51 protein-coding genes and 1 pseudogene (1 of these 52 cut by a window edge) are annotated in these 56,061 nt (G+C 71.6%); 21 read left to right on the top strand and 31 right to left on the bottom strand.

What is annotated here, in order from left to right; genetic code table 11:
- The 5 genes from ACFYYF_RS11425 to ACFYYF_RS11405 form a co-directional block, all read right to left on the bottom strand.
- Positions 1-404, bottom strand: partial view of a PadR family transcriptional regulator gene (locus ACFYYF_RS11425; RefSeq protein ID WP_388773876.1) — the 5' portion only. 142 nt of this gene lie to the left of the window's left edge; the window shows 404 of its 546 coding nt (coding positions 1-404); the start codon lies at positions 402-404; its stop codon lies beyond the left edge, outside the window.
- 171 nt (positions 405-575) lie between these two features.
- The gene (locus ACFYYF_RS11420; RefSeq protein WP_361687932.1) at positions 576-1,025 is read right to left on the bottom strand and encodes a spore-associated protein; all 450 of its coding nucleotides are present in this window, start codon (positions 1,023-1,025) and stop codon (positions 576-578) included.
- A gap of 93 nt (positions 1,026-1,118) precedes the next feature.
- Entirely contained in the window at positions 1,119-3,134 is a 2,016-nt protein-coding gene (locus ACFYYF_RS11415; RefSeq protein ID WP_388773874.1) for an FAD-dependent oxidoreductase, read from the bottom strand.
- Between the two features lie 134 nt (positions 3,135-3,268).
- Positions 3,269-4,072: an alpha/beta fold hydrolase gene (locus ACFYYF_RS11410; RefSeq protein ID WP_388773872.1), complete on the bottom strand. Its 804-nt coding sequence runs from the start codon at positions 4,070-4,072 to the stop codon at positions 3,269-3,271.
- Between the two features lie 111 nt (positions 4,073-4,183).
- Positions 4,184-4,978: a putative protein N(5)-glutamine methyltransferase gene (locus tag ACFYYF_RS11405; protein WP_388773870.1), complete on the bottom strand. Its 795-nt coding sequence runs from the start codon at positions 4,976-4,978 to the stop codon at positions 4,184-4,186.
- A 409-nt stretch (positions 4,979-5,387) separates the two neighbouring features.
- On the opposite strand from ACFYYF_RS11405, the gene ACFYYF_RS11400 reads away from it, so the two are divergent.
- Positions 5,388-5,813, top strand: a complete 426-nt coding sequence (locus ACFYYF_RS11400) for a MarR family winged helix-turn-helix transcriptional regulator (RefSeq protein WP_388774369.1) — start codon at positions 5,388-5,390, stop codon at positions 5,811-5,813.
- Between the two features lie 20 nt (positions 5,814-5,833).
- Here ACFYYF_RS11400 and ACFYYF_RS11395 read toward each other — a convergent pair whose 3' ends face one another.
- Positions 5,834-6,604, bottom strand: a complete 771-nt coding sequence (locus ACFYYF_RS11395) for a GNAT family N-acetyltransferase (RefSeq protein WP_388774367.1) — start codon at positions 6,602-6,604, stop codon at positions 5,834-5,836.
- A gap of 353 nt (positions 6,605-6,957) precedes the next feature.
- Between ACFYYF_RS11395 and ACFYYF_RS11390 the strand changes: the two genes are divergently transcribed.
- The 5 genes from ACFYYF_RS11390 (at position 6,958) to ACFYYF_RS11370 (ending at position 10,611) form a co-directional block, all read left to right on the top strand.
- Positions 6,958-7,563 carry a sulfite oxidase-like oxidoreductase gene (locus tag ACFYYF_RS11390; RefSeq protein WP_388773867.1) on the top strand — a complete coding sequence of 202 codons (606 nt, stop codon included), beginning with the start codon at positions 6,958-6,960 and terminating at the stop codon, positions 7,561-7,563.
- Entirely contained in the window at positions 7,556-8,317 is a 762-nt protein-coding gene (locus ACFYYF_RS11385) for a ferredoxin reductase (RefSeq protein WP_388773865.1), read from the top strand. Before ACFYYF_RS11390 ends, ACFYYF_RS11385 begins: the two co-directional genes overlap by 8 nt.
- A gap of 175 nt (positions 8,318-8,492) precedes the next feature.
- On the top strand, positions 8,493-9,458 hold the full coding sequence (locus tag ACFYYF_RS11380; RefSeq protein ID WP_388773862.1) for an acetylxylan esterase: 966 nt from the start codon (positions 8,493-8,495) through the stop codon (positions 9,456-9,458).
- Between the two features lie 8 nt (positions 9,459-9,466).
- On the top strand, positions 9,467-9,868 hold the full coding sequence (locus ACFYYF_RS11375; protein ID WP_388773860.1) for a nuclear transport factor 2 family protein: 402 nt from the start codon (positions 9,467-9,469) through the stop codon (positions 9,866-9,868).
- A 404-nt stretch (positions 9,869-10,272) separates the two neighbouring features.
- Positions 10,273-10,611, top strand: coding sequence for a beta/gamma crystallin domain-containing protein (locus tag ACFYYF_RS11370; protein WP_361688121.1), 339 nt, complete (start codon positions 10,273-10,275; stop codon positions 10,609-10,611).
- Positions 10,612-10,884: 273 nt separating this feature from the next.
- Here ACFYYF_RS11370 and ACFYYF_RS11365 read toward each other — a convergent pair whose 3' ends face one another.
- Together ACFYYF_RS11365 and ACFYYF_RS11360 are read right to left on the bottom strand one after the other, a co-directional pair.
- Positions 10,885-11,583 (bottom strand): hypothetical protein, encoded by a 699-nt coding sequence (locus tag ACFYYF_RS11365; protein WP_388773857.1) that lies wholly within the window; start codon positions 11,581-11,583, stop codon positions 10,885-10,887.
- Between the two features lie 88 nt (positions 11,584-11,671).
- Positions 11,672-12,598, bottom strand: coding sequence for an oxidoreductase (locus ACFYYF_RS11360; protein ID WP_388773854.1), 927 nt, complete (start codon positions 12,596-12,598; stop codon positions 11,672-11,674).
- A 511-nt stretch (positions 12,599-13,109) separates the two neighbouring features.
- Between ACFYYF_RS11360 and ACFYYF_RS11355 the strand changes: the two genes are divergently transcribed.
- The gene (locus tag ACFYYF_RS11355; RefSeq protein WP_361687899.1) at positions 13,110-13,835 is read left to right on the top strand and encodes a GntR family transcriptional regulator; all 726 of its coding nucleotides are present in this window, start codon (positions 13,110-13,112) and stop codon (positions 13,833-13,835) included.
- Positions 13,836-13,857: 22 nt separating this feature from the next.
- Here the strand turns inward: ACFYYF_RS11355 and ACFYYF_RS11350 are convergent, their stop codons facing one another.
- Complete coding sequence (locus tag ACFYYF_RS11350) at positions 13,858-14,913, bottom strand: methyltransferase domain-containing protein (RefSeq protein WP_388773851.1); 1,056 nt, start codon at positions 14,911-14,913, stop codon at positions 13,858-13,860.
- Positions 14,914-15,041: 128 nt separating this feature from the next.
- Between ACFYYF_RS11350 and ACFYYF_RS11345 the strand changes: the two genes are divergently transcribed.
- Complete coding sequence (locus tag ACFYYF_RS11345) at positions 15,042-16,661, top strand: alpha-amylase family glycosyl hydrolase (protein ID WP_388773848.1); 1,620 nt, start codon at positions 15,042-15,044, stop codon at positions 16,659-16,661.
- Here ACFYYF_RS11345 and ACFYYF_RS11340 read toward each other — a convergent pair.
- The 6 genes from ACFYYF_RS11340 to ACFYYF_RS11315 all read right to left on the bottom strand — a co-directional run bounded on the left by ACFYYF_RS11340 (position 16,644) and on the right by ACFYYF_RS11315 (position 21,565).
- Positions 16,644-16,844 carry a hypothetical protein gene (locus ACFYYF_RS11340; RefSeq protein WP_388773845.1) on the bottom strand — a complete coding sequence of 67 codons (201 nt, stop codon included), beginning with the start codon at positions 16,842-16,844 and terminating at the stop codon, positions 16,644-16,646. The genes ACFYYF_RS11345 and ACFYYF_RS11340 overlap by 18 nt on opposite strands.
- Before the next feature lie 95 nt (positions 16,845-16,939).
- The gene (locus tag ACFYYF_RS11335) at positions 16,940-18,232 is read right to left on the bottom strand and encodes an RNA polymerase sigma factor (protein WP_388774364.1); all 1,293 of its coding nucleotides are present in this window, start codon (positions 18,230-18,232) and stop codon (positions 16,940-16,942) included.
- The gene (locus ACFYYF_RS11330) at positions 18,223-18,564 is read right to left on the bottom strand and encodes a YciI family protein (protein WP_388773842.1); all 342 of its coding nucleotides are present in this window, start codon (positions 18,562-18,564) and stop codon (positions 18,223-18,225) included. The genes ACFYYF_RS11335 and ACFYYF_RS11330 overlap by 10 nt, the downstream gene beginning before the upstream one ends.
- Entirely contained in the window at positions 18,561-19,307 is a 747-nt protein-coding gene (locus ACFYYF_RS11325) for a nuclear transport factor 2 family protein (RefSeq protein WP_388773839.1), read from the bottom strand. The genes ACFYYF_RS11330 and ACFYYF_RS11325 overlap by 4 nt, the downstream gene beginning before the upstream one ends.
- A 92-nt stretch (positions 19,308-19,399) precedes the next feature.
- Positions 19,400-20,653, bottom strand: coding sequence for a cytochrome P450 (locus ACFYYF_RS11320; protein ID WP_388773837.1), 1,254 nt, complete (start codon positions 20,651-20,653; stop codon positions 19,400-19,402).
- Positions 20,654-20,731: 78 nt separating this feature from the next.
- Positions 20,732-21,565, bottom strand: a complete 834-nt coding sequence (locus ACFYYF_RS11315; RefSeq protein ID WP_388773835.1) for an alpha/beta fold hydrolase — start codon at positions 21,563-21,565, stop codon at positions 20,732-20,734.
- Positions 21,566-21,697: 132 nt separating this feature from the next.
- On the opposite strand from ACFYYF_RS11315, the gene ACFYYF_RS11310 reads away from it, so the two are divergent.
- From ACFYYF_RS11310 to ACFYYF_RS11295, 4 genes and pseudogenes are all read left to right on the top strand, one after another.
- Positions 21,698-22,147, top strand: coding sequence for a MarR family winged helix-turn-helix transcriptional regulator (locus ACFYYF_RS11310; protein ID WP_388773832.1), 450 nt, complete (start codon positions 21,698-21,700; stop codon positions 22,145-22,147).
- A 190-nt stretch (positions 22,148-22,337) separates the two neighbouring features.
- Complete coding sequence (locus ACFYYF_RS11305; RefSeq protein WP_388773829.1) at positions 22,338-23,135, top strand: nitrilase-related carbon-nitrogen hydrolase; 798 nt, start codon at positions 22,338-22,340, stop codon at positions 23,133-23,135.
- Positions 23,136-23,745: 610 nt separating this feature from the next.
- The gene (gene rho / locus ACFYYF_RS11300) at positions 23,746-24,999 is read left to right on the top strand and encodes a transcription termination factor Rho (RefSeq protein ID WP_388773827.1); all 1,254 of its coding nucleotides are present in this window, start codon (positions 23,746-23,748) and stop codon (positions 24,997-24,999) included.
- Positions 25,000-25,126: 127 nt separating this feature from the next.
- Positions 25,127-25,987, top strand: a pseudogene (locus tag ACFYYF_RS11295) (D-alanyl-D-alanine carboxypeptidase family protein); the annotation flags it as partial.
- A gap of 59 nt (positions 25,988-26,046) precedes the next feature.
- On the opposite strand, the gene ACFYYF_RS11290 reads toward ACFYYF_RS11295, so the two are convergent.
- The 12 genes from ACFYYF_RS11290 to ACFYYF_RS11235 all read right to left on the bottom strand — a co-directional run bounded on the left by ACFYYF_RS11290 (position 26,047) and on the right by ACFYYF_RS11235 (position 40,374).
- The gene (locus ACFYYF_RS11290; protein ID WP_388773824.1) at positions 26,047-27,669 is read right to left on the bottom strand and encodes a glycosyltransferase 87 family protein; all 1,623 of its coding nucleotides are present in this window, start codon (positions 27,667-27,669) and stop codon (positions 26,047-26,049) included.
- The gene (gene mptB, locus ACFYYF_RS11285; protein ID WP_388773821.1) at positions 27,666-29,081 is read right to left on the bottom strand and encodes a polyprenol phosphomannose-dependent alpha 1,6 mannosyltransferase MptB; all 1,416 of its coding nucleotides are present in this window, start codon (positions 29,079-29,081) and stop codon (positions 27,666-27,668) included. The genes ACFYYF_RS11290 and mptB overlap by 4 nt, the downstream gene beginning before the upstream one ends.
- 92 nt (positions 29,082-29,173) lie before the next feature.
- A complete protein-coding gene (locus ACFYYF_RS11280) occupies positions 29,174-30,124 on the bottom strand; it encodes a glutaminase (protein WP_388773819.1) in 951 nt (316 codons plus the stop codon).
- 222 nt (positions 30,125-30,346) lie between these two features.
- On the bottom strand, positions 30,347-31,183 hold the full coding sequence (locus tag ACFYYF_RS11275; protein WP_361680572.1) for an undecaprenyl-diphosphate phosphatase: 837 nt from the start codon (positions 31,181-31,183) through the stop codon (positions 30,347-30,349).
- A gap of 83 nt (positions 31,184-31,266) precedes the next feature.
- Positions 31,267-31,641, bottom strand: a complete 375-nt coding sequence (crcB, locus tag ACFYYF_RS11270) for a fluoride efflux transporter CrcB (protein WP_388773816.1) — start codon at positions 31,639-31,641, stop codon at positions 31,267-31,269.
- Positions 31,638-32,042 (bottom strand): DUF190 domain-containing protein, encoded by a 405-nt coding sequence (locus tag ACFYYF_RS11265; RefSeq protein ID WP_361680578.1) that lies wholly within the window; start codon positions 32,040-32,042, stop codon positions 31,638-31,640. The genes crcB (ACFYYF_RS11270) and ACFYYF_RS11265 overlap by 4 nt, the downstream gene beginning before the upstream one ends.
- Complete coding sequence (crcB, locus tag ACFYYF_RS11260) at positions 32,039-32,515, bottom strand: fluoride efflux transporter CrcB (protein WP_388773813.1); 477 nt, start codon at positions 32,513-32,515, stop codon at positions 32,039-32,041. Before crcB (ACFYYF_RS11260) ends, ACFYYF_RS11265 begins: the two co-directional genes overlap by 4 nt.
- 317 nt (positions 32,516-32,832) lie before the next feature.
- On the bottom strand, positions 32,833-34,428 hold the full coding sequence (dacB, locus tag ACFYYF_RS11255) for a D-alanyl-D-alanine carboxypeptidase/D-alanyl-D-alanine-endopeptidase (RefSeq protein ID WP_388773810.1): 1,596 nt from the start codon (positions 34,426-34,428) through the stop codon (positions 32,833-32,835).
- 363 nt (positions 34,429-34,791) lie between these two features.
- On the bottom strand, positions 34,792-35,766 hold the full coding sequence (locus tag ACFYYF_RS11250) for an SMP-30/gluconolactonase/LRE family protein (RefSeq protein WP_388773807.1): 975 nt from the start codon (positions 35,764-35,766) through the stop codon (positions 34,792-34,794).
- Between the two features lie 4 nt (positions 35,767-35,770).
- Positions 35,771-36,058, bottom strand: coding sequence for a helix-turn-helix domain-containing protein (locus tag ACFYYF_RS11245; protein WP_361680590.1), 288 nt, complete (start codon positions 36,056-36,058; stop codon positions 35,771-35,773).
- Between the two features lie 146 nt (positions 36,059-36,204).
- Entirely contained in the window at positions 36,205-37,764 is a 1,560-nt protein-coding gene (locus tag ACFYYF_RS11240) for a glycosyl hydrolase 53 family protein (protein WP_388774362.1), read from the bottom strand.
- A gap of 588 nt (positions 37,765-38,352) precedes the next feature.
- The gene (locus ACFYYF_RS11235; RefSeq protein ID WP_388773804.1) at positions 38,353-40,374 is read right to left on the bottom strand and encodes a beta-galactosidase; all 2,022 of its coding nucleotides are present in this window, start codon (positions 40,372-40,374) and stop codon (positions 38,353-38,355) included.
- A gap of 344 nt (positions 40,375-40,718) precedes the next feature.
- Between ACFYYF_RS11235 and ACFYYF_RS11230 the strand changes: the two genes are divergently transcribed.
- The 6 genes from ACFYYF_RS11230 to ACFYYF_RS11205 all read left to right on the top strand — a co-directional run bounded on the left by ACFYYF_RS11230 (position 40,719) and on the right by ACFYYF_RS11205 (position 45,883).
- Positions 40,719-42,041, top strand: coding sequence for an extracellular solute-binding protein (locus tag ACFYYF_RS11230; protein WP_388773802.1), 1,323 nt, complete (start codon positions 40,719-40,721; stop codon positions 42,039-42,041).
- Positions 42,038-42,961 (top strand): carbohydrate ABC transporter permease, encoded by a 924-nt coding sequence (locus ACFYYF_RS11225; protein WP_388773800.1) that lies wholly within the window; start codon positions 42,038-42,040, stop codon positions 42,959-42,961. Before ACFYYF_RS11230 ends, ACFYYF_RS11225 begins: the two co-directional genes overlap by 4 nt.
- Positions 42,958-43,863 carry a carbohydrate ABC transporter permease gene (locus tag ACFYYF_RS11220; RefSeq protein WP_388773798.1) on the top strand — a complete coding sequence of 302 codons (906 nt, stop codon included), beginning with the start codon at positions 42,958-42,960 and terminating at the stop codon, positions 43,861-43,863. Before ACFYYF_RS11225 ends, ACFYYF_RS11220 begins: the two co-directional genes overlap by 4 nt.
- Positions 43,860-44,891, top strand: coding sequence for a LacI family DNA-binding transcriptional regulator (locus ACFYYF_RS11215; RefSeq protein ID WP_365486982.1), 1,032 nt, complete (start codon positions 43,860-43,862; stop codon positions 44,889-44,891). Before ACFYYF_RS11220 ends, ACFYYF_RS11215 begins: the two co-directional genes overlap by 4 nt.
- Before the next feature lie 190 nt (positions 44,892-45,081).
- Positions 45,082-45,432, top strand: coding sequence for a VOC family protein (locus tag ACFYYF_RS11210; RefSeq protein WP_388773794.1), 351 nt, complete (start codon positions 45,082-45,084; stop codon positions 45,430-45,432).
- Between the two features lie 58 nt (positions 45,433-45,490).
- Complete coding sequence (locus ACFYYF_RS11205) at positions 45,491-45,883, top strand: MarR family transcriptional regulator (RefSeq protein ID WP_365486978.1); 393 nt, start codon at positions 45,491-45,493, stop codon at positions 45,881-45,883.
- Between the two features lie 174 nt (positions 45,884-46,057).
- Here the strand turns inward: ACFYYF_RS11205 and pqqB are convergent, their stop codons facing one another.
- The 3 genes from pqqB to ACFYYF_RS11190 form a co-directional block, all read right to left on the bottom strand.
- A complete protein-coding gene (gene pqqB / locus ACFYYF_RS11200) occupies positions 46,058-46,933 on the bottom strand; it encodes a pyrroloquinoline quinone biosynthesis protein PqqB (protein ID WP_388773791.1) in 876 nt (291 codons plus the stop codon).
- A gap of 164 nt (positions 46,934-47,097) precedes the next feature.
- On the bottom strand, positions 47,098-47,511 hold the full coding sequence (locus tag ACFYYF_RS11195; RefSeq protein ID WP_388773789.1) for an SseB family protein: 414 nt from the start codon (positions 47,509-47,511) through the stop codon (positions 47,098-47,100).
- A gap of 212 nt (positions 47,512-47,723) precedes the next feature.
- The gene (locus tag ACFYYF_RS11190) at positions 47,724-50,693 is read right to left on the bottom strand and encodes a carbohydrate binding domain-containing protein (RefSeq protein WP_388773786.1); all 2,970 of its coding nucleotides are present in this window, start codon (positions 50,691-50,693) and stop codon (positions 47,724-47,726) included.
- A 352-nt stretch (positions 50,694-51,045) separates the two neighbouring features.
- Here ACFYYF_RS11190 and ACFYYF_RS11185 point away from each other — a divergent pair, with 352 nt between their 5' ends.
- Positions 51,046-52,065, top strand: coding sequence for a permease (locus tag ACFYYF_RS11185; protein ID WP_388773784.1), 1,020 nt, complete (start codon positions 51,046-51,048; stop codon positions 52,063-52,065).
- On the top strand, positions 52,062-53,099 hold the full coding sequence (locus tag ACFYYF_RS11180) for a TIGR03943 family putative permease subunit (RefSeq protein ID WP_388773781.1): 1,038 nt from the start codon (positions 52,062-52,064) through the stop codon (positions 53,097-53,099). The genes ACFYYF_RS11185 and ACFYYF_RS11180 overlap by 4 nt, the downstream gene beginning before the upstream one ends.
- 42 nt (positions 53,100-53,141) lie before the next feature.
- Here ACFYYF_RS11180 and ACFYYF_RS11175 read toward each other — a convergent pair whose 3' ends face one another.
- Entirely contained in the window at positions 53,142-53,909 is a 768-nt protein-coding gene (locus ACFYYF_RS11175; protein ID WP_388773779.1) for a TetR/AcrR family transcriptional regulator, read from the bottom strand.
- 273 nt (positions 53,910-54,182) lie between these two features.
- Between ACFYYF_RS11175 and ACFYYF_RS11170 the strand changes: the two genes are divergently transcribed.
- Positions 54,183-55,895 carry an MFS transporter gene (locus tag ACFYYF_RS11170; RefSeq protein ID WP_388773776.1) on the top strand — a complete coding sequence of 571 codons (1,713 nt, stop codon included), beginning with the start codon at positions 54,183-54,185 and terminating at the stop codon, positions 55,893-55,895.
- Positions 55,896-56,061: the final 166 nt, after the last annotated feature.

The following is a 56,061-nucleotide window of genomic DNA, read 5'->3' as shown; positions in this document are numbered from 1 at the left end:
CGGTCCTGGATCTCCTCGTACTCGGCCAACTGGCGCTGGTGCAGGGCGAGATGGCGGCGCAGGTCGGTCTCCAGGCCCTCGGTTCCGACGACGGCCGCGGCACGCAGGCGCAGCAGCATCGTGTCGCGCAGCGGCTTCGGGTCCTGCGAGGCGGCGGTCCAGCGGGCGAGTTCGGCGCGGCCGGCGGGCAGGACCTCGTAGCTCTTCTTCTGACCCCGGCTGTGCTGCTCGGGAGGCAGGGCCCTGATGTATCCCTCGGCCTCCAGTTTTCCCAGCTCGCGATAGATCTGCTGGTGCGTCGCCGACCAGAAGTAGCCGATCGACTTGTCGAACCGCCGGGTCAGTTCGAGGCCGGACGAGGGCTTCTCGAGCAGGGCGGTGAGGATCGCGTGCGGGAGTGACATGAGGTCATCCTAGGGAGCGCCGCGCGTGTCGCCCGATGACCGGTCGCGCTCCCCCGGACGCCCCGACGGGCATGCGCCCCGGCGGAACTCGGTGAGTCCGCCGGGGCGAGCCGGGTCGTGCGTCCCCGGGCGCCCGCCGCGTGGTGCGCGGCGGCCATCCGGATCGGCGGGTCAGCGGGTGAAGGTCACCCGCTGCTCCCTGAAGGCGCCGCAGTTGGAGCCGGACACCTGGGTGTACACGTTCTTGATCTGGCCGCCCCAGTCCACGCAGTGGCCCTTGCCGTACACGTACGTCGGTCCCGCGTACGACGTGTACTGGCCGTAGTCGTCGTCACCCAGACCGGTGTCGGGGATGTAGACCCACGCGGACATCTCCACGGCGGTGCCGGGGCTGTTGCGGATGGTCGTGACGCAGTTCTTGCCGTTCGAGGAGTTGTACGTGAGGTACACGGTGCCCAGGGAGCCGATGGGCGCCGAGTTCACGGTCTTGTAGGCGCTGCCGCAGACCTTCTGCGGCGTGGTGTTGGGTGCGGCCGAGGCGGGCGCCGCCATGGCTGCGGTGGCTCCCACCAGCACCGCGGCGAAGGTGCCTGCCATCAGGGCGGAACGGTTGAATCCCATTATTTCCCCCTTGCGGATCTTTGGAGGCGTTTGCTCCTGCCTGATGTGACCCACGACACGCCGAAACGGTTGTACCTCGCCTCGAAAGTCGCCCTAGAGCGCCGCCGCCAGTTCGGTTCCCTGCTTGATGGCCCGCTTGGCGTCCAGTTCGGCGGCCACGTCGGCGCCGCCGATGAGGTGGACGCCGCGGCCCGTGGCGCGCAGCGCCTCGTACAGGTCGCGACGCGGGTCCTGGCCGGTGCACAGGACGATGGTGTCGACCTCCAGGACCTGGCTGTGCCCGTCGACGGTGACGTGGAGTCCGGCGTCGTCGATCCGGTCGTACTGGACGCCGGGAACCATGGTGACGCCCCGGTGCTTGAGTTCGGTGCGGTGGATCCAGCCGGTGGTCTTGCCGAGTCCGGCGCCGACCTTGGACGCCTTGCGCTGGAGGAGGTGCACGGTGCGCGGCGGGGCGGGGCGTTCGGGGGCACCGAGACCTCCGGGGGCGCGGTAGTCCATGTCGACGCCCCAGTTGCGGAAGTACGTCGCCGGGTCCTCGCTCGCCTTGTCGCCGCTGTCGGTGAGGAACTCGGCGACGTCGAAGCCGATGCCGCCGGCGCCGAGGATGGCGACGCGGTCGCCGACGGGCGCTCCGTCGCGCAGGACGTCGAGGTAGCCGACGACGCTCGGGTGGTCGACGCCCTCGATCTCCGGGATGCGCGGGGTGACGCCCGTGGCGATGACGACCTCGTCGTACGACTCCAGCGTCTCCACGGTGGCCGGGGTGTTCAACCGGAGCTCCACGCCGTGGAGTTCGAGCTGGGTGCGGAAGTAGCGGATGGTCTCGTCGAACTCCTGCTTGCCGGGGACCTTGCGGGCCACGTTGAGCTGGCCGCCGATGTCGTCCGCGGCGTCGAACAGCGTGACGTCGTGGCCGCGTTCGGCGGCGCTGACGGCGCAGGCGAGTCCGGCGGGACCGGCGCCCACGACGGCGACGGTCTTGCGCAGCCGGGTCGGGGCGAGGACGAGTTCCGTCTCGTGGCAGGCCCGCGGGTTGACCAGGCAGGAGGTGATCTTGCCGCTGAAGGTGTGGTCGAGGCAGGCCTGGTTGCACCCGATGCAGGTGTTGATGGCCTCCGGGCGACCGGCCTCGGCCTTGGCGACGAAGTCGGGGTCGGCCAGCATCGGCCGGGCGAGGGAGACCATGTCGGCGTGGCCGTCGGCGAGCAACTGCTCGGCGATCTCCGGGGTGTTGATGCGGTTGGTGGTCACCAGCGGGATCGAGACGGAGCCCATGACCTTCTTGGTCACCCAGGCGTACGCGCCGCGCGGCACCGAGGTCGCGATGGTGGGGATACGGGCCTCGTGCCAGCCGATGCCGGTGTTGATGATCGTCGCTCCGGCGGCCTCGACGGCCCGCGCGAGCGTGACGACCTCGTCGAGCGAGGAGCCGCCGGGCACGAGGTCGAGCATCGACAGACGGTAGATGATGATGAAGTCCTCGCCGACGGCCTCGCGGACGCGGCGGACGATCTCGACGGGGAAGCGCATCCGGTTCTCGTACGAGCCACCCCAGCGGTCCTCGCGCCGGTTGGTCTGCAGGGCGATGAACTCGTTAATGAGGTAGCCCTCGGAGCCCATGATCTCGACGCCGTCGTAGCCGGCCTGCCGGGCGAGCCGGGCGGCGCGGGCGTAGTCGTCGATGGTCTGCTCGACCTCGGTGTCGCTGAGCTCGTTCGGCACGAAGGGGCTGATCGGGGCCTGCAGGGCGCTGGGGGCGACCAGGTCCTTGTGATAGGCGTACCGGCCGAAGTGCAGGATCTGCATCGCGATCTTCCCGCCCTCGCGGTGCACCGCGGCGGTGATCCCGGCGTGCTGCTCGGCCTCGGCCTCCGTGGTCAGCTTGGCGCCGCCCTCGTAGGGCCGGCCGGCGTCATTGGGCGCGATGCCACCGGTGACGATCAGGCCCACGCCGCCACGCGCGCGGGTGGCGTAGAACTCCGCCATGCGCTCGAAGCCGCGCTCGGCCTCCTCCAGGCCCACGTGCATGGAGCCCATGAGTACGCGGTTGGGCAGCGTGGTGAAGCCCAGGTCGAGCGGGTTCAGCAGATGCGGGTAACGGCTCATCGGGCCCCTCCGTGCGCGGTGTCGTACGTCTGTTGTAGACGACCGGCGACACGTTATGCAACTAGTTGCACAATGAGGAGGATCACTCGGCGGAGACCCGTGGGCGCGAGGTCCGGCGCGAGGTCCGGCGCGGTTCAGCCGAGGGCCACCCGGGCCACAAGGGCGGCGACCGCCTCGGGCTGGTCGACCATGACCACGTGGCCGGCGTCGGGGACCGGGACCATCGTCACGTTGGGGCTGGCCTCCAGCCCGGCCCGCTCCTCGTCCTTCAGGCCGATCTCGTCCCGGTCGCCGCGCACGACCCAGGCGGGCACACCCGCGTCACGGAGCCGGGGCACCAGGCTCCCGTACCGGTCCAGGTAGTCGAAGTAGCGGCGGATCATGATCCGGCAGAACGCCGGGTCGTTCCTGGCCAGGTCGGCACCCAGCACCTCGCGGCGGTCCGAGGGGACCATCTGTCCCACGACCCGCGGTGTCGCCTTGACCAGGCCGATCCAGGTCAGCGCCCCGAGGCCCGGCACCCGCCCGAGGCCGTTGGCGATCGCGAGCGCCCTGTCCTCGTCGGACGCCGAGAACGTCGGGGAGAGCAGGACGACGGGTCCGGTGAAATGCCCGCCGGCCGCCATCTCCAGGGCGACGTTGGCACCCATGCTGTGCCCGACCACGACACCGCAGCCGCGCTCCGCGGCCAGGGCGCCGGCCATCGCCGCGTAGTTCTCGATGGAGAGATCGCGCGGCGGCGCGGTGCCCGCGTGCCCCGGAAGGGTCGCGGCCACCAGCCGCACCGGCGCGGAGGCGAGCGACGGCGCGGCCGTCATGTCGTCGTAGAACACGGTGCCGCACATGCCGCCCGGCAGCAGCAGGACCCGGGTGTCCGCGTCGGCGGGCCCGGACTCCTTGATGTCCCACGCGTCGAACTGCTCGGGGATGCTGCTCATGTCCGGGCCCTCCTCTGGCACCTGCGGTCAGCCAGAGTGTGGCGCGCGAGGCGGGAAGAACGGCCGATCAGGGGCCGAACGCGGCATGTCGCCCGCGTCCGGCCCGACCGGTCAGGGCTTCACGCCGATCACCACGTTGGCGTTCCGCTCCTCCGCGACGGCCAGGCGCGCGATCAGTCCCGCGCGGGCGAAGGTCTCGACGGCCGTGGGCGCCTGCCGCTCGCTCGTCTCGACGAGGAGGCAGCCGCCGCGGGCCAGCCAGCGCGGCGCCTCGGCGGCGACCCGGCGCGCGAGGTCGAGTCCGTCCGCACCGCCGTCCAGGGCGACCAGGGGTTCGTGGTCGCGGGCCTCCGACGGCAGCAGCCCGACCTCGTCGGTCGGGACGTAGGGCACGTTGGCGGCCAGGATGCCGACCCGGCCGTGCAGCGTGGCGGGCAGCGCCGCGAACAGGTCCCCTTCGTGGACCTGTCCCGCGAACGGGGCGACGTTGCGGCGGGCGCAGCGCACCGCCGCCGGGTCGATGTCGGCGGCGTGCAGCTCGGGGCCGTCCAGGGACGCGGCCAGCGCGGCTCCGACCGCGCCCGAGCCGCAGCACAGGTCCACCACGAGGGACGCACCGCGCGCGAGCGCGACGGCCTGCTCGACCAGGAACTCCGTACGACGCCGCGGCACGAAGACGCCCGGGTCGAGGCTGATGCGCAGACCGTGGAACTCGGCCCAGCCGAGGACGTGTTCGAGGGGCAGTCCGGCGACGCGCCGGTCCACCATCGCGGCGGCCTCGTCCGGGGTGCGGGCGGCGGAACGGATCAGTTCCGCCTCGTCCTCGGCGAAGACACAGCCGGCGGAGCGGAGCGCGGCGACCATGGGGTCTGCCGCGTCGGGAGCATCAGGAGGGAGAGGAGGCATGAAGCCGAGGGCCTTTCGACGAACCGAAGGGCGCTCCCGCGGCCACCGTCAGACGGCGGCCGTACTGCCCGGAGAAGAGAGCACCCGACCTGACACAGCGGTAATGGGTCTCACCTCCTCGACGGCACGTCGGCCGAGTGGTCCCCCGGCCGGAACGGCCACCCTACAGGAACGATCAGTGGACCGGCGGGGACTTGCGGCCGTCGTACACCGACCGCTCACCCCTGGATTCACGTGCGCCGACCTGCGTACCTCTCGCACCTCGCGCCCCAAGTTGTACTATGCAACAAGGGCAGGTCAGGGAGGTCCCGTCATGGCAGCCGAAGGGTCCGGTGAGCACGCCGTCGCCACGGAGACGCCGGCCGCGGAGGTGACGGCCGATGCCGCGGTGGAGATCATCCAGCGCGAGATGACCGTCTTCGCCCGGCGGGCCCGCGCCTCGGCGGGACGCATGCATCCGGAGCTGTCGCTGGTGTCGTACACCCTCCTCGGGCATCTGGAGGAGGTCGGCGGCTGCCGGGCGACGGACCTCGCGGCGCACTACGCGCTGGACAAGTCCACGGTGAGCCGTCAGGTGACGGCGCTGGAGCGGGCCGGGCTGGTCGAGCGGCGCATGGATCCGGAGGACCACCGTGTCCAGGTGCTGGACCTGACCGCCGCGGGCACCGAGATCCTGTCGCAGGTGACCCACAGCCGCCGGCTGGCGTTCCGCGAGCGGCTGGCGGGCTGGCCCGACGAGGACCTGGCCCGCTTCGCCGCGTATCTGCTGCGATACAACGCCACCTCGATGGCCCGTGACACGGGCCTGGCGGACTCAGGACCGCCGACGGGCTGACCCGGCGCCTTCGCGCGGTGTCATCCCACGCCCGCGGTCCGCTCGTCGCCCAGGTGCCCGGGCACGCGTGCGGCCATGAAGCGGACGTTGCGGCGCAGCCGGAATCCCAGCGATTCGTAGAGGCGGATGGCGCCGGTGTTGCTCGCGGCGGTGTGCAGGAACGGGGTCTCGCCGCGCTCCCGGATGCCGTGGGCGACGGCCAGGATCAGCCGCGTGGCCAGGCCCTCGCCGCGGTGGGCGGGGTCCGTGCAGACCGCGCTGATCTCCGTCCAGCCCGGCGGGTGGAGCCGCTCGCCGGCCATGGCGACCAGGGCGCCGTTCCGGCGGATGCCCAGATACGTGCCGAGTTCGACCGTGCGCGGCTCGAAGGGGCCCGGCTGGGTCCGCTCCACCAGGTCCAGCATGTCCGGCACGTCGGCGTGGCCGAGCCGTACCGCCTCCGCGTCGGGCGCCGCGTCCAGTCCGTCGTCCACGAGCTGGACGCCGTCGAGGCTGAAGACGACCTCCCAGCCGTCCGGGGTCCGGCCGTCGAAACCGGCCAGCGGAGCATCGCCCCCGGGGCCCACCAGGGCCGCCAGATCCGCCCAGTCCGCGGCGCCGGGATCGTCCGGCAGTGCCAGCCACGGCGACACGTCCAGGGGGTAGCGCAGGACGCGTCCGCGGCGTTCGGCGAAGTGCGCGTGGGGCCCGGTGAGGGAGCCGAGCGCGGGGTTGTCGAGAGGGTGACGGCCGGAGGGGTTCCCCTGCGTCTCCGGGCCCTCGAACCGTGTGGAGACGTACGCCTCGGTCATCTGCTCCCTCACTCTTCCTCGCCGCGGCCGGCGGTCACCGGCTGCCGTGACACCGCTCACCGTGCGTGCGTGTACGGGCCACCAAAGTCCACTCCAGGGGCAAGGAAGATCGGGGCGCGGCTATTCCCGGGCCGCGGGAGAGTTCATACGTACGCAATGATCGGCGCCCGGTTCCGGCTCGGAGCACGATCCGCGAGCGCGTACCGTTGAATGGTCAAGCAGCGACGCGCGCCGGGACACCGTCCGCGCCCGCACACCCGCCACGCTCACCCTCGGTCCGCGGGCCGCCGTACCCGGCGACCACGCTCGATCCGCGGTCCGCCGTCCCTCGCGGCCCTGGAGGCACCACTCGTATGAACGTCACGCGAGGCTTCACCGGCCGCCCGCGCGTCCACAACGCCGGACTGCCGCCCGGCCAGTACGACGCCGGAGACGACTGGCCCGTCCTGTCCGCCGAGGTGACCCCGGACCTGGCGCCCGCGGACTGGACCCTGCGGATCGACGGCCTGGTGGCGGAGCCGCGGACGTGGGACTGGGAGCAGGCGCACGCGCTGCCCGCCTCGTCCTACGAGGGCGACATCCACTGCGTGACGAGCTGGTCGAAGTTCGGGGTGCGGTTCGGGGGTGTGTCGCTGGATACGTTCCTGGAGGCCGTACGACCCGACCCGGCCGCCACTCACGCGGTCGCGTACGCGCACACCGGGTACACCGCGAACCTCCCCCTGGCCGACCTCACCGGCGGTCGCGCGTGGATCGTGTGGGAGTACGACGGGCGCCCGCTGCCGGCCGAGCACGGCGGCCCGGCGCGGCTGATCGTGCCGCATCTGTACTTCTGGAAGAGCGCCAAGTGGATCGCGGGCATCCGCGTCCTCGACCACGACGAGCCGGGATTCTGGGAACAGAACGGCTACCACGCCCGCGGCAACCCCTGGGAAGAGCAGCGTTACTCCGGTGACTGAGACCACGACCTTCGTAGCGCCGACACGGTTCGCCGTGCCCGGACGCATCGCGGTGGACACGCAGACGGCCACCACCTGGCAGACCGCGACGCTCACCGGGATCCGCCGCGAGACCCCGCACGCGGCCACGTTCCGGTTCGCCGTGCCCGCGTGGGCGGGACATGTGCCCGGCCAGCACCTGATGCTGCGGCTCACCGCCGACGACGGATATGTGGCGCAGCGCCACTACTCCATCGCGTCCCCTCCCGACGACCCCGGTCACATCGAACTGACCCTGGACCATGTCGACGGCGGTGAGGTCTCCGGCTGGTTCCACACCGTGGCCCGCCCCGGCGACACCGTCGAGGTCCGCGGCCCCAACAGCGGCTTCTTCGCCTGGCCCGGGGACCGGCCCGCCCTCCTCGTCGGCGCCGGCTCCGGTGTCGTCCCGCTGATGTCGATGCTGCGGCACCACCGCGCACGGTCCCTGGACGTGCCACTGCGCCTCCTGGTCTCGGCGCGCAGCCCCGAAGAGCTGATCTACGCACGGGAGTACGGCGACGAGACCACCCCGGTGTTCACTCGCGCGGCCCCGGACGGTGCGCACGTCGGACGTATGACCGCCGCACATGTGGCACCCCTCCTGGCCGAACGGCCCCCCGGCGGATGGGAGGCCTACATCTGCGGTTCCAACGGCTTCGCGGAACACGCCTCACGCCTCCTGGTGGAGGCGGGACAGCCGGTGGACCGGATTCGGATCGAACGGTTCGGCTAGCGGCCTCGCCCGGGGCCCATGGCGCCATCGACGGGTGGGCTCCCGGTGTTCCGACCTGCTGGACGCCGCCTTCCATGCAAGGGAGTTCACCGTTCCCGCATGGCCGTGGCAGCCCCTTCATGGCGGACGTACGGTGTGATCATCCGCGCCCCCGTGTGCCGAAAGGTGGTTTCCGATGGCCCTGTTCGACCTCCCGCTCGACGAACTCCGCACCTACCGCAGCGCGTCCGCCGAGCCCGAGGACTTCGACTCCTTCTGGGCCAAGACCCTTCAGGAGGCGCGCGAGCACGACCTCGCCGCCCGCTTCGAGCCCGTCGAGATCCCGCTGAAGACCGTCACGGTCCACGACGTCACGTTCGCCGGGTTCGGCGGGCATCCGATCAAGGGCTGGCTGACCGTCCCTGCCTGGGCGAACTCCCCGCTGCCGACCGTCGTCGAGTTCATCGGGTACGGCGGCGGGCGCGGGCTCCCGCACACGCATCTGCTGTGGGCCTCGGCCGGGTTCGCGCACTTCGTGATGGACACCCGCGGCCAGGCGAGCGCGTGGGGCGGCGGGGACACCCCGGACCCGGTGGGCAGCGCGCCCGCCTTCCCGGGGTTCATGACGCGAGGGATCGAGGACCCGGAAACCTACTACTACCGGCGGCTGTTCACGGACGCCGTGCGCGCGGTGGAGGCGGCCCGCTCGCATCCGCTGGTGGACGCGGCGCGCGTCGCGGCGCTCGGCGGGAGCCAGGGCGGCGGCATCACCCTCGCGGTCGGCGGTCTGGTGCCCGACCTGGCGGCGATCGCCCCCGACGTGCCGTTCCTGTGCGACTTCCCGCGCGCCATGGTCCTCACGGACCGCGCCCCGTACCGGGAGATCGGCAACTACCTCAAGACCCACCGGGGCCGCACGGAACAGCTGCGGCGCACCCTCTCCTACTTCGACGGGGTGCACTTCGCGGCGCGCGGCCGTGCCCCCGCCCTGTTCTCGGCGGCCCTGGAGGACCAGACCTGCCCGCCGTCGACGGTCTTCGCGGCCTACAACGCCTGGGCGCACGAGGAGAAGGAGATCGAGGTGTACGACTTCAACGACCATGAGGGCGGCGGCCCTTACCAGCAGGCCGCGCAGCTGCGCTGGCTGCCCGGGCGCGTCTGAGGCCCGCGATGGACACGACCACCGCGGCACGACGCTTCGTACGGGTGTGGGAGCGGGCCTGGGCGGCCCATGACGTCGAGGCGATCCTGGAGCTCTACGCGGAAGCGTGCGTCCACCGGTCGATGCCGTTCCGGGAGCCCCACCGCGGCCGGGACGAACTGGCCGCGTACCTCCGCTGGTCCTTCGCCTCCGAGACCACGACCGACGTCCGCTTCTCCGAACCCCTGGTCGGCCAGGACGGCCGCGCGGTCGCGGAGTTCCGCGTCCTCGCGCGGGAGGACGGCAGTCCGACGACCCTCGCGGGCTGCGTCTTCGTCCGCTTCGACGCCGCCGGACTCGCGGTGGACACCCGGGACTACTGGCACAGCACCCCCGGCTCCGAACCCGCGCTCCCCTGGCGGACGGACTAGTACCGCGACGGTTTCCTCGCGCGGGAAGTATCGCCGACGGCGACAGGAAAAGGACGTCGCCGATCCGCATTCCTGTCGACCGGAGACACCTTTCTTCCATCTGACCAAAAAGCCTTGCGGGCTGGCCAAAAGGCCTTGCGGGCGGCCGGAAATCCGGCTTCAACCCCGCTCCAAGTGGCCCCGATCTGGACATTCAGGGGCACATTCCGGTCCGGGAGGTCATAGATCCTTGCCGCATGCATCCGCCTTGCGGGATCTTCATGAGGAAAGCCCGAGAGACAAGACGACGGAAGGATCGCACGGAGGCAGAAAGTCGCCCTTTTGGCAAACCTTCGCGCGTCCGGCCGTGTCGCGCTCTCCCCGTTCAAATGTTGAATGAAGGAGAAGTTGTGATCTCAAGGACGATGCGGGTAGCCCGTTCCGTGGGCGTGGCGGCGGTGGCCACCCTGGCCGTCACGATGGCCATGCCCGCCGGCGACGCGTTCGCCATCGACCACATCGAGTGCCGTGGCGGGGCGGACTACCTGAAGATCTGGTCGCACCTGGACGGGAGGTCCAGCGTGGACTGCTACGCCAACAAGGGCCGGACCAACTTCGGCTCATGGTGGGTCGACCGCATTTCGACAGGCAACAACGATCTCATCTACTACGACGCGAACGGCGACTCGGTGCGCATCAACCGGTGGACCGACATCACTTTCCCGAGCCGTCCTCCGCGGGTCAAGGACATCGAAATCCTCTAGTCGACGATCAGGCGGCTCCCTGGAGCGGACGCACCGAAACGCGCCCCTTCCCGGACACGAATTCATTTCCAGCACAGAACTGAATTCCGCACCGGATCAACCAAATTCCCTGTGGACTATCGATACAGGTCCTGGACTATCGGTACAGGTCGCGCGATTTCGCGCGGCCTGTATCGGCCTGTTCCCGTGACCGTCCGGTGGCATGGTCGCTTGCGCGCGGCGAGAAGAGAGATCTGCGCCGATGCCATGCCGGCCGAAAAAGACACGGTCGTGTCAGAAGAGGCCGGCCCACTGGGCGTCAACGCTCCAGGTGTTCGCTCCCGCCGCGTAGTCGGCGAAGAGCGCGATCACCTCTTCCCGCCGGCTCAGCACGCAGCGGTAGTGGCGTTCCATCGAGCCTTCGCGGTGTTCGACGGCGAAGTCGTCCGTGGCGAGGCCCGCGTTGGGGCCGTGGCCGGCCTGCAGGAAATGGCCGCTGCGCCGCTCCAGGATCAGGAACCAGTTCTCCGCGGACAGTCGGCGTACGGCACGGTCGATCACCTCAGGGTCCGCGTCCTCCACCTTCAGCCCGACGCACGGCCGAAGGCTCAGCCCGCCGGCCCCGCGCTGCGCGGGCGGGCGGTGCAGCACCTGGGCCTGCGGGTCGAGGCAGACCAGACCGTGCCGGCCGGCGAGGTCCACCACCTCGGGCGCCGTGCCGTCGGCCCGGCTCCAGGACATCGGCATGATCACATGCGCGGCGGAGACATCGAGGCCGCCCGTCCAGGGGGACGCCTCCGCGGGTGCGTCGTCATCCGCGGCCGATGGCGCGGGGAATCGGTCGGTCAGTTCCCGGTGGAAGGCGGCCACGGCCTCGTTCGCCACGACTCCGGCACCGGTCAGGTCGCCGTCGCACAGCCGCTCGTACGTGCGCGTGGCGTCGGCGACCGAGACGCGCCCCGACTCGAACCACACCGCAAGGTCAAAACTCACGTCGCCTCCATCCACCGGACACTGGCGCGGCGAGCCTACGGCCGGCCTCTGACAACACCTCCCCGGCAGGGGAGCATCGGGGCACCCGCTACGCCGGCGTCCCGCCTCCGCTCGCCGCCTCGCCACCCGTCGGCGCGTCGAGCAGTTCCAGCTCCTCCGGGGTGAGCCGCAGGGCGCCGGCCGCGATGTTCTCGTCCAGGTGGACCGGATCGGCCGTCCCGGGGATAGCCAGCACGTGCGGCCCGCGGTGGAGGGTCCAGGCGAGCCGTACCTGAGCCGGTGACGCGCCGTGGGCGCGGGCGACTCGGCGGACCCGGTCGTCCCGTTCCTGCCCGGCGGCCGCCTCCCGGCGCAGTCCGGAGACCACGAAGAACGGGACGAAGGCGATGCCGAGTTCGCCGCAGAGATCCACCAGGCCGCTCTCGTCGGCCCCGCGCGCGTCGAGACCGTAGAAGTTCTGCACACAGACGACCGGGGCGATGGCGCGAGCCTCGGCGACGTGCTCGGGACCCACGTTGGACAGGCCCAGGTGCCGGATCAGGCCCGCGTCGCGCAGTTCGGCGAGCGCTCCGAAGTGCTCGGCGACGGAGTGCATGTCACGGCCGTTCCGGCGCAGGTTCACCACGTCGAGACGGTCCCGGCCGAGCTGTCGCAGGTTCTCCTCCACCTGGCCACGAAGTTGGTCGGGGCGGGCCATGGCGGACCACGCGCCGAACGGGTCGCGGCCCGGCCCGACCTTGGTGACGACGACCACGTCGTCCCGGCGGGGCGAGAGCGCGCTGTTGATCAGCTCGTTGGCCGAGCGAAGCGGGGAGAAGTAGAAGGAGGCCGTGTCGATGTGGTCGACGCCCTGGTCGACCGCCCGTCGCAACAGGCCGATCGCGAGGTCGCGGTCGATGGGCGGGCCGTCCGAGTTCCCGGCCATGCCGTTGCCGGTCAGCCGCATCGCTCCGTAGCCGATCCGGTTGACCTCCAGGTCGCCCAGTTTCCAAGTCCCCGCGGCCGCCGCGTTCACTGTGCACCGTCTCCTCTCGTCCAGGGCACGGCCGGACGGTGCGTCTGACCGTCCGGCCGGAGCCTGGAGTATGCGACCGCCCCGGGGTGTGCCGACAGGGGCGCCGGCTGGGCGAATTGTCACATCCGGATCGGGAACGAACCCTCCCCGCCCGGCCGTTGGACCTGCTGACGGACCGTCGGCCCGGGGTCCCGCGTGACCGGCGCCCGGCAGGGGACTTTCGGACACGAGGGACTGGGAGGGGCGCGGGATCTCGCGGACCTGGAATCGGGTGCCGCCGAGGTGTGCGACCGGCCGCGCGGGCCCGCGCACGGGCCTCGGCCCAAGGGAGTGGGCACCCGAGGGCGCCGGGGACGGCGTGCCGCGAGTGCGCCGCGGGGCGACCGGGGGCGCGGGCGGAATCCGGCCTAAGTCCCCGGACACTCCTTGCCAGTGGTTTAGACCAATGCTACATGTGGTGGCGCACCGAGCCCACACGGCTACGTATTGTCACCGCACAGGAGGCGCGGACATGGCCCGCACCACCCATCCGACCGATCACGAACCGCTCTACGCGCGGATCGCCGCACAACTCCTCGGCGAGCTGCGCGACGGGATCATTCCGCCCGGCGAACGGCTGCCGGGAGAACGCGAGTTGGCCACCCGCTTCGGCGTCAGCCGGGAGACCGTTCGACAGGCGCTGCACATGCTGCGGCGCGACGGCCAGGTCTCCACCGACCGGCGCGGCAGCCATGCGACGCTGTCCTGCCCCGGCGCCGAACACGTCCCGTCCCTGGACTTCCCCGTCGGCGCGCACACCGGCGAACCCGAAGGGTGCCGACGGGCCACCGTGACCTGGGAGACTCCCCCACCGGAACACGCGAAGGCCCTCGGACTCGCCCCGCGGCGGGCGACGTTGGTCCATCGCTACGAGTCCGCCGCGACCGACGGAAGCGGACTGCGCTCGGCCGTGACATCGTTTTCCGCCATCGCCGTGACCGAGGTGGAGGAACTCGCCCGCTACCGCGACCGCGCGGACGGCCACGCCTCGGCGCAGCTCTCACGCGCCTACGACTGGATGCGCAAGGCGGGGCTGACGCTGCACCACCGGGACGCGATCACGAGGCTCCCGCAGTCGGTGCGGGTCACCCGGCGCGTGCACGACCAGTACGACCGCCCGCTGGAGATCACCGATCTGACCGTGGACGCCCAGCAGGACGCCCTGGTCTACGAGTTCACGTTGCCGGCGGCCACGTGAGCACCGGGGACGGCGAGAGGCGTCAGGCGCCGCCGCCGGGCGCACCCGGGGTGTCCTCCCGCGTGGCCACGACCATGCGGGCCCGCGGGCTGCCGTCCCGTCGGCGGCCGAACTCGTCCAGCGCGTGAAGTTCCGTCCGGAATCCGGCCCGCGTCAGCTCCCGTTCCACGTCGGCGAGCCGGAACGTGCGGTAGTACATGACGAAGGTCGGACGCCGGACGGCGTTGCGCACCCGCATCACCGTGTCGAAGCCCAGCAGGGTCCAGTACCCGAACGAACCGGGCCGCGGCGGAGCCGTGATGGGGAAGGCGAAGCGTCCGCCGGGGCGCAAGGCGGCATAAACACCGGAGAAGACGCCCGGCAGCTCGTGTGGGAGAAAGTGCCCGAAGGCGCCAAAGCTCACGACGAGGTCGAACGCGGAGCCGAACGGCAGCGCTCGGGCGTCCCCGCGCACGAACGCGACCGACGGCGACGGGTTCGTGCCCACCGGGGATCGGCCCTCGGTCGCCGGAAACGGGCCGTCACCCACAGGGAGCGGGGGTACTCCGGCCGGGGTGGGGGGAGCATCGCCGAGGAACGGGGGATCACCGGCCGGGAATCGGTCCCCGCCCTCCGGTAGCCGGTCCCCACCCGCCGGGGGCCGGTCCCCGCTTGCCGGTGACCGGTCCCCGCCCTCCGGTGGCCACTCCCCGCCCGCCGGCGTCCCGCCCTCACCTTTCGGTGTCCGGCCCTCGACCGCCGGCGAGCGGCCGCCGCTCGCTGGGAGCGGGGAAACACCGGCCCCGAGACGCGAGCGGCCGACCGTCAGCATGCCCGCGCTGATGTCGACGCCGGTGACGCTGTCGCGGCACAGCCCGCGCAGGACCTCCATGCCCGCGCCGGTGCCGCAGCAGAGGTCGAGTCCGGCCCTGAACGGCCCCATCGGCCCCAGGGCGCTCCCCACGGCTTCGAGGATCGTGTCCGGCGTCCGGAACGGTGTGTGGTCGAACTTGGGCGCGAGCAGGTCGTAGCCGTGCTCGATCGATGAGAGAGCCTGCACGGCCAGTTCGCGGAGGGTGGGACCTTGCGGGGTGAACATCCCGCCGAGCTTAGGACCTGTCCGGTCGCGCAAGGGGGAGGATGCCGAAGGCGCCGTGCGGCGGACGGCGGCCGAACGGCGGCCTGTGGGGCAGCGGACGCCCGGTGCCCTGATCTATCGTCCGGGGCATGACCTCGTTCCGCCCCGCCCCCGCCTGGCTGGCCGACGCCGTCTTCTACCAGATCTACCCGCAGTCGTTCGCCGACTCGAACGGCGACGGCATCGGCGACTTCGCCGGAATCACCGAGCGCCTGGACCACCTCGCGTGGCTGGGCGTCAACACCGTATGGCTCAACCCGTGTTTCGCGTCCCCGTTCGGCGACGCCGGGTACGACGTCGCCGACTACCTGCGGGTCGCACCCCGCTACGGAACGTCCGACGACCTCGCCCGCCTCGTCGAGGAGGCGGGCCGCCGCGGCATCCGCGTGCTCCTCGACCTCGTGGCGGGTCACACCTCCGACCGGCACCCCTGGTTCCGGGCCGCGATGGACGATCCGGCCGACGACCGGTACATCTGGGCCCCCGAGGAACAGGCACCCGACGGCTTCGTACCCTCCCCCGGGACGCGCCCGGGGGCGTACCTGCCGAACTTCTTCGCCTTCCAGCCCGCCCTCAACTTCGGTTACGGGCGCGCCCGTCCGGACGAGCCCTGGCGCCTGCCGGTCGACGCGCCGGGTCCGCGCGCCAACCGGGCCGCGCTGCGCACGGTGATGGACCACTGGCTGGGCCTCGGCCTGGCCGGCTTCCGTGTGGACATGGCCGCATCCCTCGTGAAGGACGACCCGGACAAGCGGGAGACGGCCGCGATCTGGACGGAGTTGAGGCACTGGCTGGACCGCGCGCATCCGGAGGCCGTGCTGCTCTCGGAATGGGGCGAACCCGAGGTGTCCGTCCCGGCCGGTTTCCACGCGGACTTCTTCCTCCAGTTCGGCGGCCCCACCGACGGGCTCGCCCTGCGCTCGCTGTGGAGCAACGGCGAGGGCACGGTCAACGAGGCCTGGGACCCGCTCGACTGCTTCTTCGACGCCGAGGGCCGCGGCTCACCGGGCCCGTTCCTGGACGCCTGGCACAAGGCCACCACCGCGGTCGGCGAGAACGGGTTCATCGCGCTGCCGACCGCCAACCACGACTTCTCCCGTCTCAACTGCGGACCCCGAACGGCCGGTCAGCTCCCCGCCGCGTTCGTCTTCCAGCTCACCTGGCCGACGCTGCCGGCGATCTACTACGGCGACGAGATCGGCATGCGCTACGTCCCGGGGCTGCCCGGGAAGGAGGGCAGCGTGCTGGGCCCCCGCTACAACCGCGCGGGCTCCCGCACGCCGATGCAGTGGGACGAGGGCCCCAACGCCGGTTTCTCCACGGCTCCGTCCGACCGGCTGTACCTCCCCCTCGACCCGTCCCCGGACCGCCCGACGGTCTCCGCCCAGCGGGCCGACGACACCTCGCTCCTGCATCTCGTACGACGTCTGGTCTCGCTGCGCACCGGCACGCCGGAGCTGGGGCCGGCCGGCTCGGTCGAGGTGGTGCACGCCGGATACCCGTTCGTGTACGTGCGCGGGGGCCGGTACCTGGTCGTGGTCAACCCGCGCCGGGAACAGGCGAGTTGCTCTGTGGGGTGGGCCTCCGGCGTCCGCTCCCTCGTATCGGACGGGATCGGAGTCGACTCGGGCAGGGTGAGCGCCCGGGGATTCGGCTACGGCGTCTTCGAGCTCACCGGCGACCGGCCCGGGTCAGCCGCCCAGACGTAGCCCGGCGAGCCACACGTCCGGGGTGTTCGGGACCGCAGTCGCGGGTGAGGCCGTCGCCACGCTCGCTCCCTTCAGCCGCGCGCGGCGGGCGAGCAGCAGACCGAGGGCTCCGCCGGCACGGCGGACCGTGGCTCCTTCCGTGCGTACCGGGGTCGACAGGGGCATGGGGGTCTGGGCTGTCATGGGACGGAACCTCCTGGGCGTCGGGACGGCGGTGTTGCCGCTCCCGGCCGGCCACGGCTGCCGGAAGGCGACTTCACCCCACCGACGAAGAGCCCCTACGCCGATCGACACTCTCCGAGCCGCTTCTCCAGAAATCTCCGCTCGGCCGCGTTCTCCACCAGTGCGAGGGCCCGTTCGTAGGCCTCGGAGGCCTCCGCCGTGCGTCCGGCGCGGCGCAGCAGGTCCGCCCGGGTGGCGGGCAGCAGGTGGTACGCGTCGAGTTCGCCCTCCTCCTCCAGTTCGGCGACCAGGGCGAGGCCCGCGTCGGGGCCTTCGGCCATGCCCACGGCGACCGCCCGGTTGAGGCGGACCACGGCGGAGGGCACGAAGCGCCGGAGTTCGCCGTAGAGGGCGGCGATGTCGGCCCAGTCGGTCTCCCCTGCCGTGGCGGCGGTGGTGTGGCAGGCGGCGATGGCGGCCTGGATCTGGTAGGGCCCGGGGCGTCCGCGGCGCAGGGCCGTCTCCAGGAGTGCGGCGCCCTCGTCCGCCTCGGCGGTGTCCCAGGCGCCACGGTCCTGGTCCTCCAGGGTGACCAGGTCGCCCGCGGGGTCGACGCGCGTGCCGCTGCGGGCGTCGTGGAGTAGCAACAGGGCGAGCAGTCCGAGGACTTCGGGTTCGTCGGGCATCAGCCGGGCCAGGACGCGGGCCAGCCGGATCGCCTCCGCGGAGAGGTTCGCGCGCACCAGATCGGCGCCGGCCGTGGCGGCGTACCCCTCGTTGAAGAGCAGATAGAGCACGCCGAGGACCCCCGTGGTGCGTTCGGGCAGGAGGTGCGCGGGCGGTACTCGGTAGGGGATGCCCGCGTTGCGGATCTTCCGCTTGGCGCGCACCAGCCGTTGTGCCATCGTCGCCTCGGGGACGAGGAAGGCGCGCGCGATCTCGGGCGTGGTCAGCCCGGCGAGGGTGCGCAGGGTGAGCGCCACCCGGGCCTCGATGGCCAGCGCCGGGTGACAGCAGGTGAAGATCAGCCGGAGCCGGTCGTCCTGGACCCCGCTCCCGTCGTCGGGATTCGACGCGTACGGGTTGTACGTGTTGTACGGGCCGTACGCCTCGTACGGTCCCTCGTCGCGCCCCGACACCGCCACCTCCCGCAGTTTCCGCGCACCGACCTCCTCGCGGCGCAGGACGTCCAGGGCCCGGTTGCGCGCGGTCGTGGTCAGCCAGGCGCCGGGGCGGCGCGGCACTCCGTCGCGCCGCCACCGGTCGAGCGCCTGGGCGAACGCGTCCTGCGCGCACTCCTCGGCCAGGTCCCAGTCGCCGGTCATCCGGATCAGGGTGGCGACGACCTGGCCCCACTCCTCACGGAACGCGGCCGCGACCGCCTCCTCGACGCCGTCGTTCACTCCCAGAGCGGCCGCACCTCCACCGAACCGCCGCCCAGTGCCGCCGGATGCCGGGACGCGAGCGCGATGGCCTCGTCGAGGTCGGCGACCTCGATGATGTCGATGCCCGCGACGTACTCCTTCGCCTCGACGAACGGGCCGTCGGTGAGGAGGACTTCGTCGCCCCGTACCCGGACGGTGGTGGCGTCGGCGGCCGGGCGCAGCCGGGCGCCGCCCGTCACGATGCCGCGCTCGCGCACCTCCTGGATGTACGAGGCGAACCGGGGGTCGTCGGCGATGTCATCCGGGTCCAGTTCCTCGCCGTCGACCGGGGTGCAGATGAACAGGGCGTACTTCATGCCCCCGTCTCCCCGGCCGGCGGGCGGGCGGCGTCCGACGGCACCGAGATGTGCTGGTGCACGATCTGCCAGCGGTCGCCGGCCGCGCGATAGCCCGTGGTGACGCGTGTGGTGGAGTCCAGCGTCGTACCGTCGGCGAGCGGGGCGCGCAGGCGCACCAGGGCGTGGCTGAAGGCGACGCTCTCGTCGATCCGCAGCCGGAAGTCGAGGACCTCGCGGTCGGCGGGCCCGGCGAGCGCCGCGAACCACTGTTCCTCCGCCTTGCGCAGGGCGTCGGCGCCGCTCTGTTCCATGCCGCTCACGGGGTGGAAGACCTCGACGTCGGGGGCGTAGCAGGCCATGGCCCGGTCGAGGTCCCGTTCGCGCAGGGCCTCGGTGAGCTCGGCGTCGAGGCGGCGGATCTCCCCCGCGGCGTCCTCGTCGTCCCAGAACGGGCGGACCTCCATGGCGCCGATCGTCGCGACGGGGTGTTTCGCGGCGGCCTCGATCGCCTCCTCGATGTCGGCGCAGTCCAGGATGTCGAAGCCGGCGACGTACTCCTTCGTCTCGGCGAACGGCCCGTCGGTGCGGAGCACTTCGCCGTCGCGCACCCGGACGGTGACCGCGTCGGCGGGCCGCCGGAGCCGGTGGCCGTGCAGCCGGACGCCGCGCTCGGCGCCCAGTTCCTCGACCCACGGTTCGACGGGCGCCATCCCGGAGGCGTCGGCGGTGTCGTCGCCGCAGACCAGCAGCATGTACTTCATGGTTCCTCCTGGTACTCATGAGCTTCCTACACCCCACCGACGGACGGCGCCCCGGCGAATCGACAGGCGGCGGAAACTTTTTCCCTACGCCGTCAGACGCGGGAGGTACCGGGCCGCACGGGAAGGACCTGGACGCTGTTGCCGACGAAGCTGGTCTGCTGGGTGAGCTCCGTCTCGGGGACGGCGAGGTCGAGGTCGGGGAACCGGGTGAACAGCCGTTCCAGGGCGATGGTGGCCTCCATCCGGGCGAGCGGCGCGCCGAGGCAGTAGTGGGCGCCGTGCCCGAGGGAGAGGTGGCGGACGGCGTCGGGCCGCCCGGGGCGGGTGACGTCGAACCGGTCGGCGTCCGGTCCGTGCGCGGCTTGGTCGCGGCCCGCGGCGGTGTAGCCGGCGAGGACGGGCGTGCCCTGGGGGATGAGGGTCCCGTCGACGGTCAGGTCCCGTACCGGGTAGCGGAACGGGAAGTAGCTGACGGGGGCGTTCCAGCGCAGGGTCTCCTCGACGACGTCGCCCCAGCCCGCCTCGCCCTCGAGGACCGCGGCGAGCTGGTCGCGGTGCCCGCACAGTGCCCGTACGGCGTTGGTGATCAGGTTCAGGGTGGTCTCGTGCCCGGCGATGATCATGAGGACGAGGGTGCCGAGGAGTTCCTGCTGGCTGAGCCGGTCGCCTTCCTCATCCCGGGCGGCGATCAGGGCGCTGGTGAGGTCGTCTCCCGGGTTCTCGGCGCGGGCGGCCGCGACGGCGCTCAGCACGGCGATCAGTTCGCGGTTGGCGGCGACGGCCTGTTCGGGGCCGATGTCGGTGGCGACGACCTGGTTCGTCAGGTGGTGGAGGGAGTCGCGGTACTCGGCGTCGACACCGAGGAGTTCACCGATGACGCTCATCGGCAGCGGGAGCGCGAAGTGCGCGCGCAGGTCGGCCACTCCCCCGCCCGCCTCGGCCGCCGCGTACAGGCCGTCGAGCAGTTCCGAGGTCAACTCTTCGATGCGGGGACGCAGTTGCTCGACGCGTCGGACCGTGAACGCCTTGCTGACGAGGGACCGCAGCCGCCGGTGGTCCTCGCCGTCGGCGGTCGTCATCCCCTGCACGGTGGCGAAGGTCATGAGCGGCCAGCCGGCGGCTATCCGCCCCTCGCGCAGGGCCGTGAAGTGCTGGGCCCCTTTGGCGACGTCCGGGTGGGCGAGGAATTCCTTCAACGCCTCGTGTCCGAGCACCACCGCGCCCTCCACCGCGCCGGGCAGTTCCACCGCGGCGACGGCGCCCCGCGCCAGCAGCCGGGCGTTGTCGGCGTGCGGGCAGCCGCCCGCGGGGTCCAGGCGGTGCGGCGTGACGGACGAGGTGTCCACCGTGTTCTCCTTGCTACTGGGCCGGGTTGACGGTCGTACGACAGCAACTGGCTTCGTACGACGATCGATTGTGCCTGTTCAGAGCAGCGTGCGCAGCAGCTCCGCGAAGCCCTTCGGGTGGGTCAGGTTGCCGTTGTGACCGCCGGGGAAACGGACCGGGGCGATGCCGAGTCCGGCAGACAGTTCCTCGGCGCAGCGGTAGTCGAACACCTGGCCCGGTGTGGTGCGTCCGGCGGCGGCGACGATACGGACCGGTCCCTGGCGGAGCGCGGAGATCTCGTCCTGTCCGAGTTCGGCCCGGCTCATCGTCACGGCGTCGTGCGCGATGAAGAAGGTGAAGTTCGCTTCGCGGGACGCGTCGAACGGGGCCAGTCTCGCGCCCGGTTCGACCTCCTGGCGGGCCGGGTCGATCCCGAGGATCTCGCCGATCCTGCGTACTCCGGCGATCCAGCCGTCCTCGTGGAAGACCTCCCGCATCTCGTCCAGCTCGCGCCGCGCCCGCAGCTTCTCGGCCTCGGGGAGCATGCCGGGAATGGCGGGCTCATGAGCGACCAGGACGCTCAGCCGCTCCGGCCTTCGCCGGGCGAGGCGGAGCCCGATGACGGCCCCCATGCTGCACCCGAGCATCAGCGCGGGCCCGTCGGCGAGGTGGGCCAGAAGCCTGTCCACGTCGTCCACGTGCTCGTCGAGCGTGGCACCGCGGGCCGGGTCGTCGAGGACGCTGCGGGACAGACCACGCCGGTCGTACGTCACCACGGTGTAGGCGTCGACGAGGTGGTCGACCATCGCGTCACTGCGGTTGGCGTCGCCCTCGCCGCTCTGCGACACGAGCAACAGGGGCCCCTCACCGCGCACTTCGTAGTGGAGGGCGGCGCCGGGGACGGGCAGCGAGCCGGTACGGGTGGCCTGCATGACGGGCTCCTCACGTGGTCGTGCGCGGACACTCCCCGGTGTCGCGCTGCCTTCGAACGTAGTCCATCATTTTTGATACATCAAGAGAGATGCATTATTTCTGATGCATCTTGCTTGATACGATCTGGAGCCATGAACGGAGCGGAACTCTTCCTGCTGGGCCGGACCCTGATGAAGATCGGCGAGGAGGCCATTCCCGCCGAAGGCGTCGGCCGGCGGTCCACGAGCACCCGGTCCATGCTGATCGTGATGCTGGACGTCTACGCCAACCCCGACACGACGGTCGGCGAGGTCGCCGTCCGCACGGGCCTGCCGCAGAGCGCCGTGTCGGCGTGCGTGGCGCGCCTCAAGGAGGCGGGCTCGGTCCTCACCGTGACCGACCCGGCCGACCGCCGCCGCTCCCTGATCCGGCGCGACCCCGAGGTCACCGGCCGCCGGGCCGAGGTCGCGGCGACCCCGGTCGACGCCGCGCTGGGCGCCGCCCTCGGCACCGAGGACGACGCGGAGATCGCCGAGACCGTGGCCCTCCTGGAGCGGCTCGCCGCACGGCTGTCGCCGGACGTCCTCGGGCGCCTGCGCTGACCCGGCCGGGACCGGCCCGCCGGAGGAACCCGGCCGGGGTCGGCCCGTCCCGCGACGACCTGACCGGGGACTCCGGCCGCCCCGGCCCGGAGGCGGCCCGCCACGGGAAGCGGGAAGCGCACCTCCGTCCTTACGCTCGTAGAGACAGGTTTCCCTTGGACCGCCCGGCGCGGTCCCGGAGGTGACAGGCATGCGCGCCTCGCTGATACAGCTCTCCGTGGACGATCCGGACTCCGCGGACGAGCGCCGCCGCCGGGCGGCCTCGCTGGTCCGCGCCCGGGCGGGCGACGATCTGGTGGTCCTGCCGGAGCTGTGGGCGGCCGGCGCCTGGGCGTACGACCGCTGGGGCCAGGACGCCGAGGGGATCGACGGCCCCACCGCGGAGGCGATGTCCGCGGCGGCACTCGAGGCGGGGGTCTGGCTGCACGCGGGGTCCATCGTCGAACGGGACACGGACGGCACGCTGTACAACACCGCCCTGCTCTTCGACCGGTCCGGCGAGCTGCGGGGCCTCTACCGCAAGATCCACCGGTACGGCTTCGACACAGGCGAGGCGACCCTGATGGGCGGGGGCGACGCCATCGTCACCGTGCCCACCGAGCTCGGCGTGATCGGCCTCGCCATCTGCTACGACCTGCGCTTCCCCGAGCTCTTCCGGGGCCTGCTCGACGCGGGCGCGGAGCTCATCGCGATCCCCGCCGCATGGCCCGCGGCCCGGCTCACCCACTGGCAACTCCTCACCCGGACGAGGGCTTTGGAGGAGCAGGTCTTCCTGCTGGCCTGCTGCGCGACGGGCACGCACGGCGGTATGCGGCAGAACGGGCACAGCGTGGCCGTCGATCCCTGGGGAACCGTGCTGGGTGAGGCCGGCACGGCGGAGGAGACACTGACGGTGGACCTCGACATGGGTCAGGTCGCGCTGATGCGCTCCGAACTGCCCGTCCTGCGCGACCGCGTGCTCGCCATCGAGGCCCCCCGGCGACGGTGAATCGCGCCTCGCGCCAAGCGGACCGAGGCACCTCGGAATCGCGAATCCGGCCACAAGCCAAGCCGGCCAAGACACTTCGGAAACGGTGAATCCGACCGCGAGCCAAGCGGACCAAGGCACTTGGGAAGAGGTGTACCAGCGCGCAAGCCAAGCGGGGGCCTGGGCACTTCGGAAGCGGTGCATCAGGCCGCAGCCAAGCGGGCCTGGGCACTTCGGAAGCGGTGCATCAGGCCGCAGCCAAGCGGGCCTGGGCACTTCGGGAGTGACGCATCCGGCGCCCTCCCGTGCGGAACATGGCGACCGGGAGCCGATGCGTCCCGCGCCGGGCCACCCGGGGACACCACGGCAGGGGCACTCGGGGGACACGACGGCACGGCCACCCGTCGGACGATCGCCCGGATCGGCGCCGTACGCCGGGCTCTCGATCCGCTGAGACGCGGATCACGCCCCCACCGCCTCAACCCGTGCTACTCTGCCAAGAGCACTCGTGTACGCCTCCTTCTTCAGGCGCCGGTGCCAGTTCCCTTCTCCCGCCGCCACTTCGTCGATTCCGACGGGCGGACCGGCTTCTCGGCACCACCTCACACAGACCGCCGGGGTTCCTACCGTCGTGCCCGAGGTGATGTTCCCGCCGCACCGAGGCGCGTCCCGCGCCCCCTCCTCGCGGCCTCTCCCCTTCCTCACGCATGCCCATGCGATCCCGTCCCCGAGAGGACATCCCATGACCACCACACTCGAACACCCCCCGGTACAGGAGCGGCCCCAGGCCCGGACCGCCGCCGCCGGTGTCCTCGACATCGACGGCAGCGGGAAGGGGCACCTGCGCTCCGCGAACCTCCTGCCCACGCCCGACGACCTCCAGGTCTCCCCCGCGCTGATCCGCCGTCACGGCCTGCGCAAGGGCGACACCGTGGAAGGCGTGCGCGGCGGGCCCCGGACCCTCACCGAGGTCGAGCGGGTCAACGGCCGCGGCCCCGAAGAGCCGCGCCGCCGCCCGCACTTCGGCGACCTCACCCCGCTGCACCCGCGCGACCGGATCCGGCTGGAGCACCCCGCGAGCGGCCTGAGCGGACGCGTGATGGACCTGATCTCGCCGGTCGGCAAGGGCCAGCGCGGCCTGATCGTCGCCCCGCCCAAGACCGGCAAGACCGTGCTGCTCCAGCAGATCGCCGCCGCCGTGGCCGGCAACCACCCCGAATGCCATCTGATGGTGGTGCTGCTCGACGAACGCCCCGAGGAAGTCACCGACATGCGCCGCTCCGTACGCGGCGAGGTGTACGCCTCCACCTTCGACCGGACACCCAAGCAGCACATCGCGCTCGCCGAGCTCGTCGTCGAACGGGCCAAGCGGCTCGTGGAGGCGGGCCAGGACGTCGTGATCCTGCTCGACTCGCTCACCCGGCTGTGCCGGGCCCACAACAACGCGGCCGCCGCCGGCGGGCGCACCCTCAGCGGCGGAGTCGACGCCGCCGCCCTCCAGGGCCCCAAGCGGTTCTTCGGCGCGGCGCGCCTGGCCGAGGAGGGCGGCTCCCTCACCATCCTCGCCACCGCCCTGGTGGAGACCGGCTCCCGCGCCGACGACTACTTCTTCGAAGAGCTCAAGAGCACCGGCAACATGGAGCTCCGGCTGGACAGGACCCTGGCCGCCCGTCGCGTGTTCCCCGCGGCCGACATCACCCCTTCGGGCACCCGCCGCGACGAACTCCTGCTGTCTCCGGCTGAGTCGACCGCCGTACGAGGCCTGCGCCGCGCGCTGCTGACACGGGACGGTCAGTCCGGCCTGGAGACCCTCCTGGAACGTCTGCGTGCCACCCCGGACAACGCGACGTTCCTGCGCCGGATCCAGCCCACACTGCCCTCCTGAGACACCGTGCCGCCCTCAGCCCGCCCGGCGGTCCCGGCCGCCCCGCGCCTGCGGCATCCGGGTGCTCGACGGCGCCGCTCGGCCCGGCCACCCCGGCGTGTCTCGCCTCCGTTTCTACGTTTGCGGTATGACCATCGGATTCTCATTCCGGACCGTCGCCTCTCGCTCCACGGTCACGCGTGCCGCCCTGACCTGTTCCGCCGTGTGCGCGGCCGGTCTGCTGGCCGCGGCGCAGAGCCCGGCCACCGCACTCGCCGACGCGGCCCCCGGGGCGCCCCGGCCCGCCGCGCCACCCCGTTCGTCGCTCGATCAGCCGGGTACACAGGTACGGCCCCGGCCCGGCGCACCCGATGTCCCCGAGGACGTCTCCGCACTGTCCTGGCTGGTGGCCGACGCCCGGACCGGCGACATCCTCGCCTCGTACAACGCCCACCGCAGGCTGCCGCCCGCGAGCACCCTCAAGACCCTGTTCGCCCTCACCGTCCTCCCGAAGCTGCCCGGCAGCACCCTGCACACCGTCAGGGAGCGGGAGCTGGAGGGCATCGGCGCGGGCAGCAGCATGGTCGGCGTGGCCGAGGGCATCACGTACCGCGTCGCGGACCTGTGGCGCGGTGTCTTCCTCAACTCCGGCAACGACGCCGTGCACGTGCTCGCCTCGATGAACGGCGGCTGGACGAGCACCGCCGCCCAGATGCAGGCCAAGGCCCGCTCCCTCGGCGCGTACGACACCCGCGTGGTCTCGCCCGACGGGTACGACACCCCCGGGCAGGTCTCGTCGGCGTACGACCTCGCGGTGTTCGGACGGGACGGACTGCGCAACCCCGACTTCGCCCGGTACTGCTCCACCGCCGAGGCGATGTTCCCCGGCGAGGCCGGCTCCTCGTACGGGATCCAGAACACCAACCGGCTGCTCACCGGCGCGAACGGCGTCGAGCGGTACCCGGGGCTGATCGGTGTCAAGAACGGCTACACCACCAACGCGGGCAACACCCTGGTCGCCGCGGCCAAGCACGGCAAGCGCACCCTCGTCGTGACGGTGATGAACCCTCAGGGCGGTGGGCTGACCGTGTACGAGGAGGCGCGCTCACTGCTCGACTGGGGGTTCGCGGCGGCCGGTCGGGTCGATCCCGTGGGCACGCTGCCCGAGCCACCCGCCGTCCCCGCGGCCGGCCCCTCGGCCCCCGCCCGGTCGGCCGCGCGACCCGGTCGCGCCACCCGGCCCGCGGCCACCGCCCAGCCCGCGAGCAGCGCCCGGGCGACGGCCGCCGCACCCCCCGGGGACGAGGGACTCGGCTGGTCCGGCGCGGCCGAGATCGCGGGTGCCGCCGTACTGGGCGCGGCGGGCGTCGCCCTGGGCCTGCGGCTCAAGGCGGCCCGGTCCCGGCGCGGCTGACCCACCGGCAGCCACAGCAGCAGCCCGAGCGTGATCCACGTATAGGCGTTGCTGCCGAGGAAGCCGTCGAGGCCGGACGCGTCGTCGAACCACAGCCACACCACGCTGCTGCACAGCACCGCGTACAGGGCCGCCGCGACCCGGGGCCGGCGTCTGCGCAGCAGCACGGCGAAGGACGGCAGCAGCCAGACGAGGTGGTGCACCCAGGTGATCGGGCTGACGAGACAGGCGGCCGGCCCGGTCAGGGCGAAGGCGGCGGTCCAGTCCTCGTCGGCGAGGGCGCGCGAGGTCCGCGACGCCCACACGCACAGGACCAGCAGGGCCAGCGTCGCCCACAAGGCCCTGCTCGGCTCCGCCGGTGCGACGAGCCGTGCCAGCAGCCCCTGGAGCGACTGGTTGGAGACGTAGTCCAGACGCCCGATGCGGGACGTGTCCCACAGCGCGTCGGTCCAGTAGAAGCGGGAGGCGTCCGGCGCCGCCCAGGCCGCCAGCGCGGTGGCCGCAGCGGCGACGGCCGTGGCGACACCCGCGGCCCGTCGGCGGCGGCCGAGCAGCAGCAGCGCGATGAACAGCGCGGGGGTGAGCTTGATCGCGGCGGCGAGGCCGATGCCGACGCCCGCCCGGCGGCCCCGCCCGCTCGACAGCAGCCAGGCGTCGCTCAGGACCAGGGCGAGCAGGACCAGGTTGACCTGGCCGAAGCTGAAGGTGTCGCGGACCGGTTCGAACAGCGCCAGCAGACAGGCCGCCAGAGCACAGCCGAACCAGCCGTAGCGGCGCAGTTCGGGCCCGACCAGGACACCCACGACGAGGGCCAGGGCCGCGAGGTTGAGCAGCAGGGTGACGGCGATCGCGGTGCCGAGCCCGAGCAGCGCCATGGGCAGCATGCCGACGGCCGCGAACGGCGGGTAGGTGAATCCGTACGCCGTTCCCGGCACCCGGTAGTCGTAGATGCTGCCGCCGTGGTGGACCCAGGTGTCGACCGCCCCGTAGTACACGCGCAGGTCGAACCAGTCGCGCAGGAGCGGCACGGTGGCCGTGAACACGCCGACGGCGACGGCCAGTCCGAGGACGAACAGGAAGCGCCGGCGGTCGGTGCTCAGCAGCGCCGCCACGCCGTCGGGACCTCGCCCGTCGGCCGGCGGCCGTGCTTCCGTCGTCCCCGCCGCCGTGCTCCGCGCGCTCATCGCCCTCGTCCCGGTCGTCCCGCCCGTCTCCCCCGTCTCCGCCGCCGCTCCCGTCTCGCCCGGGTCCGTAGCGTGTTTCGTGTCGTCCGTCATGCCGTCCGCTCCAGTCCCGGTGCCTGCTGACGCGCCGTCTGGTGGGCCTGCCAGAGCACGACGAGCGCGAGCAGCCCGCCGGAGACGGCGAGGATCACCTGTCCGGCGTCCGCCGGCGAGCCGCTCGGCAGCACCGCGAGCGCGAGCACCGCGCTGGCGGCCGCGACGCGCCCGCGGACCGAACCGGTGGGCGCCGCCGCCGCGATGAGGAACAGTCCCCACAGCGCGTACCACGGCCGGATCGCGGGACCGAACACCGCCACCGCGGCCAGACTCAGGCCCAGTGCGTAGACCGGGTGCGGGCGCAGCCGCAGCCATATGAACAGCACCAGCCCCACGGTCGCCACGAGTCCGACGATGTGCCAGGCGGGCAGCGCGAAGGGCGCGAGACCGCTGCCGAGCTTCTGGAGAAGGGCGCCGGTGGCGCGCCCGAGGACGCTGGTGGGTGACCAGTTGTGGGGTGAGACAGGGGTCTTGAGGGCGGCGATCCAGCCGTAGCCCGTTCCGGCCACCGCCGTCGCGGCGGCGGTCGTCGCGGCCGCGACGACGAGGGTGGTCGCCGTGACCCGCGCGATCCCCCGGCGTCCCTGCCCGCGCCCGCGCAGCGCGATCACCGCCACCAGGCCGAGCGCGGCGGGCGCCTTGACGAGGGCCGCCAGGGTGACCAGGACGATGGCCAGGGCGGGCCGGCGGCCGCGCGCCGCCACGAGGCCGACACCGAGCAGCCCGAGCATGATGGCGTCGTTGTGCGCGCCGGCCACCAGATGGAGCAGGACCAGGGGGTTCAGCGCGCCCAGCCACAGCGCGGCGGCCGGATCGGCGCCGCTGTGCCGGGCGAGGCGGGGCAGGGCCGCCGCCATGAGGGCGACGCCGAGCAGGGCGACCACGCGCATGCCGAGGAGTCCGGCCGGTATCTCCCCGCGGGTCAGCGCGGACAGTCCGCGGGCGACGGCGAGGAAGACCGGGCCGTACGGCGTGGTCGTGCTCCGCCATACCGGCGCCACCTCGTCGGCGAGCGGGCCGCCGAGTCGTGCGGGGCCGTAGGCGTAGACGTCGATGTGGGCGTCGACCATGGCGCCCTGCGCGAGATAGCTGTAGACGTCCCGGCTGAACAGCGGTGGTGCGAGCAGCAGCGGCGCCGCCCAGGTGGCCAGGACGAGCAGCAGGGCACGCGGAGCAGGCGGTTCGGGCCCGCGTACGACGGTGCCGAGCAGCGCCCAGGCCGCTATCAGCAGGACGACGCCGAAGTACACCCCGACCAGGCCGAGTACGGCCCTTCCCGACCCGGGGGCGAGGAGGTCCCGCGCGGGCAGGGCCCCGGCGGTCTCACCGCCCAGCGCGAGGACGGCGGTTCCGGCCAGGCCCAGGGCCTGGCAGCGGCGGAGATCGACGGGGAAAGCCGTGGCCAACACTCCGCAAGCGTGTCAACGCCGCATGGCCGGAAGGCGACGTGGCGCTCTCCGGACGGGGTCCGGAGCGTGACCTCCGTGTGGTGGGGCGGGACTCAGAACACCGACAGCCCGGTGAGGGTGGTGAAGCGGTCCAGGGCCGCCACGCCCGCCACCGAGTTGCCGCGTTCGTCGAGGCCCGGGCTCCAGACGCACAGGGTGCACCGGCCGGGCACGACGGCGATGATGCCGCCGCCGACGCCGCTCTTGCCCGGCAGCCCGACCCGGTAGGCGAAGTCGCCCGCGGCGTCGTAGGTCCCGCAGGTCAGCATGATCGCGTTGACCTGTTTGGCCTGGCTCCGGGGGAGCAGCCGCCCGCCGTCGGCCCGGATGCCGTGCCGGGCCAGGAATCCGGTGGCGAGGGCGAGATCGGCGCAGGAGGCCGCGATGGAGCACTGCAGGAAGTACTGGTCGAGCAGGACCGGCACCGGGTTGTCGATGTTGCCGTACGACGCCATGAAGTGGGCGAGGGCCGCGTTGCGGTCGCCGTTGGCGGTCTCGGAGGCGGCGATGTCCCGGTCGAAGTCGAGCCGCTCGTTGCCGCTCTCGGCGCGCAGGAACTCCAGCAGGACGCCGGCCGCGTCCCCGGTACGGGTCTGGAGCCGGTCGGTGACGACGAGGGCCCCGGCGTTGATGAAGGGGTTGCGCGGGATGCCGTTCTCGTACTCGAGCTGGACCAGGGAGTTGAACGGGTTGCCGGAGGGTTCGCGGCCGACGTGCTCCCACAGGGCGTCGCCCTCGCGGGCCAGGTCGAGGGCGAGCGTGAAGACCTTGGTGATGGACTGGGTGGAGAACGGCTGCCGCCAGTCCCCCACGCCGTACACCGTGCCGTCGAGCTCCGCGACGGCCATGCCGAAGCGGCGCGGATCGCAGGCGGCCAGTGCCGGGATGTAGTCGGCGGGCCGACCGCGTCCCGGGGTCTGCGCGATCTCGGTGGCGATGCGTTCCAGGATCGGCTGGAAGGTGGCGGAGGAGGGGTACGGCGATGTCCCGGGCATGATCGTCATTGTGCCGCCCCTCGCGTCCCGCGGCCCGGCGGCCCCGGCTCCGGCGCCGGCTCCGGCTCCGGCTCCGGCTCCGGCTCCGGCTCCGGCTCCGGCTCCGGCTCCGGGGTAGTACCGGGAGTGCGGGGCGCGTGGAACGTCACAGGGGGCGCGGAGCCGGAGTCCGGCTTCGCGCCCCCTGTGACGGAGCGTTCGGGGCCGGCTCGCAGCGGCCCCGCGGGTGTCTCAGCTCTCGAGGACGCCCGTGCCCAGCAGCCCGAAGAGCAGCACGCCGATGACGATCCGGTAGATCACGAAGGCGTTGAAGGAGTGCTTGGCGACGAACTTCAGCAGCCAGGCGATCGAGGCGTAGGCGACCACGAACGACACGACGGTACCGGCGATCAGCGGAGCGGCGCCGACGCCGGTGCCCAGGGCGTCCTTCAGCTCGTACAGGCCGGCGCCGGTCAGGGCCGGGATGCCGAGGAAGAAGGAGAGCCGGGTGGCGGCGACGCGGTCCAGGTCGAGGATGAGGCCGGTCGACATGGTGGCGCCGGAGCGCGAGAAGCCGGGGAAGAGCAGGGCGAGGATCTGGGAGCTGCCGACCAGCATCGCGTCCTTGAACGAGACGTCGTCCTCACCGCGCTTGTGGCGGCCCATCTGGTCGGCCGCCCACATCACGCCACTGCCCGCGATCAGCGAGCCCGCGACCACCCACAGGGAGGCCAGCGGACCCTCGATGAGCGGCTTGGCCGCGAGGCCCACGGCCACGATCGGGATCGTCGCGTAGATGACCCACCAGGCGAACTTGTAGTCGTGGTTCTGGCGCTCGTTCTTGTCACGCAGGCCACGGCCCCAGGCGGAGACGATCCGCACGATGTCCTTGAAGAAGTACACGAGCACGGCGGCGATGGCGCCGACCTGGATGACCGCGGAGAAGCCGACGACGGCGTCGTCGTCGACGGGGATCCCCATCAGGCCCTCGGTGATCTTGAGGTGGCCGGTCGAGGAGACGGGGAGGAATTCGGTCACCCCCTCGACGACTCCGAGGACGACGGCCTGACCGACGTTGATGACGCTCATGGGATCCAGTTCTGAGGAGTTGGTCGACAGTGCTGTAGACGATGCAGGAGACAGTGTTACCCATGGCGCGGGGCCCCCGGCAACTACGTCCACAAAGCTTGGGCAAACGAGACCCCGGCGGACGCCGCGCCCAGGCCCGCCGTCACGCTCACGATCACGTTGGCGGCAGCGTAGAACGCCGCACCCGTCTCGCTCAGCCGCAGGGTCTCGTAGGAGAACGTCGAGTACGTCGTCAGCGCCCCGCACAGCCCGGTTCCGATCAGCAGGCGCAGGTGCTCCGACACCTGTCCCGCCGAGGCGGCACCGGTCAGCAGCCCGAGGATCAGGCACCCTGTCACGTTCACGACGAGGGTGCCCCAGGGGAAGACCGTATCGTGCCTCAGCTGGACGGCCCGGTCGGTCAGGTACCGCAGGGGTGCGCCGACCGCGGCACCGATGATCACCAGCAGCCAGTTCACCGCGCGGTCCCGCCTTCCCCGGACGGGTCGCCGCCGGTCCCGCCGGAAGGATCACCGGGTGAGCCGCCGCGGCCCACGTAACGGATGACCTCGCAGGGGTCGAGGACCACCAGACCCTCGGTGACGAGTTCGTCGAGCTGCGGCAGGAAGGCGCGGACCCGCTCCTCGGTGTCCACGACGATCACGGCCACCGGCAGGTCCTCGCTCAGCGAGAGCAGCCGCGAGGTGTGGATGAGGGAGGAGGCCCCGAAGCCCTCGATGCCCTTGAAGACGCTGGCGCCCGCGAGGCCGGCCGCGTGGGCGCGGTGCACGATCTCCGCGTAGAGCGGCCGGTGGTGCCAGGTGTCGTTCTCGCCGATGAGTACGGTCAGCCTCAGGGCGTCGCCGGTCAGCCTGGTCATCGCTGCCTCCGTGCGAGGGCGCGGCGGGTCGCCGTCGTGCCGAGCCACACCGCCGCGAGCGCCGCGCACAGGGTCGCGGCGAGATAGCCGAGCCCGGTGCCGGGGTGGCCGGTGCCGATCAGGGTGCGGATGTCGACGGCGTACGTCGAGAAGGTGGTGAAGCCGCCGAGGACTCCGGTGCCGAGGAAGGGGCGTGCGAGGCGGTGCAGCGACCGTACGTCGGTGACGACCACCATGAGCACGCCGATGACGGCGCAGCCGACGACGTTGATCGTGAACGTGGTCCAGGGGAAGCCGCCGTCCGGCGTGGGCCAGAGCAGGCCGGCGCCGTAGCGGGCCGTGGCGCCGACGGTGCCGCCCAGGGAGACGGCCGCGACGACGGGGCCCTGGCCGCGCCAGGGGGACGGCGGGCGGGCGGGCGCGCGGACGGGAGCGCCGGACTCGCCGAGCCGCTCGGGGTGCGGGACTGTCATGGTCTCCGGTGCTCCTACTCGCCGGGCCGTGCGGGCGCACGGCATCGCAAGCAGGGACCGTTGGCGGCGTCGGTGCCGCGGTTCGGGTACGGCGGGCCCCACCGCCGTGCCGCGCTGCAAGATCGCGGCTGGTGACCAGGGTAATGCCTGACGCGCGGGCGGCGCACACGCGGTCCGTCATCCGAAGCGCCCCGCGCTCCGGCCCCGCGCGGGTGCCCGGCCCGAACGGCACAGGGGTCGCCCCGGTATCGAGGCGACCCCTGTGCCGTGGCGGTCGTGACACGTCCCGGCGCCGTGCGCCGGTGGTGGTGGCGGTGCTAGTGGCGTGCCTCTTCCGCCGAGGCCTGTTCCTGGAGGAGGGCCGTGATCTGGTTGACGTCGTTGAAGATGCTGATGAAGCTCTCGAGGTCGGCGGTCGCGGCGCCGTTGACACCGACGAAGAACGTCAGCAGGCGGCCGTCGTCGGTCTTGAGGTAGCCGGCCTCGTTCTGGGCGGTGGCGGCGAGCTGCTGGTTCAGTTCGTCGTCACCGATGACGGTGCCGGGCTTGGCGAACACCTTGCCCTTGGCCGGGCAGTTCTCGGTGCAGGAGATCCCGTTGGAGCCGTCGACTCCGAGGATCGGGAGCAGCTTGCGGAAGGCCGTGGCGTCGGGGGTGTGCAGCCAGTAGGTGAGGATCTCGACGAGGCCCTTGGGGGTGACGTGCTCGGACGGTGTGCCGCCGCGCCCGTCGGAGAGCTGGAACTGCTTGGGGTCGATGTGCGCGACGTCGGTGAGGAACTCGTGCTCGATCGGGAACGCGTCGAAGCAGTTCTTGCTGCCGCGCGCGACGGCCATGTTGCACAGCGCCAGGTTGGCGCCGAGGTTGTGGCTGACCTTCAGGATCAGCTTGGCGTACTGGCTGTACGGCGGGGAGACGTACGCGGCGACGCGGCGGTCGCCCCGGTACGAGTCGGGGAGCTGGTCCTGCGGGTTGGCCCCGGTGGGCGGCGCGGTGACGGTGACGCCGACGCGGCCGAGGGCCTCGATCAGCGCGGTGCGGCCGAAGGCGTTCGGGTCCTTGATGGCGGAGACCCGCAGCAGCGGCTGGGAGCCGGCGGCGATGGTGCCGGAGAGGTGGATCTGGGTGCCGTCGGGCGAGGCGGTCACGTCGACGGACGTGGTCCCCCCGCTGGAGACCGTCCGGACGCTGGAGGTGACGTGGTACGGCGAGACCTGGGGGCGCCACGACAGCTTGGCCGCCTGTCCGGGCCGGGTCGGAGTCGTCAGCAGGTCGATCAGGTTGTCGTTGAGGATGAGCGGGGTGGGCTGGGGGCTCAGGTCCGGGAGGTCGAACAGGCGGGGGTCGATGATGACGTCGCCGTCGACCCTGGTGATGCCGGCGTCGCGGATCTGGCGGGCGATCTGGTTGATCCCGGCGAGCGGGTTCTCAGGGGTGAGCGTCGCTCCGGGAAGTGCGGCCTCGGTGTGGTCGATGTTCGTGTAGTCCACCGAACCGTCGGGCTTGGTGCGGCCGCCCATCGTCAGGTCGCCCTGGGCGACCAGTGCCAGGTTCCCGTGCAGTGTCGACCCGGTGCGGGTGCCGGTCGCCATGACGGGAGTGGTGAAGCGGTGGTCGGGGCCGAGCGTGTGCCAGGCGGTGGACATGGTGACCAGCTTCGCCGTCGAACCGGGTACGAAGAACTGGTTCGCGAACCGGGAGTGGATCACCCGGCCGCTTTCCGGGTCCGTCTCCAGCACGCCCCACTGTGCGTGCTTGTACTCGGGCTTGTGCATGATCGCCTCGATCGCGGGCCCGAGGTCGTCGTCGTTCGCCGCCGCCGGCGGGCCGGCCGCCGCCGCCCCCGCGACGGCCGCGAGTGCCACACCGGCGGCGGCCCAGGTCCGCAACCGGCCACAGATCTTCGGTTTCATCCATTCCGCCATTTCTGGGGTCGAAGAAGCCGAGTCGACGAGGCCCGTCGCACGGGCCGACTCGCACGGGCCCTGCTCACAGGGGCGCTCCTTGCGGCATCGTAGGAACACCGACCGCGCATGCCCGGCTGCTCGGCTCCGTGCCGACAGCGCGTGGGACAACTTCATCCGGTCGGTCGATCACCGAAGCGGCGGACCAGGAGGAAGCGCGCACGCCGCTCCGCTCATACGACTGATCCCGGAGTTCCCCCGCACAGGGGCGCGGGCGCGTCACGGCGTCGGGCCCCGCTCACCTTCCGGCCGACGTCCGGCCCGCCGAAGGACTGGAGCCCGGAGATCCCGAACGCCGACGTGGCCGGCCGTTCAGACGATGGGGGCCGGAAGGTCGCAGACGGCGAGGCCCCGTTCCCAGATGCTTCCGAGAATCAGCCGGCCCTCGGACTCGCAGGCGCTGGTCACCATCCGGAACCGGGCGCGGCGGCTCTCCAGGTGGTGCACGACGGCGCCGTCGTCGTCGACCGCGAGGACCCCCGTGGTGCCCGGCGGTCTGAAGGGCGCCCGCACGGCGATCCGGGCGGCGGCACGCCGGACGGCCGGGCCCCGGCGGTGCAGGAGCTCCAGGGCTCCGACGCGGGGGCCCGCCAGGGCCACCCAGATCGGGCCGCCCGGAGCGCGCCAGAGGTTGTCCGGCTGGCCGGGCAGGTCGTCGACGAAGGTCTCGGACCGGCCCGCGCCCGGCCCGGTGAGCCAGTAGCGGACGAGGCGGAAACCGCCGGTCTCGGCCAGGACGAGGAAGGACTCGTCCGCGGACGCGGCGAGACCGTTGGCGAACTGCAGCCCCTCCAGGAGCACTTCGGGTTCCGTCTCCCCCGGCGCGAGGCGCAGCAGACAGCCCGATCCGGTGTGTTCGACGAGATCGCCGATCCACTGCTTCAGGGGGTAACTCCGGCTGGAGACGGTGAAGTACACGGTGCCGTCCGCGAGGGCGATCACGTTGCTGCAGAAGCGCAGCGGAACTCCGGCGAGACGGTCGGCGAGGACGCGGACCACTCCGTCGTCGAGTCCGACCCGCAGCAGTCCGCGTTCGGCGTCGCACACCAACAGGGCGTTGTCCGGAAGGAGTTCGAGGCCGAGCGGCCTGCCACCCGTCTCGGCCACGACCCGGACGGTGGTGCGGTCGGGGTCGCCGAGACCTTCGACGCGTACGATCCGCCCGTCCTCCAGACCGGTCAGCACGCCGCCCCTGGAGTCGGCCACCACGTCCTCGGGGCCGCGGCCGCCGAGCGTCACCGCCCGCCGGGGCGAAAGGGCTGTGGCCGTACCGGACCCGTCTCCCACGCGCTTACCAGCCCTTCTCGAAGTAGCGGCTCACCTCGGCGATACGGTACTCGTCGCGCCGGTAATAGGTCCGCCGTCCCAGCTTCTTGGCGCGCAGGAGACCGACTCCGGCGAGGAGGTCGAGGTGGGTGCGCGCCACGGCCCGGCTCACTCCGAGTTTGGCGGCGAGGGTGTCGGGGCTGACGCCGTCCTCGACGAGGTCGGCGCCACGCTGCGGCGGGAAGTGCGACGCCGGGGCGCGCAACCACTCCAGGATGTCCAGTCTTTGACTGTTGCCGGGTCCCCTCAGCATCGTGTCCCCCTCCGTCGTGACGGTCTCCCGCCACTGTCCCGCAGCAGGAGGCGGCACGCACGGTCTTCCCGCGACCCTGGCCGGAGCCGGACGTCCCGGACGTCACACGGGGCCCGGCCGCACCGGCGGCCGGACCCCTTCGCCTCTCAGCGGTGACCGAACAGGGACATGGCCGGAAGTGCCTTGTCGTCGAAGCCGAACAGGGCCTGGTTCTCCCAGCCGTTGCCGGAGGAGGAGTCGGCCGGGTCCCAGCCGTTGCCGGTCACGGCCGTCCAGGTGGCCTCCCAGTAGAAGACGCCGAGACCGCGGCCGTTCGGCACGGCCTCCACGATGTTCATGACGTCACGCAGCCAGTTGGACTGCCCGGTGGTCGTGGCCGCGTAGCCGGAGACCAGTTCGGCGGTCGTGTCGATCTGGTTGACGAGTGCGTCGTCGCTGTCCAGACGGAAGGGGTAGGCCGTCTCGGCGAGGAAGACCGGCTTGCCGTAGCGGGTGGCGGCGTCGTCCAGGGTGGTCTGGAAGTCGTAGAGCGAGCCGTGCCAGTAGCCGTAGTAGGACAGGCCGATGGCGTCGAACTTCACGCCGTTGGCGAGGGCGGTGTCGAACCACCAGCGGGTGCCCGTGAGATCGCCGCCCTTGGCGAGGTGCAGGGCCACGACGGTGGAGGAGCTGACCGCCTTGGCCGCGTCGTAGCCGGAGTTGAGCAGCCCGGCGAGCTGCGCGAAGTTGTCCGTGGAACCCTCGGACCAGAGCATGCCGCCGTTGATCTCGTTGCCGATCTGCACCATGTCGGCCGTGGTGCCCTGCGCCTTCAGGGCGTTCAGGACGTCGTACGTGTGGTTGTAGACGTCCGTCTTCAGCTGGCTGTACGAGTGTCCGGCCCAGGCGGCCGGCTTGGTCTGGGTGCCGGGGTCGGCCCAGGTGTCCGAGTAGTGGAAGTCGACCAGGAGTTTCATGCCCTGCGCCTTGATGCGCTTGGCCATCGCCAGGACGCGCGCCTTGTTGTTGTAGCCGTCGGCCGGATTCACCCAGACCTTGAGGCGCGCGTAGTTCATCCCGGCGGACTTCAGGATGGTGAGCGCGTCGCCGGTGGTGCCGGAAGCGGTCTTGTAGAGGCCGCCGTAGGCCTCGCTCTTGGCGAGGGAGGAGATGTCGGAGCCCTTGACGGACAGTCCGGTGGTGCCGGAGGTGAACGTCAGGTCGTCGACGTTGATCCAGTTCCCGGCGTTGGCGTCGGAGTAGACGCTGACCGTGCACTGGCCGCTCGTCACGGAGACGGGCACGACCAGGTGGATCCATCCGCTGCTGGAGACCGGCAGGTCGGTGCGCTGTTCGGTGCCGCCGCAGTTCTTCAGGGCGAGGTAGGCGGAGTTCTGTCCGCCGCCGGAGCGGACCCACGCGGTGAGCTTGTAGCTGCCGTTGGTCAGCCCGGTGAGGGTCTGGTAGGTCTCGACCTTGTAGGCCGAGGAGGAGTAGTGGCTGAGGCGGTAACTCCCGCCGTGGCCGCCCGCCTCGACGTACGAGGCGGCGGTGGAGCCGGACTCCGACCAGCCGGCGGGCACGGCGACGCCGGTCCCGTCGGCCTCGAACCCGGCGTTGGTCAGGGTGCTCGCCGCGTGCGCGGTCTGCGCGGGCAGGGCGGCGAGGGCGAGCCCGGCCGCGAGCGGCGGCAGCAGGGCCCTGAGTGTGCGTCTGGGATGGAACATCATCGTCCGTCGTCCCTTCGACGTGGTGGGGAGAAGGTGCCCCCGGTGGATCCGGGTGGATCCGGGGGCGAACCCCTCCGCCCGCGGCTTCCTGGCTCACGCGGGCGGAGGGGGGTCGGGGGCCGCCGAGTGCGATGACCCGGGCGGCGGCCGGAGCGAACGCCGGGCCCTGCGGCCCGGACGGTGGGGGATCTCCGGAAGGTGCGTCGGCTGACTCTGCCGCGACGGCAGAAGCTGTGGCGGGATGGTGCACAGGGGTGCCGGACGGGTGGTCGGGGCCGCCGGGAGGGCGACGGATCAGACGCCCGGGTCTGCCCGAGTTCCTCCGGCCGGTCCGGCTGCCCGGTCGGGCGACCGGTCGGACGGAGCGGAGCCGCCCGGCCGGCCGGATGGTCCCGGGTCGCCCCGGCCGGTCGAGGGCTCGGACGGCCCGAGGCCGTTCAAGCCCCGTACCTCGGTGACCGGTTGGGCCCGGCGCAGCATTTGCCAGGCGGCGCAGAGCCGTTGGTCCCGAGCGCGGGAAGTTCGGCCCTCACTCCGTCCGGCAACCGACCGGCGGGACCGCACCCCCGTACGGCCGACGGCCTGTCACGCGTCCAGGCGTACGACCCGCACCGCGCCCGCCGGGACCGCCAGCCGGCCCGCGGCGCGTTCGCCGGTGAGGAGCTCGGTGCCGTGCGCGTCCAGCGGCACCTTGGCGTCGGACGCGGAGTGGTTGATCACGAAGACATAAGTGCCCGACTCGCCCGTGCGGCGCACCACTTCGACGTCGCGGGGCACGTCGGCGCGCGGAGCGACGCGCGCGTCGTCGGCCACCCGGCCGATCAGGGCGTCGAGTCCTTCGGCCGTGAGGCGCGTGGACACGTACCAGGCCGAACCCGCCCCGCTCCGGTGCCGGGTGACCGCAGGATGTCCGGCGGCGAGACCGCTCGCGTACGTCCACTCGGTCTCGGCACCGCGCGGCACGACGAACTCGGTCCACACGTCGCCGGTGAGTTCGGTGCCGTCGGGCCGCGTGATCCGGACGAGTTCTCCCTGCAACAGCGGGGAGAACTCCTCGACGGTCAGGCCGAGTACGTCCCGCAGGGCGCCGGGGTGGGGGCCTTCGTGGACGGCGTCGTGCTCGTCGACGATGCCGGAGAAGTAGGAGACGAGGAGGGTGCCGCCGCGTTCGACGTACTCCCTGAGGTTGTTCCCCGCGGCCTCGGTCATCAGGTAGAGGGCGGGCACGACGACAAGGGGATAGGCCGACAAGTCGGCTTCCGGGTGGGCGAAGTCGACGGTGAGGTGGCGGTCGTAGAGAGCTTCGTAGAAGGCGTCGGCGCGCTCGCGGGCGTCGTGGTCCTCGCTCGGGCGCCACTGCAGGCTCTGCGCCCACCAGGACTGCCAGTCCCACAGCACCGCCACGTCGGCGACCGTCCGAGTGCCCTTGACGGATGCCAACGACTGGACGGAGGCGCCGAGTTCGACGACCTCGCGCCACACGCGGGAGTCGGTGCCGGCGTGCGGCAGCATCGAGGAGTGGAACTTCTCCGCGCCGCTGCGGGACTGGCGCCACTGGAAGAACATGGCGCCCTCGGAGCCGCGGGCCACGTGGGACAGTGAGTTGCGGGCCATCTGGCCGGGCGCCTTGGCGGGGTTGCGGGGCTGCCAGTTGACGCCCGAGGTGGAGTGTTCGAGGAGCAGCCAGGGGGCTCCGCCGGCGACGGAGCGGGTGAGGTCCGCGGCCATCGCGAGGTTCACATGGGTGCGGCGGCCATCGGTCATCAGGTAGTGGTCGTTGGTGACGAGGTCGACCTCGCGGCCCCAGGCCCAGTAGTCGACCGAGTCGCACTGGCTGAGGGCGGTCATGAAGTTGGTGGTGACGGGGATGCCGGGTGCGAGGCGGTGGAGGATGTCCCGTTCGGCGACGAAGTTCTCCCGCATGGTCGCGTCGACGAACCGCTTGTAGTCGAGCGCCTGTGCCGGGTTGCCGACGGTCGGGGTCGCGCGCGGCGGGTCGATCTGGTCGAAGGCGGTGTACCGCTGGCCCCAGAAGGCCGTCCCCCAGGCCTCGTTGAGCTCGTCGACGGTTCCGTAGGTGCCGGTCAGCCAGCGGCGGAAGTGCGCCGCGCACGAGTCGCAGTAGCAGGCGGAGACGGGCACGCCGTACTCGTTGTGGACGTGCCACAGCGCGAGGGCGGGGTGGTCGGCGTACCGGGTCACGAGCCGCGTGGTGATGGAGGCGGCGGCGTCGCGGTAGTGGGTGTTGCTGTGGCAGATGGCGCCGCGTGATCCGAAGGCGTAGCGGGTGCCGTCGGCGGCCACGGGGAGCGCTTCGGGGTGTTCGCGGTAGAACCAGGCGGGGGGTGCGACGGTCGGGGTGCCCAGGTCTGCGCGTATGCCGTTCTCGTGGAGCAGGTCGAGGACGCGGTCGAGCCAGTCGAACTCGTAGGTGCCCCGGGCCGGTTCGAGGAGGGCCCAGGAGAAGATCCCGACGCTCACCATCGTGACGCCCGCCTCCCGCATCAGCCGGACGTCCTCGTGCCATACGTCTTCCGGCCACTGCTCGGGGTTGTAGTCCCCACCGAAGGCGAGCCCGGTGAGGCCCTTGGGGTTGGTCTCCGGCATGGATCTCTCCCATGTAATCGATCATTTGGGAACGTGCACACACAACGCCAGCGGCGTGAGCCCAACATAACCGCACAGCAACAACCATTGACAAGTGTCCGGGATGTTTCTCTACTGTGAACGCTCACAGAAGCACGGCAAGTGAGCCCGAGGGGCGCTCAGGTGTCGGCGGGCGAGCGCGTGAAGGCCCGAGGGGCCCGGCGCACGCCCGCGGTCCCGGCACCGGCCGGCGCACCCCCCGAAGGCATACGCACAAGACCGGTGCGCCCCGAAAAGGCGCACCGCACAAGAACAGGGCAGGCCTCCCGCAGCAGGCGGAGGCCCAGGTCAGGGGAGAACGTTCCATGCCCATCACGAAGCACAGCCGCCTCGTGGCCAGCACCATCGCCGTCGTCCTCGGCGCCACCTCGCTCGTCGCCTGCGGCTCGTCCGACGACGACAAGAGCGAATCCCAGTCCGGACCCGCGACACTGACGTTCTGGACCTGGGCGCCGGGCATGGACAAGGTCGTCGACCTCTGGAACAAGGGGCCGGGCAAGCAGCAGCAGATCACCGTCGAGGTGAAGAAGCAGGCCTCGGGCGACACGCTCATCACCAAGATCCTCACCGCGCACAAGGCGAAGAAGGCACCGGACCTGGTCCAGGCCGAGTACCAGGCGCTGCCGACCCTGGTCAGCAATGACGCGCTCGCCGACATATCCGCGGAGTCGAAGGACGCCAGGAGCAAGTTCGCCGACGGTGTCTGGCAGCAGACGACGCTCGGGACGGACGCGGTGTACGCGATCCCGCAGGACATCGGCCCGATGATGTTCTACTACCGCGCCGACCTGTTCAAGAAGTACGGCCTGACGGTCCCCACCACCTGGGAGGAGTTCGCCGAGACCGCCCGCACGCTGAAGAAGAAGGCACCGGACAAGGCCCTGACCACCTTCTCCGCCAACGACTCCGGCCTGTTCGCCGGTCTGGCGCAGCAGGCCGGCGCCAAGTGGTGGACCTCCTCCGGCGACAAGTGGAAGGTCGGCATCGACGACACGGCCACCCGCAAGGTCGCCGACTTCTGGGGCGGTCTGGTCAAGGAGGGCGCCATCGACAACCAGCCGATGTACCAGCCGGCCTGGAACAAGGCGCTGAACACCGGCAAGGAGATCGCCTGGGTCAGCGCGGTGTGGGCGCCCGGCACCCTGACCACCGCGGCCCCGGACACCCAGGGCAAGTGGGCGATGGCCCCGCTGCCGCAGTGGACCGAGGGCGAGAACGTCACCGGCAGCTGGGGCGGTTCCTCGACGGCCGTCACCACCGACTCCTCGCACAAGGCGGCCGCCGCGAAGTTCGCCGCCTGGCTGAACACCGACCCGCAGGCGGTGGCCGCGCTCGCGAAGGAGAGCGGCATCTACCCGGCGTCCACCAGCGCCCAGAGCGGTGACGCCTTCGCGCAGCCGCCGGCCTTCTTCTCCAACCAGCCGGACTTCTACACCAAGGCGTCCGAGATCGCGAAGACCACCGCCCCGTCCGCGTGGGGCCCGAACGTGAACGTCGCCTACACGACCTTCAACGACGCCTTCGGGGCCGCCGCCAAGAACAAGTCGGACTTCGGCGCCGCCCTCAAGACCATGCAGGACACCACCGTCGCCGACCTGAAGAAGCAGGGCTTCGGGGTCGCTCAGTGACCAGCGCACGCCGGAAGCCGTACGGGGTCAAGGGGGCCCCGTACGGTTTCCTCCTCCCCGCGACGATCCTCTTCGTCCTCTTCTTCGCGCTGCCCATCGGCTACGCGATCTGGCTGAGCCTGCACAAGGTGCAGGTCAAGGGTCTCGGCCTGGGCGCCGGTGCCCGCGCCGAGGTCTGGGCGGGCCTCGGGAACTACACCGACGCGCTGACCGACAGCGAACTCGTCGACGGCGCGCTGCGCGTGGCCGGATACGGCGCCATAGTCGTGCCGGTGATGCTCGGCCTCGCGCTGCTCTTCGCGCTCATGCTCGACGCCGAGAAGGTGCGCCTGGCCCCCTTCACCAGGCTCGCGATCTTCCTGCCGTACGCCATCCCCGGTGTCGTGGCCGCCCTGCTGTGGGGCTTCCTGTACCTCCCGGACGTCAGCCCCTTCTACTTCGTCCTCGACAGGCTGGGTCTGCCCCAGCCCGACCTGCTGGACGGCGGTCCGCTGTACATCGCGCTGTCGAACATCGCGGTCTGGGGCGGCACCGGCTTCAACATGATCGTCATCTACACCTCGCTCCAGGCCATCCCGGCCGTGGTGCTCGAAGCGGCGAAGCTGGACGGCGCCACCCCGCTGCAGACCGCCCTGCGGATCAAGATCCCGATGGTGGCACCCTCCCTGGTGCTCACCTTCTTCTTCTCGATCATCGCCACCCTCCAGGTGTTCAGCGAGCCGACCACCCTCAAACCCCTCACCAACTCCGTCTCCACGACCTGGAGTCCGCTCATGAAGGTCTACCGGGACGCGTTCAACACCGGTGACATCTACGCGGCAGCGGCCGAGGCCGTGATCATCGCCGTGGTCACGCTGGTCCTGTCCTTCGGCTTCCTGCGTGCCGCGAACTCCCGTACCAAGCAGGAGGAAGCACGATGAGTTCTCTTGCCCTGCGCAAGGCCGCGCCGGCCGCCGGGACGACGCCCGGCACCGCCCAGGGGCCGTCGCCGCGCGGCCGGATCGCGCTGGTGCCCACGCTCACCCTGCTGCTCGGCGCGCTCTACTGTCTGCTGCCCGTCGCCTGGGTGGTGATCGCGGCCACCAAGTCGGGCCGCGAGCTGTTCTCGACCTTCACCTTCCTGCCCGGCACCGGGTTCACCCAGAACGTCAGGGACCTCAACGCCTACCGCGACGGCATCTACTGGCGGTGGATGGGCAACTCCGCGCTCTACGCCGGTCTCGGCGCCCTTCTGTCGACGGGCGTCTCGGCGATCAGCGGCTACGCCCTGGCCGTCTACCGCTTCCGGGGCCGCGAGACCGTCTTCAGCGTCCTCATGGCGGGCGTGCTCATGCCGCCGGTGATCCTCGCGATCCCGCAGTACCTGCTGCTCGCCAAGGCGGACCTGACGGATTCGTACGCCTCCGTGCTGCTGCCGCTCGTCCTGTCCCCGTACGGCGTCTACCTCGCCCGGATCTACGCGGCGGCGGCCGTCCCCGACGACGTGGTCGAGGCCGGCCGGATGGACGGCGCGGGTGAGTGGCGGATCTTCACCCGGGTCGCGCTGCCCATGATGGTGCCCGGTCTGGTGACGGTGTTCCTGTTCCAGTTCGTCGCCGTGTGGAACAACTTCCTGCTCCCCTACATCATGCTCAGCGACGACGAGAAGTTCCCGATCACGCTCGGCCTGTTCACGCTTCTGGAACAGGGCTCCAACACCCCGGCCCTGTACACCCTGGTCATCACCGGCGCCCTGCTCGCGATCGTCCCGCTGGTCGCGCTGTTCCTGGTCATCCAGCGCTTCTGGAGCCTCGACCTGCTGTCCGGAGCCGTAAAGTCATGACCATGAGCAACACGGGGGGCCGGCGCAAGCCGCCGACGATCCACGACGTCGCTCGTGAGGCGGGTGTCTCGCGGGGCACCGTCTCGCGCGTGCTCAACGGCGGGCACTACGTCAGCCCCTCGGCGGCGGAGGCCGTCAACGCCGCCATCCGCAGGACGGGCTACGTCGTGAACCGGCACGCCCGTTCGCTGATCACCGGGCGGTCCGACTCGGTCGGCTTCCTGCTGACCGAGCCCCAGGAACGGTTCTTCGAGGACCCGAACTTCAACGTCCTGCTGCGCGGCTGCACCCAGGCCCTCGCCGCGCACGACGTCCCCCTCCTGCTGATGCTCGCCGGCACCCAGGACGAGCGGCGGCGCATCACGCGCTACATCACCGCCGGCCATGTCGACGGAGTGCTGCTGGTCTCCAGCCACTCCGGCGACCCGGTCGCCGAGGAACTGCGCGAGGCGGGCGTGCCGCTCGTCGCGTGCGGCAAGCCCATCGGGCTGGGTTCCAAGGTGAGTTACGTGGCCGCCGACGACCGCGACGGGGCCCGGGACATGGTCACGCACCTGCTCTCCCTCGGGCGGCGCCGGATCGGCATGGTCACCGGACCGCTGGACACCCCCGGCGGTGTCGAACGTCTGGCGGGGTACCGGGAAGTGCTCGCCGAGGCGGGCGTCGAGGCCGACGACCGGCTCATCGCCTCCGGCGACTACAGCCGCGCGAGCGGTGAGGCTGGCGCCGAACTGCTCCTCGACCGCGCTCCGGACATGGACGCCGTGTTCGTCGCCTCGGACCTGATGGCCCAGGGCGTGCTGGCCGCGCTGCGCAAGGCGGGCCGCCGGGTCCCGGACGACGTCGCGGTCGGCGGCTTCGACGACTCCCCCGCCGCCACGGCCGCCACTCCGGCCCTCACGACCATCCGCCAGCCCTGGGACCGCATCAGCTCCGAGATGGTCCGGGTCCTGCTCGCCCAGATCGGCGGCGAGGATCCGGCGGCGGTGATCCTGCCGACGGAGCTGGTCCGCCGCGAGTCCACCTGAGGCGCGTGCCGTGGGCGCCGGTGCATGCGGGAGGCTCCGCGCGCACCGGCGCACCAGGGAGGCCCCTCGCGCACCGGTCAGGATTCGAGAAGCCGTACCCGGCTCTCCCGGCTTAGCGTGAAAGCGCCGCCGGAACACCGGCGGCACGACAGCGGCCGACACGGCCGCGACGCACCGCACAGGAGTCGCCATGACCGCCGGAGTCAAGACCATCATCTACCCCGTCAAGGACGTCGCGAAGACCAAGGCCCTGTTCACCCTGCTGCTCGGGGTGGAGCCCTATGTGGACGAGCCGTACTACGTCGGTTTCAAGGACGGGGGCCAGGATGTCGGACTCGACCCGAACGGCCACGCGAAGGGCCTGACCGGCCCGGTGCCCTTCTGGCACGTCGACGACATCGAGGCGACCCTGGCGGCCCTGATCGAGGCGGGCGCCGAGACGCTCCAGGAGCTCCAGGACGTCGGCAACGGCAGGAAGGTCGCGTCGGTGAAGGACGCGGAGGGCAACATGTACGGGCTCATCGAGGACCCGGTCAACTGAATGCGGGCACACTAATTGCACACTCAACTAGTGGCCGGATCTCTGTTACCGTTCAGATATGGCAACGCAGACGCCCGGTACCCGCCTGGAGGACCAGTGGCGGGACATCCTGTCGGTGCACGCGCGCACGATGTGCGAGATCGACCGCGTGCTGCATCCGCACGGCCTGGGAGCCAGTGACTTCGAGGTCCTGGACATCCTCGTCGCCGAGACGGTCGCGGAGCCCGGCGACCACTGCCGGGTGCAGAACATCGCGGACCGGGTCCATCTGAGCCAGAGCGCGCTGTCGCGGCTCATCGGCCGGCTGGAGAAGGACGGTCTGGTGGAGCGCACCGTCTGCCAGGAGGACCGCCGCGGGGTGTGGGTCGCGCTCACCCGCAAGGGCCGCGATCTGCACGCCGAGGTGCTCCCCCTGCAGCGCTCCGTACTGGCCCGCATGCTCCAGACCTGAGCCACCCGCACCGGCCGGGTCCTGCAAGCCCGAGCGGTCCGCATGCGCCCGCTCCACCCGGAGCCAAGGGGTCCACGGTCGTCCGGTCCCGCCGGGCCGAGCGGTCCGCTCCCCGCAACCAGGGCGGCTGATCAGCCTGCGCCGGCTTTCCCGTGTCTCTGGCCACCGGCCCGCCTAGAGCACGAGTTCCGCTCCGTCCGGCAGGATCTCGGCACCGGCACCCGTCACCGCCGCGCGGGCGTCCGTGGCCGGGTCCAGCAGCGGGTTCGCGCTGTCGAAGTGGGTGTAGACGACGCGCGGGCCGGAGTGCCGGGCCAGAGCCGCCAGGCTGCCGTCCGTGCCGGAGACCGGGAGGTGCCACTCGGCGGCCGCCCGCCCGCGCGGCGCCCGTACCACGGTGTCCGTCCCTTCCTCCGCGTAGCGGGTGCCGTCGAGGAGGACGCAGGTGGCCCCGTCGAGCAGTTCGTCGAGGGCGGGTGTCCACCTCCCCAGGCAGGGTGCGTAGACGAGCACGCCCCCGCTGGCCAGGTCCTCGATCCGGTACGCCGTCACCCAGCGGTCGTCGGCGGCGGCCCCGGGGACGTGGCCGGGGATCCGGGAACCGAGCGGGTGGGCGCTGACGACCAGACCTCCGGCCAGCACGAATCCGCCCTCGGTGAAGCTGTCCGCCCACGCCCAGGCGGCCGGGCGGTCGAGGAGCGGGCGCAGCGGGGAGAGCGCGGCGAGGACGGGAGGCGAGGCGTAGACCATCAGCCCCGGGGCACCGTGCAGCCCGGTCAGCCCCGTCGCGTGAGCGGCCTCGGTCAGCAGGACGCCGCGCACGGGCGTGCCCCCGGGTCCGGGTGCGAGCGCGGGGGTGGCGTTGAGCTGCGTACGGATGTCGGGCGAGGCGTTGAGCAGCCACCAGTCGCGGGAGTTGCCGCTGACGGCGACGCCTTCCTGGGTGCGGGCGGGCAGCTTTCCGTCGCGGGCGGCCGAGCACTGCGCGCAGACGCAGTTCCACCGAGGGAAGCCGCCGGCGGCGGCCGTGCCCAGCAGGACGACTCTCACGGGAACCCCACTCCTCCGCGGCGGCTTTCCAGGGATCTTCCCCGCCCGGACGGGCCGGGCCACTCCTCGCCGAGGAACGGATCCGGACATCCTTCGGCCGCGGGACCGCCCCGCGGCCTCCGGGGCGGTGGTGCGGGGCCCGCGTCGGGTGGCCGAGGGCCCGGCTAGCGCACCAGCAGGGTGCGTACGCCTTCGGAGGTGAGCGTCAGGCCGTGCGGGGAGGCGGCGTCGATGATGAGGTCCAGGTCGCCCGAGGGCCACTGGGCCGCGAGCGCGGCGAGCGGCACGAGGCGGTAGCGGGAGACGGAGGGCAGGAGCTCGGCCAGTTCCAGTTCCGAGGTGAACACCGGGACGACCTGTCCGCCTTCGGGATCGTCCAGGATGGGCAGGGCCACGGCGTGGGGGTCGGCGATGTCGGCGTCCGAGGCGTCGTCCGGCACGGGCACCAGGACGTCGCTGCCGGCGAGGGTCTCCAGCGCCGCGGTGTCCTCGGTGTTCGCGGCGAGGGTGTCCAGGGCCTCCTGGGCGGGCGTCGCCGCGGGGGCGCTGGGGTGGTTGTTGTTCAAGGGCGTGTCCATGGCAGATATCCCCGGATCGTGGCGGGCGGGCGGCCACCCGGGCAGATCTCACTCCCGGGCGTGTCATTCGGTCGCGTACCCAACGCCAACCGGGCCATTCATCCCGGCTCCCGGCCGGGCGCGAGAGCGGCGGTCACGGTGTTCCGCCCGGGCGTGGGGCGCCCGGGCGGAACCGCGGTGACCGCCGCTTCCGTACGTCTCCGACGGCCGCGTCACTTGAGGTAGGGGCCGTCCGTTCCGATCTTTCCGGGGCCGTTCAGTACGTAGACCCGCAGGTTCCCCTTGCCGGGCGCGGCCACCGAGAGCGTGCCGCCCGAGACGGTCTTCACGGCACCGGTGACGGCGTCCGTGTAGGTGCCGTTCGGGATGCCGGTGAAGGTCGCGTCGCCGGTGACCGTGACGAGGGCGAAGCTGTCGGTCGATCCGCTGGTGTAGCGGCGCTTGAAGGCCATCGAGCCGCTGATGCCGTCGGTCGAGTACTGGCCCGACTGCAGGGCCGGGATCGCCCGGCGGATCTGGTTGAGCCGCTGAAGGTGCTTGACCAGCGGCTGTGCCAGGGTCGTCGCGACCTCACCGCTCGCGGAGTCGGCCTTGCCGAACTCGGAGGCCGTGACGCTCCCCGCGAGATGGTCGCCGTAGTAGGCGCGCCCGGTCGTCGCCAGCGGGCAGGTCGGCCCGCAGTCGATCTGCTTGCCCTTCTGGAACTCGATCTCCGATCCGTAGTAGAGGGTGGGGATGCCGCGGAAGGTCCACATCAGTGCCATGTTCTCGGCCCAGGCGTCGGTGCCGCCGGCGTAGCGCGTGCTCGACTTGTTCGGGCCGTAGTCGTGGCTGTCGACGTAGACGACGTTGTACGTGGCGTCGTTGACCGAGTCGTCGGAGTCCTTGCCGTTGCTGTAGGCGTTCTGCGCGTCGCCGAAGTTCATGTGCATGCGCATGTCGATGATGTTCATCCCGGAGAACTGGCTGCGGTCCGGGGTGTGGTAGCTGTTGCCGCTCAGGAAGGCGTTGGTGGAGGTGGGCTGGTTGCCGGTGCCCAGCTGCTCTTCGTAGGTGTACTGCTCGATGGCGGCCGTCGCGTCGTCGGCGCTGTAGTCCTTGCGCTCCTTCCAGGTGTAGAACTGCGCGGAGTGGTTCACCGAGCCGCGGTTCCACTTGTCGTTGACGAAGGCGCCCACCTCGCCGAAGACGAAGAAGTTCTTCGCCGCCTCCGTGCCGAACCGCTGGGTCACCCGGTCGTAGACGGCGGGCAGGAAGCGGCGGTTCCAGGTGACGCGCGGGATGTGGACGGCCGTGTCGACGCGGAATCCGTCGACGCCCATGTCGATGTACTTGTCGTACGCGCCGATCAGGTAGTTCTGGACCGTGGTGTTCTCGGTGTTGAAGTCGGCCAGGTCCTCGTGCAGCCAGCACGAACGCGAGTCCTCGCCCTCCCAGTTGCCGATCCAGCACTGGTGGTAGTAGGCCTTCGGGAACATGCCCGAAGTGGGGCTCGGCCACTGGCAGTTGTACAGGGTGTAGCCCTCGGCGCTCTTGCCGCCGGTGGGTTTGCCCCAGTTGACGCAGGTGTTGCCGGAGGGCTCGGCGGTCGACCAGAGGTCGCCGTTGTAATACGACTTCCCCGACTTGGGCTCGACGGTCAGTCCGTCGTACTCGAAGCTGTCGTTCTTCTCGTCGTAGTACCAGCTCCACTGGGAGTCGCGGACGCCGTAGACGGTGGGGGTGAACAGGCCCTTGGCGCCCCAGCGGGAGCTGTGGTTGTAGACGACGTCCTGGTAGATCTTCATGCCCTTGGCGTGGGCCGCGTTGATCAGGTCCTGGTAGGAGGCGCCGGCGGACTCCAGTCGGGGGTCGACCTTGTAGAAGTCGTAGCCGTGATAGCCGTGGTAGTCGTAGTCCGAGCGGTTGAGGACGACCGGGGTGATCCACACGGCGGAGAACCCGAGGGCCTTGACGTAGTCGAGCTTGTCGACGAGACCCTTGAAGTCACCGCGGAACATGGGGTCGTTGTTGGCCGCGTTGCCCGACTTGACGTCCTGGCTCCCCCCGCGGTTGTTGGAGCTGTCGCCGTCGTAGAAGCGGGCGGTGAGGACGAAGTAGATCGGGTCCTTGCGCGGGTCGGTGCCGAGCGGTGTCCCCGCGGCCGGCGCCGGGGCCTTCTCCCCGGTCGTGACGGTGGCCGCCGCGGAGGCGGGCGAGGTGTTTCCGGCCGCGTCGGCGGCCTTCACCGTGTAGGTGTACTCGGTCTTCTCCTCGAGTCCCGTGTCGGAGTACACCGTGGAGCCGACATCCGTGACGACGGTTCCCTTCGTGCCGCCCGTGCGCGTGAGCTGATACTTCGTCACGGCGGTGTCGTCGGTGGCCGGATCCCAGGTCACCACCACCGAGGTGTTCGTGGCGGTCGCCTTGAGCCCGGCCGGTGTGGTCGGCGCCCGGGTGTCGGGAGCCTCGGCCGCGCAGGGGTCCTTGGCGTCGGCGGTGACGGTCCGGTCCTTCACGGTCGTGGTGCCGGACGGGATCGTGTAGTCGGCGCTGTTGTTGTTGTCCCAGACGCCGTTGCCGTTGTTGAAGGCCGCCTTGAGCGAGGTGGCGGTCCCGATGTCGAGGGTCTTCCTCCACCATCCGGTGCAGGCGCTCTCCATGCCGACGCCGGGGACCGTGGTCCAGGAGCCGCCGGCCGGGGCGTAGTGGATGTTGGCCGTGGTCCACCCGGAGGTGGCGGTCGAGTAGTACACGGTGGCCTGGTTGCCGGTGCCCGTACCGGTGTCGGCGCACGGGTCGCTGTGGGCGATCACCCCGTCCTTGACGGTGATGGTGCCGGTGCCCAGGGCGTAGTTGTTGCCGCCGTTGTTGTCCCAGGTGCCGCTTCCGTTGTTGAACGTGGCCTGGAGCCCGGTGGCCGAGCCGAGGTCGACGGTCTTCTTCACCCAGTCCGTGCAGGCCGACTCCATCCGGACGCCCGGCACGGTGGTCCAGGAACCGCCGTCCGGGGCGTAGTGGAGGTAGGTGGCCGGCCAGTTCTTGGTCTTCGTGTAGTAGAAGACGGTCGCCGTCGTGGAGGTGGCGGCCGTGCTCTCCAGGGGGACCGGTCCCGTGTCCGGCGGGGTCAGTCCGAACAGTGCGGTCACCGTCAGGAGGGCCATCAGTGCTCTCAGGGGCGGGCGTCCACGTCTGCGGTTCATGGGGCGGCTCCAATGCGCGTGCGGGGAGGGGGAGTTGCGGTGGAGGCGTTGCCTTGCAAGAAGAACCGGCAAGTTCCTGAAAGGGCTTGCGGCCCGGAAGCTACAGGCCCGTGACAGCCACGTAAAGAGTTGTGACAACGACCGCGACGCGCGGGGCGTACCGGCGCCCCGGGCCCGGCACACGTCCGCGACGCACGGTGAGCACCGCCCGCCCCGGTCAGGCGGAGGTCAAGAATCCCCCGGGCGCGGGCAATCCCCTGGTCACGCGGTGAGAAGCTGTGGCCGGGCGGGCGTATTGAAGGCGGAAGGGCATCCGCAGCCGCGCCCTTCCCCGACCGGAGGTACGTCGAGCGTGACCATCACCGAGGAAGCCCCGCCGCCGGTCCGGCGGAAGGACGAGGGCGGCCGCCAGGACCGGCAGGGCTGGCACTTCGACTCCCCGCTCGCCCTGACGATGCTCCTGCTGCTGGTCGTCGCGTGTCAGGGGCCGATCCGCGGCATGCTGTCCGCACCGGTGATGCAGAGCTGGATGACCGTGTTCGTCGCGGTGGTGGTCCAGGCCCTGCCCTTCCTGGTCCTCGGCGTCCTGCTGTCCGCGGTCATCGCGGTGTTCGTCCCGCCGTCGTTCTTCGCCCGCGCGCTGCCGAAGCGGCCGGCGCTCGCGGTGCCGGTCGCCGGGATGGCCGGCGCGGTCCTGCCCGGCTGCGAGTGCGCCTCCGTGCCGGTCGCCGGGGCGCTGGTGCGACGCGGCGTCACTCCGGCCGCGGCCCTGGCCTTCCTGCTGTCCGCCCCGGCGATCAACCCGATCGTGCTCACCGCGACCGCGGTGGCCTTCCCCCGCAACCCGGAGATGGTTCTCGCCCGCTTCGTCGCCAGCCTCCTGGTGGCCTGCGCGATGGGCTGGCTGTGGCAGCGTCTCGGCCGCACGGACTGGCTGCGCCCGCCGGCCCGCCCCGCGCACGAGGGCCAGGGCCGGGGGGCCGCGTTCTGGGGGTCCGTGCGGCACGACATCATGCACGCGGGCGGGTTCCTCGTGCTCGGCGCGATGGCCGCCGCCACGCTCAAGGCCGTCGTACCGGCGAGCTGGCTGCACGCCGCGGCCGGGAACCCGGTGGTGTCCGTCCTGGCCCTCGCGATCCTGGCCGTCCTGCTGTCGATCTGCTCCGAGGCCGACGCGTTCGTGGTCGCCTCGCTGACCCAGTTCTCGCTCACCGCCCGGCTGGCGTTCCTGGTCGTCGGACCGATGATCGACCTGAAGCTCTTCGCCATGCAGGTCGGCACGTTCGGCCGCGGCTTCGCGACCCGGTTCGCGCCCGCCACCTTCACGCTGGCGGTCCTCATGTCCGTACTGATCGGGGCGGTGCTCCTGTGAACCGGCAGGCTCAGGCGGCCGTCCTCTTCCTCGTCGGCGCGGCGGTGCTGCACGCGAGCGTCACGGACCTCTATCTGCGGTACGTGAAGGCGGGGCTGCGGCCCCTGCTGCTCGCGGCCGGCGTGGTGCTCGTCGTCACGGCCCTGGCGACGGTCTGGTACGAGATACGGGAGCACCGGGCGGCCGCCGGGCGGGCCGGCACGGGGCACGACGCCGGGCGCGCCGGCACCGGGCCTGACGCCGGGCGCGCCGCCGGGCACGGACCCGCGGACGCGCCTGCGAAGGGCGGCGCCGGGTACAACCACGCGGACCGGGACGGGACGGCAGACGGGGGTGGGCACGGCAACGCGGGCGCGGGCGCGGACGGGGACGGGGACGGACCCCTGACCGGCGACGGACACGGGCACGGAGACGAGCCCCTCGACAGGGGCGAGCACGGCCACGGCCACACCCACGACCCCGACCCCGACCCCGGCCACGGCCACGGCCACGGCCACGGCCACGGCCACGGCCACGGCCACGGCCATCGTGAGCCGCGGATCTCGTGGCTCCTCGTGCTCCCCCTGCTCGCGCTCATCCTCGTAGCCCCGCCGGCCCTGGGCTCGTACAGCGCGATGCGCACCGGAACGGCGCTGCAGGCGCCCTTCGGCTACGCGAAGCTGCCCGCCGGTGACCCGGTCACGCTCGGCCTCGTCGACTACGCGAGCAGGGCGGCGTACGACCACGGCCGTTCCCTCGGCGGCCGTCAGGTCAAGATCACGGGATTCGTCGCCCTCGACCGCAAGGGCGCCCCGTATCTCGTCCGCATGGCCCTCAACTGCTGCGCCGCGGACGCCCAGCCGGTCAAGATCGGCCTGTCGGGCCGGACTCCCCCGGTCCTGCGGCCCGACACCTGGCTGGAAGTCACCGGCCGTTACACCGCCAAGCGCACGACGGACCCGGTCAACGGCGGCATCATCCCGTATCTGGAGGTCGGTTCGGCGCGGCCGGTCCCGACGCCGCGCGATCCGTACGACGAGAGCTGGAACAACTGAGCCGAGAGGGGCGGGACTTGTCCACGACGACCCGCCCCGGGCTCAGGCCCCGCGGTCCGGGAGATAACTCGCGAGACCCCGCAGGATGATCTCCAGGCCGATGTCGAACCTCTCGTCGGAGGACTCCGTCACCATCGACCCGGACAGGGCCCGCAGGTGGGGGAAGTGCTCCTCGGGCAGCGACGCGAAGTAGTTCTGCATCTCGTCGGCCATCTCGCGCCAGTCGGGGCGGGCCAGGGTGCCGCCGGAGTGCTGGGCGGCCCGGTCCTGCCACATGCCCTCCTCCAGGACGAACCCGTCGATGTAGGTGGAGATGAGGTCACCGGCCTCGGCCGCGATGCGGTCGGGCAGTCCGGCGGTACGGAAGATGGCGAGCAACGCCTCGACGTACGGCAGCAGTTCGGCGGTGAAGGGGACGTGCGCCATGGAGATCCTGGCCATGTCGCGGTGGGACAGCAGGCGCCGGCGCCAGGAACGCGCGTAGTCCCGCACCTGGTCCTGCCACCGTTCCGGGTCGGGTTCGGGCAGCGTGAAGCTGGCGAAGAGCCGGGTGTACATCAGCTCCAGGAGGTCGTCCTTGGAGCGGACGTAGGCATAGAGGGCGGAGACCGTGACGTCCAGTTCGGCCGCCACCTGACGCATCGACAGCTTGTCGAGGCCGGACCGGTCCAGCACGACGAAGGCCGCCTCGACGATGCGCTCGCGCGACAGCGGCTCGCGCGCCGGGGCGACACGAGCGCGGGCGGGACGCTCACGCTCCCAGGGGGACGGCGGGGGTGAATCGGGGGTGCCGGCGGCCGCGTCGCTCATGACCACAGTCTAGGCCGCCGGAGAGCAGTGTTCTCTCCGGGAGAGCGGCGTTCACCTCGACTCAACGCGATATATCTTGTCGCTGTCGCGGAGTTGCGCTATATCGTAATGAACGCCGTTCTCTTGATGAGCACTGTTCTGTTAAGGTGAACGGCGTTCACCGGCGTCTCGTCTCGTGCTTCTTCCTCCAAGACGGCAAGCCGGGCAGTCACACCCGTCCGCCCCACCGCGCCCCGGTCGACTCCGGCGCGGCCTCTTCGCGAGGAGTTCCCGATGTCCACCACCGGTGTCGCGTCCGCCGAGACGCCCATCGACTCACCAGCGCCCTACCGGTGGCGCTGGGCTGCGCTGTTCGTGATCCTCGCGGCCGAGGTGATGGACCTCCTCGACGCCGTCGTCACGAACATCGCCGGCCCCTCCATGCGGGCCGACCTAGGCGGCGGCGCCTCCACGCTCCAGTGGCTCGCCGCCGCCTACACCCTCTCCATGGCCGTCGGGCTCGTCACCGGAGGACGGCTCGGCGACATCCACGGACGCCGCACGATGTTCCTGGTCGGCGCCGCGGGCTTCACCGTCGGTTCGCTGCTGTGCGCGGTGTCCGTGTCGCCCGGGATGCTGATCGGCGCGCGGGTCGTGCAGGGCCTGTTCGGCGCGGTGATGCTGCCGCAGGGCCTCGGCATGATCAAGGAGATGTTCCCGCCTAAGGAGTCGCAGAAGGCCTTCGGCATGTTCGGCCCGGTCATGGGTCTGTCCGCGGTGTGCGGGCCGATCCTGGCGGGCTGGCTGGTGGACGCCGACTACTTCGGCACCGGCTGGCGCATGATCTTCCTCATCAACCTGCCGCTGGGCGCCGCCGCCATCCTCGGTGCCGTGCGCTACCTGCCGAAGGGCCGTTCCGACAGCAAGCCGCGCCTCGACATCCCCGGCATGATCCTGGTCTCCGTGGCCGCGCTCCTCCTCATCTTCCCGCTGGTCCAGGGGCGTGAGTACGACTGGCCCGTGTGGACGTTCGTGATGATGGGCGCCTCCGTCGTCGTCTTCGCGGCGTTCGCCCTGTACGAGTCGCGCCGCAACAAGGCCGGCCAGGACCCGCTGGTCGTCCCCAGCCTCTTCCGCAAGCGCGGCTTCAGCGGCGGCATGATCCTCGGGCTGGTCTTCTTCTCGGCCATGCAGGGCTTCATGCTCGTCTTCAACCTCTACACCCAGATCGGCCTCGGCTACTCGCCTCTCAAGGCGGGCCTGGTGATGGTGCCCTGGTCGGGCGGCATGATCGTCGGCTTCGGTGTCGCCCAGGGTGTGGTCCGCTTCGGCCGGACCGTGCTCCAGGCGGGCGCGCTCGTCATGGCGCTCGGTGTCTTCGGCGTGTGGCTGACCCTCGAACAGGTGGGATCCGGCGTCGGCCCCTGGCAGCTCCTGCCGTCGCTGCTCGTCACGGGCATCGGGATGGGCCTGCTCATGGCCCCGTTCTTCGACATCGTGCTCGCCAGTGTGGAGCAGCACGAGACGGGTTCGGCGTCCGGCACCATGACCGCGGTGCAGCAGCTCGGCGGCGCCTTCGGTGTGGCCATCCTCGGCACGGTGTTCTTCGGTCTGCTGGGCGGCGGGATCGCCACCGCCGTCGACCACCGCTCGGACGATCTGCGAGGACGGCTGACCGCCGCGCACGTCGCGCCCGAGGCCCAGGACCGCATCGTGGCGGGCCTGCGCACCTGCGCCGCGGACCGCGCCACCGCCAAGGACTTCGAAGCGACCCCGGCGTCCTGCACCCGCCTGGAGAAGGACACCCGGGCGGCCGTGACCTCGCCCGAGGACGGGGCCCGTATCCCGGCCGCGCTGCAGGCCACCGCGTCCTCGGCCTTCCGCACCGGTTTCGGCTCGGTCATGCAGACGGTGCTGTGGATCGTCGACGGCATGCTGGCGCTGACGTTCCTGCTGGCGTTCCTGCTGCCGCGGCATGCGCGGCCGGAGGAGTCTGCGGGGCACTGAGTCGCGGCGCCGAGTCGCGGGCGCTGGGCCGGGGCTTGATCGCCTGGGCTCGGTGCTGGGGAGGGCCGAGTCGGCTTCGGCTTCGGCTTCGGCTTCGGCTTCGGCTTCGGCTTCGGCTTCGGCTTCGGCTTCGGCTTCGGCTTCGGCTTCGGCTTCGGCTTCGGCT

Source organism: Streptomyces sp. NPDC001914 (assembly GCF_042891215.1).
Lineage (GTDB): Bacteria > Actinomycetota > Actinomycetes > Streptomycetales > Streptomycetaceae > Streptomyces.
Note: the sequence above shows the minus strand (reverse complement) of the source record. Positions and strands in the feature narration are given on the sequence as shown.

Bases quoted from the DNA above. Each gene is read 5' to 3' on its own strand.
- ACFYYF_RS11350 (WP_388773851.1), bottom strand. From the start codon at position 14,913: ATGTTCACCCCGCAAGGTCCCACCCTCCGCGAACTGGCCGTGCAGGCT.
- ACFYYF_RS11230 (WP_388773802.1), top strand. From the start codon at position 40,719: ATGCCCATCACGAAGCACAGCCGCCTCGTGGCCAGCACCATCGCCGTC.
- ACFYYF_RS11305 (WP_388773829.1), top strand. From the start codon at position 22,338: ATGCGCGCCTCGCTGATACAGCTCTCCGTGGACGATCCGGACTCCGCG.
- ACFYYF_RS11310 (WP_388773832.1), top strand. From the start codon at position 21,698: ATGAACGGAGCGGAACTCTTCCTGCTGGGCCGGACCCTGATGAAGATC.
- ACFYYF_RS11190 (WP_388773786.1), bottom strand. From the start codon at position 50,693: ATGAACCGCAGACGTGGACGCCCGCCCCTGAGAGCACTGATGGCCCTC.
- ACFYYF_RS11315 (WP_388773835.1), bottom strand. From the start codon at position 21,565: ATGCAGGCCACCCGTACCGGCTCGCTGCCCGTCCCCGGCGCCGCCCTC.
- ACFYYF_RS11215 (WP_365486982.1), top strand. From the start codon at position 43,860: ATGACCATGAGCAACACGGGGGGCCGGCGCAAGCCGCCGACGATCCAC.
- ACFYYF_RS11415 (WP_388773874.1), bottom strand. From the start codon at position 3,134: ATGAGCCGTTACCCGCATCTGCTGAACCCGCTCGACCTGGGCTTCACC.
- ACFYYF_RS11395 (WP_388774367.1), bottom strand. From the start codon at position 6,604: ATGACCGAGGCGTACGTCTCCACACGGTTCGAGGGCCCGGAGACGCAG.
- ACFYYF_RS11280 (WP_388773819.1), bottom strand. From the start codon at position 30,124: ATGACGATCATGCCCGGGACATCGCCGTACCCCTCCTCCGCCACCTTC.
- ACFYYF_RS11330 (WP_388773842.1), bottom strand. From the start codon at position 18,564: ATGAAGTACGCCCTGTTCATCTGCACCCCGGTCGACGGCGAGGAACTG.
- ACFYYF_RS11245 (WP_361680590.1), bottom strand. From the start codon at position 36,058: ATGCTGAGGGGACCCGGCAACAGTCAAAGACTGGACATCCTGGAGTGG.
- ACFYYF_RS11205 (WP_365486978.1), top strand. From the start codon at position 45,491: ATGGCAACGCAGACGCCCGGTACCCGCCTGGAGGACCAGTGGCGGGAC.
- ACFYYF_RS11170 (WP_388773776.1), top strand. From the start codon at position 54,183: ATGTCCACCACCGGTGTCGCGTCCGCCGAGACGCCCATCGACTCACCA.
- ACFYYF_RS11265 (WP_361680578.1), bottom strand. From the start codon at position 32,042: ATGACCAGGCTGACCGGCGACGCCCTGAGGCTGACCGTACTCATCGGC.
- dacB (WP_388773810.1), bottom strand. From the start codon at position 34,428: ATGAAACCGAAGATCTGTGGCCGGTTGCGGACCTGGGCCGCCGCCGGT.
- ACFYYF_RS11400 (WP_388774369.1), top strand. From the start codon at position 5,388: ATGACCGTCTTCGCCCGGCGGGCCCGCGCCTCGGCGGGACGCATGCAT.
- ACFYYF_RS11220 (WP_388773798.1), top strand. From the start codon at position 42,958: ATGAGTTCTCTTGCCCTGCGCAAGGCCGCGCCGGCCGCCGGGACGACG.
- ACFYYF_RS11375 (WP_388773860.1), top strand. From the start codon at position 9,467: ATGGACACGACCACCGCGGCACGACGCTTCGTACGGGTGTGGGAGCGG.
- crcB (WP_388773813.1), bottom strand. From the start codon at position 32,515: ATGACAGTCCCGCACCCCGAGCGGCTCGGCGAGTCCGGCGCTCCCGTC.
- ACFYYF_RS11240 (WP_388774362.1), bottom strand. From the start codon at position 37,764: ATGTTCCATCCCAGACGCACACTCAGGGCCCTGCTGCCGCCGCTCGCG.
- ACFYYF_RS11410 (WP_388773872.1), bottom strand. From the start codon at position 4,072: ATGAGCAGCATCCCCGAGCAGTTCGACGCGTGGGACATCAAGGAGTCC.
- ACFYYF_RS11390 (WP_388773867.1), top strand. From the start codon at position 6,958: ATGAACGTCACGCGAGGCTTCACCGGCCGCCCGCGCGTCCACAACGCC.
- ACFYYF_RS11380 (WP_388773862.1), top strand. From the start codon at position 8,493: ATGGCCCTGTTCGACCTCCCGCTCGACGAACTCCGCACCTACCGCAGC.
- ACFYYF_RS11325 (WP_388773839.1), bottom strand. From the start codon at position 19,307: ATGAAGTACATGCTGCTGGTCTGCGGCGACGACACCGCCGACGCCTCC.
- ACFYYF_RS11235 (WP_388773804.1), bottom strand. From the start codon at position 40,374: ATGCCGGAGACCAACCCCAAGGGCCTCACCGGGCTCGCCTTCGGTGGG.
- ACFYYF_RS11340 (WP_388773845.1), bottom strand. From the start codon at position 16,844: ATGACAGCCCAGACCCCCATGCCCCTGTCGACCCCGGTACGCACGGAA.
- ACFYYF_RS11195 (WP_388773789.1), bottom strand. From the start codon at position 47,511: ATGGACACGCCCTTGAACAACAACCACCCCAGCGCCCCCGCGGCGACG.
- ACFYYF_RS11175 (WP_388773779.1), bottom strand. From the start codon at position 53,909: ATGAGCGACGCGGCCGCCGGCACCCCCGATTCACCCCCGCCGTCCCCC.
- ACFYYF_RS11420 (WP_361687932.1), bottom strand. From the start codon at position 1,025: ATGGGATTCAACCGTTCCGCCCTGATGGCAGGCACCTTCGCCGCGGTG.
- ACFYYF_RS11405 (WP_388773870.1), bottom strand. From the start codon at position 4,978: ATGCCTCCTCTCCCTCCTGATGCTCCCGACGCGGCAGACCCCATGGTC.
- ACFYYF_RS11370 (WP_361688121.1), top strand. From the start codon at position 10,273: ATGCGGGTAGCCCGTTCCGTGGGCGTGGCGGCGGTGGCCACCCTGGCC.
- ACFYYF_RS11345 (WP_388773848.1), top strand. From the start codon at position 15,042: ATGACCTCGTTCCGCCCCGCCCCCGCCTGGCTGGCCGACGCCGTCTTC.
- ACFYYF_RS11210 (WP_388773794.1), top strand. From the start codon at position 45,082: ATGACCGCCGGAGTCAAGACCATCATCTACCCCGTCAAGGACGTCGCG.
- ACFYYF_RS11355 (WP_361687899.1), top strand. From the start codon at position 13,110: ATGGCCCGCACCACCCATCCGACCGATCACGAACCGCTCTACGCGCGG.
- ACFYYF_RS11290 (WP_388773824.1), bottom strand. From the start codon at position 27,669: ATGACGGACGACACGAAACACGCTACGGACCCGGGCGAGACGGGAGCG.
- ACFYYF_RS11275 (WP_361680572.1), bottom strand. From the start codon at position 31,183: ATGAGCGTCATCAACGTCGGTCAGGCCGTCGTCCTCGGAGTCGTCGAG.